The sequence below is a fragment of the Bacillus sp. FSL K6-3149 genome (genome assembly GCF_038630515.1).
Taxonomy (GTDB): Bacteria; Bacillota; Bacilli; order Bacillales; family Bacillaceae; genus Bacillus; species Bacillus pumilus.
The window spans coordinates 2938400-2996070 of the sequence record NZ_CP152034.1 but is presented as its reverse complement, the minus strand read 5'-3'; the positions used below and the strand labels follow the sequence as shown (position 1 = coordinate 2996070).

Genomic DNA, 57671 nt, shown 5'->3' with positions numbered 1-57671 from the left:
TGCCCACTTTATTATGATTCGTAAGCAAGGAATTTCTGGACCGCTATAAAAAATTTGCGTTTGATGAATGTTCAATGAGGAGGGGATGACTTTGCATAGGGGAAAAGGGATGAAGTTTGTCGGAGACTCTAGAATTCCGGCAGAAAGAAAACCTAACATACCTAAAGACTATTCCGAATATCCGGGAAAAACAGAAGCCTTTTGGCCGAACTTTCTTTTAAAGGAATGGCTTGTAGGTGCCGTTTTTTTAATTGGATTTCTTGTCCTAACTGTGGTTCATGCACCTCCGCTTGAGCGGATGGCTGATCCAACAGATACCGGCTATATTCCGCTGCCAGACTGGTATTTCTTATTCTTGTACCAGTTATTAAAATATGAATTTGCTGCAGGTGGCTATACGGTAGTTGGTGCGATGATTATGCCTGGGATTGCGTTTGGTGCACTGTTGCTCGCACCATTTCTTGATTCTGGTCCTGAACGCAGACCGTATAGAAGACCGGTTGCAGTGGGGATGATGATCCTTGCAGTCGGCGCAGCAACATATTTAACGTGGGAGTCTGTTGCTACTCATGATTGGGAAGCAGCGGCAAAGCAAGGTGAAATTAAGAAAGAAGCAGAGATTGATACCTCAGCGGAAGAGTATAAAATTTATCAGGAGCAGACATGTATCTCCTGTCACGGGGATAACATGCAGGGCGGAGCAGCCGGACCGTCACTTGTTGACAATGGTCTTGCACCTGAGGAGATCGCTAAAATCGCTGTTGAAGGAAAAGGTAACATGCCTAAGGGTATCTTTAAAGGCAGCGATGAAGAACTTGAAAAGCTGTCTAAATATTTATCTGAGGTCAAATCTAAATAATTCAGTTGTTTAAATGCAAGTACAAGGATATACTCAAAAGAGAAAAAGCTGGCGCTGTCAGCTTTTTTCTGATTTTAATAGATCGTGAGTGAAGAGACGTATGAGATGGATTCAATATCTGCTAGCCACGCGCTATATGCTTGTGCTAGTCTTGATAATCAATTTCCTTGGCACTGTGTACGGCTACTATTGGTATATTCCACAGCTTGTAGAGACGCCGGCTATCTTTTTAGCTTTTGTTCCAGACAGTCCAACGGCAAGCTTTTTCTTTTTATTTGTTCTACTTGCGTTTTTGATGAAACGAAACGCTCCTTATTTTGAAGCACTTGCCCTCGTGACCTTAATGAAGTACGGGTTATGGGCTGTAGGAATGAATATCTTTGTCCTTTTATCTGTGGATGATTTTCCGTGGGAAGGGTACATGCTGATTGGGTCCCACTTTGCGATGGCGGTTCAAGCCGTATTGTTTGCACCGTATTATCGTTTTAAAATGCGTCATTTGGTGGTAGCTGGCATATGGATTTTACATAATGATGTGATTGATTATGTATTTGGTATGATGCCGCGTTATTCTATGCTGTCTGCCTATACAAACGAGATCGGCTACGTCACGTTTTGGTTAAGCATTGCCGTTCTTCTTGTTTCGTATTATTTCGTCCTATCGAAAAAATCGGTCAAGCTCGAACTCCCTTAACAATATTGGTCTAACCTTGTCCTTTCCTTCATACGCTGTATGGAGAAGGGCTAGGAGGGACTTGCATGAAACGAAAGCCAATCGCGATGATTCTATTATTTTTTCTCGTATTACAGCCATCTGTTGCCAAAGGCGAGGAAACAGCCGCTAGTGTGCTGCAAGAATTAACGGAACTATCAGATTCAATCTTTCAATTAACGAGACAAGCTAAATATGATGAGGCGTTACAGGTCGCATTGTATGTTGAAAAGACATTTAAAGCTGAGAATTGGCGCGGAACGCTGACAAATACGCAGATTCGGCAAATTACAGTTGGCTATCAAGATATCATAAAAGGGCTGCCACAAGAAGAATTGAATGAGCGCGAAAAGCTTCGTTATGCCTCTCAGTTTAGAATGCTGCTCGATGCGATCCAGTCAGACTCTGAGCCACTTTGGGGTTCGCTGGAGAAGCCCATTATGGGGTCTTTTCCTACGTTGAAAAAAGAAGTGAAGGATCCGGAATCAACAACGTTTTATGAAACTTGGAATGAGCTGGTTTCTTTATACGATATGATCTATCCGAGTTTAACCATTGATGTTTCGCCTGAAAAGCTGCAAACGATTAAGCAGCATATGGAAGTGATTGAGCAAGGTGAATTTTTAAAAGCATCAAGTGGGACAAAGCTTGAGCGCCTCACGAAGCTTGAAGAGGATTTATCGAGTGTATTTGCCCACGTTGATCAAGATGAGGCTGACCCATCGCTTTTATGGGTCATTTTAACAACGGGAAGCATCATTTTATTAACGTTAACGTATGTTGGATTTCGGAAATACCGTGCTGAAAAAGAGAAGAAGCAAAAGCGACAAGCTGATTATCCGAAATCATAAAAAAAGAAGCACCATTTTTGGGCTTCTTTTTTTAATGCGGATTGAGCGGCTTTTTGTGTTCATCTAATGTGAAGCCTTCACCAAGCACATCATGCACGTCACTGACGGATACAAACGCATGAGGATCGACTGAGGTCACGACGCTTTTGAGATGGACAAGCTCGTTTTTTGGGACGACGCAATAAAGAACGTTGCGCTCCTGTTTTGTATAGGAACCGATCCCTTTTAAAATGGTCACACCCCGCTCCATTTCCTCTGTGATTTTCTTTTGAATGATGTCATCTTTTTCAGATATGATCATGGCACCTTTGGCTGCGTAAGCGCCTTCTTGCATGAAGTCAATGACCTTCGCAGCAACAAATACTGCGACGAGTGTATACATGGCTTCTTTGTAATTTAAATAAGTAAGAGAAATCGTAATGACGCAAGCGTCGAAGATGAACATTGTTCGTCCCATAGCTACCTGATAATGCTTGTTGATGAGTCTTGCGATGATGTCCACACCGCCGGTAGTACCGCCGAACTTAAAGATGATCCCGAGGCCTGTTCCGATAAACACACCTGCAAAGAGTGCGGCTAGGGCCAAATCGTGCTGGAGAGGCATATGTATTTGAAAGCGCTGGAAGATGGCAAGAAAGACAGAAAGACTGACAGTACCTACAATTGTATAAGTAAACATCGTTCTGCCGAGCATTTTCCAGCCGATAAAAAAGATCGGAATGTTTAAGACAAGGTTTGAAATGGATGGGTCAATGTGGAATAGAAAATATAAAAGCAGTGTAATACCTGTAAATCCGCCTTCCGCCAAATTGTTCTGCATATTAAAATGAACAAGACCGAAAGAAAAAATCGCAGATCCTATTAAAATAAAGACGATATTTTTAAGACGAATTTCTTTTAGCAAGAGACCACTCCTTTTTTTGCTTAGACAGCGATAATATTATATGGTATGGGAGAGAAACAAGCAAACTGAGTTTTAAACATTTGTCAAATATTTATGATTTCGCTAACATGTAAGAGATGGATAGGAGGATGAGCTTGATGACGAAAGAAAAAACGCTGCGTCACGTGCAGCAAGAAGTAGATGATTACATAGGACAATTTAAAGAAGGCTATTTCAGCCCGCTTGCCATGATGGCCCGTCTGACAGAAGAATTAGGCGAGCTGGCAAGAGAGGTTAACCATTACTATGGAGAAAAGCCGAAAAAAACAACGGAAACAGAAAAAAGCATGGAAGAAGAAATTGGCGATGTTTTGTTTGTGTTAACATGTCTCGCTAATTCACTAGATATATCACTAGAGGAAGCACATGATCGTGTGATGCATAAATTCAATACAAGAGACAAAGACCGCTGGACGAAAAAAGAAGGGAAGTAGAGACGATGACGAACCAAACCATCAAAGTAGTAATCGCTGGAGCAAGAGGAAGAATGGGGATAGAAGCTGTGAAGCTGGCAGAAGAAACGAGCCATTTTGAGCTTGTGGCAGCCCTTGATCACGCGCACGAAGGAAAAAAATTAGCTGATGTGATTCATACGACATCTGAGGCGCCGATTTATACAGATATTGATGTGTGTCTTTCAGAGACAGCACCTGATGTATTAATTGATTTGACGACACCAGAAATCGGGAAAGTACATACAAAAAAGGCGCTTGAACATGGCGTGCGTCCAGTCGTCGGAACCACTGGTTTTTCTGAAGCTGACCTGAAAGAGCTCCAGCAATTAACAGAAGAAAAGGGCATAGGCTGTATTATTGCGCCAAACTTTGCTGTCGGTGCGGTCTTAATGATGAAGTTTGCCAAAATGGCAGCGAATTACTTTCCTGACGTTGAAATCATTGAGCTTCATCATGATAAAAAACTTGATGCTCCGAGCGGTACTGGGCTTAAAACAGCTGAAATGATTGCAGAAGTCAGAGAAAGAAAAAAGCAAGGACATCCAGAAGAGAAAGAATTAATCGAAGGTGCACGAGGCGCAGATTATGACGGTATCCGTCTGCACAGCGTAAGACTTCCGGGTATGATCGCACATCAAGAAGTACTGTTTGGAATGGACGGACAGACGCTCACCATTCGTCATGATTCTTATAACCGTGCCTCATTTATGTCAGGTGTAAAGCTTTCAGTTGAACAGGTTATGCACATTGATCAGCTTGTCTATGGTTTAGAAAATATCATCGACTAATAAGGAGTGGATTCCTGATGAACATTGCTTTAATCGCTCACGATAAGAAAAAAAGTGACATGATCCAATTTGCCATTGCGTACCGTGATATATTGGCAAATCATACACTTTACGCAACAGGGACAACAGGTTTGAGAGTGAAAGAAGCGACGGGGCTTCCCATTCATCGTTTTCAGTCAGGACCACTTGGAGGAGATCAGCAGATTGGTGCTTTAATTGCTGATAATGCAATGGATCTTGTGCTCTTTTTTAGAGACCCGCTTACCGCGCAGCCGCATGAACCGGATGTATCTGCACTTATTCGGCTATGCGATGTGTATACCATTCCACTTGCCACCAATATGGGGACCGCAGAGATTTTAGTCAGGAATTTAAATAAAGGTACGTTTGATTTTCGAGATGTAGCAAAAAACGGAGGAACAAATGAAACGACTTGATATCCTTGCATTCGGAGCCCATAGCGATGATGTAGAGATCGGTATGGGCGGAACGATTGCAAAATACGTAAAAAAAGGGGCGCGTGTCGGAATTTGCGACTTGACCCAGGCTGAATTATCCTCGAATGGAACGGTAGAGAGCCGTAAAGAGGAAGCGAAAGCGGCTGCCGCCATTTTAGGCGTGTCAACGCGAATCCAGCTCACGCTGCCAGACAGAGGTCTTTATTTGAATGACGAAGCAATGAAGGACATTGCGGGCGTGATTCGTACATACAAACCGAAGCTAATTTTTGCTCCGCATCACCAAGATCGGCATCCAGATCATGGTCATGCGGGTTCACTTGTAGAAGAGGCTGCTTTTTCGGCAGGTATACATAAATTTGAAGATTCATACAAGCAGCCAGCGCATAAAATAAGTCAGATGTATTATTACATGATTAACGGCCATCATCGTCCAGATTTTGTGATTGATATTTCTGAGGAAATGCACCAAAAGATTGATAGCTTGCATGCGTATCAAAGCCAATTTGTAAAATCGGCGCATTCAGTGGAGACACCTCTTGTGAACGGGTATATTGATTTTGTGAAAATGAGAGAGTCTATGTATGGAAGAGAAGTCAATAAAGCTTATGCAGAAGGGTTTATCACAAAGAAACCACTTTTGATCGATGACGACTTACTTGGGGGGGAATTATGAAAAAACTAAAGGTCGGAATCACTTGTTATCCAAGTGTCGGCGGATCGGGCATTATTGCGACGGAACTTGGAAAACGTTTAGCTGAAAAAGGGCACGATGTTCATTTCATTACCTCAAGTATTCCGTTTAGGCTCAATAAAGTGTATCCGAATATTTATTTTCATGAGGTGGATGTCAATCAATATGCTGTTTTTCAATATCCACCTTATGACCTTGCACTAGCTAGTAAATTGGCGGAAGTCGCAAAACGAGAGAAGCTCGATATTATTCACGCGCATTATGCGGTCCCTCACGCCGTCTGTGCGTTCTTAGCGAAGCAAATGACGGGACACACAGTGAAAGTCGTTACCACGCTTCACGGGACGGATATTACGGTTTTAGGCTATGATCCATCTTTAAAGGAAGTGATTCGGTTTGCCATCGAATCATCAGACCGGGTAACAGCTGTGTCGCATTCATTAGCTGCACAGACGTATGATCTGATTAAACCGGATAAAAAAATCGATACGATCCATAATTTCGTCGATGAGCGTGTGTATTTGCGTGAAGATCATGAAGTGCTGAAGAAACATTATGGTCTCATGCAGGACGAAAAGGTCATCATCCATGTATCGAACTTCCGAAAGGTAAAGCGCGTGCATGACGTGATTCATGTCTTTAAAAAGATTTCTGACCAGGTGCATGCAAAGCTGCTGCTGATTGGTGATGGTCCTGAAAAGTCGGTTGTATGCGATCTTGTGAAAAAGCTGGAACTAACTGATCGTGTGTTGTTTTTAGGAAAGCAAGAGAAGGTAGAGGAGCTTTATTCAATTAGTGATTTGAAGCTGCTGCTTTCTGAGAAGGAGAGCTTTGGGCTTGTACTTCTTGAAGCAATGGCCTGCGGTGTCCCTTGTATTGCAACAGATGTTGGCGGAATACCAGAGGTCATTGAACATGGAGAGACAGGTTTCCTTGTCCCGCTCGGCGATATAGAAGCGGCAGCTAAACACGCAGTCTCAATACTCAAAAACAAAGCGCTTCATGAGCAAGTGTCAGCGGCGGCCCAGTCTAGCGTTCAAGCCCATTTCTCTTCTGAAAAAATAGTGAGTGAATATGAAGAGCTTTACCTAGAATTGATCGAAGGTGATGATGAAGATGAATGAACCATTCACACATGCGATCCCTATTTTACATACACTGCACGAACATGGGCATCAGGCTTACTTTGTCGGCGGAGCAGTGAGAGATGTCCTGTTAGGCAGGGAAATCGGTGATATTGATATAGCAACCGATGCAACGCCTGATACGGTCGAGTCTTTATTTGAAAAAACAGTTGATGTTGGCAAGGAGCATGGCACTGTCATTGTGTTACATGATGGGGTCAGCTATGAGGTGACGACGTTTCGAACTGAATCAGAATATGAAGATTTTCGCAGACCGAAAGAAGTGGCGTTTATCACATCCTTGAAGGAAGATCTTTTAAGAAGAGATTTAACAATCAATGCGATGGCCATGGATATAAATGGGGAGATTATTGACCATGTAGAGGGAAAAAAGGATATTGAGCGGAAACGAATTCAAACCGTAGGAGATCCTGCGTGCCGCTTTCAGGAAGATGCGCTTCGTATGATGAGAGCGGTCCGTTTTTTAAGCCAGCTTGGTTTTGAGCTCGCTGCAGAAACGGCTGAGGCAATGGAAAAAGATAAGCATCTCCTTGCCAACATATCCGTTGAACGCAAAAAGATTGAAATGGAAAAGCTTTTAAAAGGTCGTTATTGTGAGCGGGCGATCAAGGTGCTCATTTCTACCAAATTGTATGAAGAATTGCCGGGTCTCAAAAAGGATCGTCTGCAAGAATCCTTTCAGTCATTTCCGTATTACTTACTGGATGGACTGGAAGAGGTATGGGGGGCTGTTATCCATTTGCTTGGCTTAGATGAAGCGGAGGCTGTGCTCTTCTTAAAAGAATGGAAGCTGTCAACAAAGCTTTTGAAAGACGCTGTGGCTATTAGTCAATACGTCGATTGTGACTGGGATGCGGAGAAGATGTTTGAGGCTGGTGAACACGTGCTCTTATCTAGCTTGAAGATCTCACAGCTAAAACACGAGCGCCGCATTTTCTTTGACGAGCTGGAGGCAGCGAAGCGTTCTTATGATGCACTGCCGATTAAAACGCTTCAAGACCTAGCTGTTTCAGGAAAAGATTTAATGGTCTTTCGGCAAAAGACATCAGGAAAATGGATCGCAGAAGAGCTTGATTTGGTGAAAAAAGCCGTTCTGCACAATCATTTAGAAAACCGAAAAGAAGCCATAGAGGAGTGGCTTACAGCATGCGATCAGCAATTAGAAAACGATTAATTGAACTATTTACAGCATCTAGCCAGGATTTTGTCTCGAGTCAGCAAATTTGTGATGAGCTTGGCTGTTCTCGAACGGCTGTCTGGAAGCATATAGAGGACCTCAGAAAAGAGGGGTATGAGGTAGAAGCCGTCAGAAGAAAGGGATATCGCCTGCTACGTAAACCGGACAAAATTAGTGAGGACGAAATTCTGTTTGGTCTCGACACAGAGAGCTTTGGCAGGCACATTTATTTTCAGAAAGAAGTCGCCTCCACACAGCTGATTGCCCATGATCTTGTAAATGAAGGTGCGCCCCACGGCACGCTCGTTGTCAGTGATCATCAGACAAACGGGAAAGGCCGCCTTCAAAGAACGTGGCATTCACCAAATGGGACAGGCATCTGGATGAGTCTCATTCTACGGCCTGAAATTCCGCTGCACAAAGCGCCGCAGATGACGCTTTTAGCATCTGTAGCCATCGCAGAAGCCATTGCAGAGCAAACAGGACTCAGTCCATCTATTAAATGGCCAAATGATATTTTGTTAAACGGGAAAAAAGTCGTTGGCATTCTGACTGAATTAAAAGCAGAGGCGGACCAGGTTCATGCGGTGATTATTGGCCCGGGAATTAATGTGAACCAAACGGCTGATGACTTTCCGGATGAACTAAAGGATGTCGCCACGAGCCTGCGAATGGAATTGAATGAAAAAGTGGACCGTGCTGCGCTCATCCAACAGATCATGTCCACCTTTGAAAAAAGGTATGCTGATTATATGAAGCAAGGATTTGCGCCCATTAAACAATTATGGGAATCGTTTGCGATGACGATCGGCCAGCATATTGTGGCCCGCACCGTCAATGGGCAATACACTGGAAAAGCGCTCGGAATCAATGAAGAAGGTGTTTTATTGCTTGAAACGGAGGAAGGGATCCAAAAAATCTACTCCGCAGACATCGAGATCAAGTCAACTTAAGTGGAACACCCGGCACATTTTTGATATACTTCGTGTGGGCAGTATCTGAAAAGAGCTGTACCTGTTAGAAACAAAAATTTGATAAATTTCTGCCTTGATCCTAAGGGACTTGGACAGAGGGATGATTCGCCGCGCATGAGAGATCAAAACATGTGATGTGAGGCAAGCCATCTCCTCTCCAGAATGAGGAGGAACAAATGAAGACAAAGCTAGATTTTTTCAAAATGAAAGAACAAAATGAACCAATTGTAATGCTGACAGCATACGACTATCCATCTGCAAAGCAAGCAGAAAAAGCGGAAGTCGACATGATCTTAGTCGGTGATTCACTTGGGATGGTTGTACTTGGACTCGATTCGACAGTACAAGTCACGATCGATGACATGATTCATCATACAAAAGCAGTGAAAAGAGGCGCAAAAGACACATTTATTGTGACGGATATGCCATTTATGTCTTACCATTATTCATTAGCAGAAACATTGAAAAACGCAGCACGCATCATGCAAGAAAGCGGTGCGGATGCCTTAAAGCTAGAAGGTGGAGATGGCGTATTTGAATCCATTCAAGCTCTCACAAGAGGCGGGATTCCTGTCGTCAGTCATTTAGGCCTCACACCTCAGTCAGTTGGAGTACTTGGCGGGTATAAAGTGCAAGGAAAAGACCACGAAAGTGCGCAGAAATTGATTGAAGACAGCTTAAAATGTGAGGAAGCTGGTGCGATTGCACTTGTGCTTGAATGCGTACCTGGTGAACTGACAAAACGAATTACCGACATGCTGAAGATTCCTGTGATCGGGATTGGTGCAGGGGCTGAGGCAGACGGACAAGTTCTCGTTTACCATGATGTGGTAGGATACGGCGTGTCTAGGACACCTAAGTTTGTGAAACAATACGCGCAAATGGATACTGTATTAGAAGAAGCGCTTATTCAATATACAAAAGAAGTAAAAGCACACACATTTCCAGAAGACAAGCATACATTTCATATCAAAGAAGAAGTCCTTGATGGTTTATATGGGGGGATCAAAAAATGAACGTTGTCACCCATATTCACGAGTTGAAGGAATTGATCAAGCTGCATCAAGAAAAACAGCATTCCATCGGCTTTGTCCCAACGATGGGCTTTCTTCATGAAGGACATCTGACGCTTGCGAAAGAAGCAAGAGATCAAAATGACATTGTGGTAATGAGCATCTTTGTCAATCCTTTGCAATTTGGACCGAACGAAGACTTTGAATCCTATCCAAGGGATATGGAAAGAGATCAGCGCCTTGCAGAAGAAGCAGGGGTAGATATTTTATTTACACCTGATGTGAAAGAAATGTATCCAAATGAACCATCAATCACGATGACGGTTCAAAAGCGGACTGATGTCTTATGCGGGAAAAAACGTCCAGGACATTTCGACGGCGTTGTGACTGTGCTGACAAAGCTATTTCATCTTGTAGCACCAACAAATGTATACTTTGGTTTAAAGGATGCACAGCAAGTCGCTGTGATCGATGCGATGATCAAGGATTTCTTCTTTGATCTTCATCTTGTCTCAGTGCCGACAGTTAGGGAAGAAGACGGTTTAGCGAAAAGTTCAAGAAATGTGTACTTGTCTGATAAAGAAAGACAAGAAGCTCCTGCTTTGTACCGCGCATTGAAAAAAGGACAGTCAGCGGTTGAAAAAGGTGAACGTGACGTCAGTCGCATTTATCAGTTGGTAGAAGAAGAAATTCTTCAAACGAGCGGGGAAATTGATTATATTGAGATTTACTCCTATCCAGAGCTTGAGCCGCTTCAGCAGTTAGCAGGTCAGGTCATCATTGCGATTGCGGTGAAATTCTCACGGGCAAGACTGATTGATAATGTGATATTCCATGTTCCTGAAAGCGGTGAAAAGCATGTATAGAACCTTTATGACTTCTAAACTTCATAAAGCGACAGTAACAGAAGCAAACTTACATTATGTAGGAAGCATCACCATTGACGAAGATTTACTTGATGCGGCAGGTATGATGGCAAATGAGAAAGTACAGATTGTCAATAATCATAATGGCGCGAGACTTGAAACATATATTATTCCCGGTGAAAGAAAGAGCGGTGTCATTTGTCTAAATGGCGCAGCAGCAAGATTGGTTCAGCCGGGTGATGAAGTGATTATTATTGCTTATGGGATGCTTTCAGAAGAAGAAGCAAAGACACATACACCAAAAGTGGTCGTGTTAAATAAAGAAAATCAAATTGAACAAATGATTGGGCAAGAGCCTGCGAGAACGATTTTATAACGCATGCTGCAATGAAACAGAACAGTTTAAGAAAAGGAGCTGTTCTGTTTCAGCTATTTTTGCCCAGAGCGTGTTTCACTTCGAGTGGAACGAGGAATTGAGGTGTCCATTTTATGGCCGATCAAAGGTTTGTTGTCGTTGATATTGAAACCACCGGAAATTCACCTAAAAAGGGTGATAAAATCATTCAAATTGCTGCGGTGGTCATTGAAAATGGACAAATTGTCGAACGGTATTCAAAATATGTGAACCCGGGAAAAGCGATCCCTGGATTTATTGAACAGCTGACAGGCATTCAGCAGCATATGGTAGACGATGCAGTGTTTTTTGAGGACATTGCCCAAGAGGTGTATGATCTCATTCAAGGCGCTTATTTTGTTGCGCACAATGTTCATTTTGACTTGAATTTTTTAAATGATGAACTAAAAGCATGCGGGAAAAATGAGCTGGATGTGCTAGCGATTGATACAGTTGAAATTTCTAGAATTCTTTATCCAGAGCTTGAAGGCTATAAGCTCACTGAATTAAGCGAAGAGCTCATGCTTCCACATGACCACCCGCACAGGGCGGATAGTGATGCGGAAGTTACTGCCATGTTATTTTTAACCTTACTCCATCAATTAACACATACACCGCCAAATGTGCTAAAGCAGCTGCGCAGATTATCCTCTTATCTCTTAAGTGATATAGGACTTTTAATCCAGCAGCTTGAAACGAGTGATGCTAGCCGCGAAGATTCTTTGGTAGAAGTCGGCTCTTTTGCTGTTAAAGATGTCACCAATTCTGAAAAGGATACGACAGATTCAGTAGGGGAAGGCGATGAACAGCTATTTGAGGAGATCAAAAAGAAGCTTCCCCACACATTGGAAGGCTATGAAGTAAGAGAAGGCCAGCTCAAGATGATGAATAAAGTGAGAGATGTGTTTCATGAAAGAGCTTATGCTTTAATTGAAGCGGCACCAGGTATTGGAAAAACACTCGCATACCTCATACCAGCTGCATTAGAAGCAAAGAAATCAGGAAAACCTGTCATTATTAGTACATATTCCATTCTTTTGCAGCAGCAAATGCTTCAGCGTGATGTGCCGATTTTAAATCAATTGCTTCCATTTGAGCCAGCAGCCTGTGTATTCAAAGGTCGGGCGCATTATATTTGCTTAGATAAGTTTGAGCATGTGCTGCATGAGGAAGATGATAATTATGATGTGGTCTTAACGAAGGCGCAAATATTAATGTGGCTCCTTGTGACAGAAACGGGTGATTTATCTGAACTAAATTTACCGTCGGGAGCTGCCAATATAAAAGACCGGATTTCGTGTGTGCACATGCCGTTTACATCGAAAAAGCGCCGCTTTAAAGAATACTGCTTTTATGAGCGTGCGAAAAGAAGGGCCAAAACAGCTGATTTAATTTTAACGAATCATCGCCTGCTCTTATCACAAACGGAAGCATCATCTATCTTTCAGCATGCTGACGTATATGTGATTGACGAGGCTCACCAATTTGAGAAAACAGCCAATGAAACGCTAGGGGATAGTGCGTCGTATATTCAGCTTCATGCGAAATTAACGCAGCTTGGCTCCATGCAGGGCGGTCTGTTAAAGAAGCTCAAAAAGAGATTTCACGGTGCCGGCTTACAGACGGACACCTTTATCGAAATGGATGAGTATCTTCATCAGCTTCAAATGGAAAGTGACGCCTTTTTTAGTACCGTTCATTCTTTTGTCAAAAGGACAAAACCAAAAGCAGACATCAATCGTCTCATTCATAGAGTCCGTCATCATTCGAAGCATGCGCAGTGGAAACGGATTAAAGAGACGGCAAGTAAGCTTTGTTCTTTGTTAATTGCTTGTGAAAAGCTGTATGAGCAGCAAAAAAGCGAGCTTCTTCAAAAAAGTGATCAGTTGACAGAGCACTTTGCGTTTGAAGCAGAGGAATACGATCAAGTGATGTCGTTTATGCATACATTTTGCAGTACGCTGTACCGATTCATTTTTGAACCGAAAAACGATGAAACGGTTTGGATTGAGATTGATGCAAAAGGTGCCAAAAATGCTGTCTTTATGCATGCACAGCCGCTAGATACTGGAGAGCTTTTAGCGGATCGATTTTTTATGAACAAAAAAAGTGTTGTCCTCACATCGGGGACACTCACAATCAATGGGCGCTTTGATTATTGCTTAGAACGATTTGGTCTGCAGGATTTTTATCCGCATCTTGTACAGATTGAGTCACCGTTTGAACTTGAAAAACAGCTCAAGGTTATCGTACCAGCTGATATGCCGCCGATTACGAACCGTGATGAGCGCGACTATGTAAAGCAATCAGTACGGTACATTAAGATGATGGAAAAGCAGCATCAAGCGAAAATATTGGTGTTATTTAATTCACATGAGATGTTAAAAGCAGTGTATGATGAACTGAAAACAGAAGGGATGCAAGCCGCCCTTTTTGCTCAAGGTCTGACGGGCGGTAGCCCTGTTAAATTAACGAAGATGTTCAAATTAGCAAAACATGCGATTTTACTTGGTACGGGTAGTTTTTGGGAAGGTGTCGATTTTCCAGGATCAGAGCTGACAACAGTCATTATGGCACGCCTCCCGTTTCGGCCGCCTGATTCACCGCTCATTGAAGCAAAATGTGATGCCGCTAAAAAACAGGGAAAGAACCCGTTTAAAGCCGTTGCACTCCCAGAAGCTGTGTTAACCTTTAAACAAGGTGCAGGACGCTTGCTGCGCTCTGAAAAAGACATAGGGACATTGCTCATTTTAGACCGCCGAGTGAAAACCGCGTCATATGGAAAGCTATTTTTAGAATCACTCCCTCATGCGCCGGTCCACGAGATGTCAAAAGAATCACTTGAGGCGTATATAGAGAAACTCAACAACGAAAAGCCGCTGTCATAAGCGGCCTTTAGCTGGTGTGGGTTTGGAGTTAATTTATCGTAACGGCTTTTTGTGTTCCGTTGTAAAAATAGTATCGGTTCCCGCGCCGAAAAGTATGACTAACAATATTTACGTACCGAGGAGGAATTAGAAGTGGAAAGTAAAATAGAGGTACTTTCAACTGTTCACATTAAGCATTCAGAGGACCTGTATAAAATTGTTGACTTATTGAACAGAACGCTTAAAAGAGAAGATCTCATGTTTGGATTGGCATTAGATCAAGAAGATCAAAATCAAGCGATATTTACAATATATCGCACATAGGGGAAGCTTGACATGAAAAAAATAGTTTGGATCATTTCATCCGTTGTGGCTCTCGTTTTGCTCATTGGCATCATCAGCTTTACGTGGATTTATCAGATTGCCATGGGGCAAAAGGAACAAGGTCATGAGGCGGCGATTGAACGAGCAAAAAAACAAGCAAACATCGTACAAGTGGAGCAAGTAGAAACCTTTGTCGGAAAAGAAAAACAATTTATTGTTGAAGGGAAAAACAAACAAAATGAAACAACCTATGTTTGGGTACCTGCCAGCAAAAAAGAAAAAGTGATTGCAAAAAAAGCAAAAGACGGTATTACCTCAAATCAAGCAGTACAAGCTGTTCAAAAGGAGAACACAGTCTCTAAGCTAAAGGACGTTCAATTAGCAAGAGAAGGTGACGTACTCCTTTGGGAAGTGACGTACTTAAATGAAAACAATCAATACAGCTTTAGCTATGTCGACTTCTCAACAGGACATGTGGAAAAAAATGTAACACCATAGTTTCTCCTGTCTTGCGTTGACCATGCTGATTTAGAACGGTTATAATAAAATGTATGAAAAAAGAATCACACCTATCGAAAAGGTGAGTTTCTTTCTGGCTTTGGAGGGAATTATGTTGAAAACAACGATTAATCAAGTGTTCAAACATGTCGATGAAGATGTAACCATCGGCGCATGGATTGCCAATAAACGTTCAAGCGGTAAAATTGCATTCTTGCAGCTGCGTGACGGGACAGGCTTTATTCAAGGAGTCGTAGTAAAAGCAGAAGTGGAAGAGGAAGTCTTTAAGCTTGCGAAATCAGTCACTCAAGAAACATCTGTCTATGTGACAGGACAAGTAACAAAAGACGAGCGTTCACCTCTTGGTTTTGAATTGCAAGTGAAATCCATTGAAGTGATTCACGAAGCAACTGACTACCCAATTACACCAAAAGAGCATGGAACAGAATTCTTAATGGATCACCGTCATTTATGGCTTCGTTCTAAAAAGCAGCATGCCATTATGAAAATTCGTAACGAAATCATTCGTGCTACATATGAGTTCTTCCATCAAGAAGGCTTCGTGAAAGTAGATCCGCCAATTTTAACTGGAAGTGCACCTGAGGGCACAACGGAGCTGTTTGCGACGAAATATTTTGATGAAGATGCGTACCTTTCTCAAAGTGGACAGCTTTACATGGAAGCTGCGGCAATGGCACTCGGAAAAGTATTCTCATTCGGCCCAACATTTAGAGCTGAAAAATCTAAAACTAAACGTCATTTAATTGAGTTTTGGATGATCGAGCCTGAGATGGCTTTTGTCGAATTTAATGAAAACCTTGAGTACCAAGAAAATTATGTGACTCATGTGGTTCAAAGTGTACTTGAAAACTGTAAAGTGGAACTGCATACACTTGGCCGTGATACAGCAAAATTAGAAAATATCAAAGCACCATTCCCGCGCATCACTTACGATGAAGCAATTAAATTCTTGCAAGAAAAAGGCTTTGACGATATTGAATGGGGAGATGACTTCGGCGCACCTCACGAAACAGCGATCGCTGAAAGCTACGATAAACCAGTGTTTATCACTCATTATCCAACATCATTAAAACCATTTTACATGCAGCCTGCACCAGATCGTGATGATGTTGTTCTTTGTGCAGACTTGATTGCACCAGAAGGCTACGGAGAGATCATTGGCGGTTCTGAGCGTGTCCATGATCTAGAGCTGCTTGAAGCAAGATTGAAAGAACATGGGCTAGATCAAGAAACATACAAATGGTACACAGAATTAAGACAATATGGTTCTGTACCGCATTCAGGTTTTGGTCTTGGACTTGAACGTACTGTTGCTTGGATTAGTGGAGCGCCGCATGTGCGTGAAACCATTCCTTTCCCAAGATTATTAAACCGTTTATATCCTTAAGACGTGAAAGCCTCCAACATATGGAGGCTTTTTCAAACGTTTTTTGAAGGGGCACGTGAAATAAAACGTGATATACTTAAAGTGAAGAGGTGTATCCGATGAATAGGCAGCAATTTATTAATATGCAGCAAATGGGTTCGACCAGTTTGCCTAATTTGCTGATTGCTCATTATGAGCAGTTAGGACTGAATGAATCACAAATGATGGTGATGCTTAAGATTAAAATGAATGAAGAACAAGGTGTGTTCTTTCAAACATTTGAAGAGCTATCCCATGGCATGACGATTTCAGCTGAAGAGTGTGCGTATATGGTTCAGCATTTAATTCAAAAAGGATTTATTTCGATTCAGCCGTTTGAAGACGGGTCTGGTATTCAGCATGACCGTTACTCAGTTGAGCCTTTATGGGGCGTGCTGTATGACTTTTTAGAGGCAAAACAAGCGAAGGAAGGTCAAAAACTTCACGTACAGGCTGAAAAGTCTTTATATGCTTTATTTGAAGATGAATTTGGCAGACCGCTCTCTCCTCTTGAAGGAGAAACACTCTCGATCTGGATGGATCAAGACCATCATGATGCTGAAATGATTCGCCTAGCATTAAGAGAAGCGGTTTTATCAGGAAAATTAAATTTCCGTTATATCGACCGAATTCTGTTTGAGTGGAAAAAGAAAGGGCTAAAAACAGCGGAAGAAGCAAAAGAGCATAGCCAGCATTTCCGTTCTCAGCAAAAAGCGCCACCATCAAAAGAAGAGACGTCAACATATAAGCGACAAGTTCCTTTTTATAATTGGCTGGAACAATAACCAATGAAGGAGAAGTCATGTTATCAAAAAAACAAATCAATGAATGTTTAGATATTATAGGAGATATGTTTCCAGAGGCCGAGTGTGAGCTTGTTCATTCGAATCCATTTGAACTTGTGATCGCTGTAGCACTCTCTGCGCAGTGTACAGACGTGCTTGTCAACAAAGTGACCAAAACGTTATTTCAAAAATATAAAACACCAGAAGACTATTTAAGTGTACCGCTTGAAGAATTGCAGCAAGATATTCGTTCGATTGGCCTTTATCGAAATAAAGCCAAAAACATTCAAAAGTTGAGCAAAATGCTGATTGAAGAATATGGCGGCGAAGTGCCAAAGGATCGGGACGAGCTTGTGAAGCTTCCTGGGGTGGGCCGGAAAACAGCAAATGTCGTTGTTTCGGTCGCTTTTGGGGTGCCGGCAATTGCAGTGGATACACATGTAGAACGTGTTAGCAAGAGACTGGGAATCTGCCGCTGGAAGGATTCTGTTCTCGAAGTAGAACAAACCTTAATGAAAAAAGTGCCAGAAGAAGATTGGTCTGTGACGCATCACCGCCTGATCTTTTTTGGCAGATATCACTGCAAAGCGCAACGTCCGCAGTGCGAATCTTGTCCGCTTCTTGATATGTGTAGAGAAGGGCAGAAGAGGCTGAAAAAAGGATTGGTGAAGCTGGCATGAGCGGGGCAGTTGTTTTTTTCTCATATGTCGAAAAACTAAAAGGGAAAAAGGTAGAGATGAAAGGCGATCGAGTAGACATCCTTAGAGAGCATCCACTCGCATATGATCTATCTTCAGAACCTTTAAGAGATGAACTTCCATGGCAGAAAACAGAAGAATTTGTTCCTGTGATGTTCGAACTGTGGAATGAATTAAAAGAAAAAATGCTTCCTCGTTTTCAAACAAGAAAGTCCCGGTGTGAAGAAGATGATATGCTTCAAGGGATTGTCAGTATGATTGCGATGTTTTACTGGATCAAAGGGGAGAGACTGCAAACGCTTGATTGGGAACATATTAAGCAAGAGACATTTCCTGTTGCTCCTATTAATTGGACAGAACGTTTAGAGTTCATATTGGTAAAACCGACTCAATATCACTGCTTCATTCAACTAGACGAGCTATACACAGAACTAAAAAAGCAGTATGGAAAATATGAAGCACTTAAAAAAATCAGACAAAACCGTTAAAAAAGCACTTGCCATATAGGCAAGTGCTTTTTCATTATTCATTTTCTTTTCGATTAGGAGAAGTTGATTGCGAACTTGAGTTTTGAGAGTTCGTTTTCGCATCATCTTTCTTTTTATCTTTATTGTCAGTTTGTGAATTGCCGTTCCCATTTGTACTGTCTGAGCCATCATCGGAAGAACCATTATTTCCGTTTTCCGTATTTCCGCCTTGATCCTGATCCTTATCTTTGTCTGGATCTTTTTTATCATCTGGCTTTTGCTCATCAGTGCCTGGGGGTTGATTTTTGTTATCGTCAGTCTGGTCTGTCTGCTCGTCGTCAGGCTGCTGTGGTTCTTCTTCTTCTTTGTTCTCATCATCTGCTTTTTCTTCCTTATCTTCATCATCTTTGATGGTGAGGAAGGTAGAAGCTGCTTTACTTGTGACATCCTCTACAGTGGCTGTCACTTGGAATTTATAAGTAGAGCCAGGCTTTACATCAGAGATGACCGCTTCTTTAGCAGAACTGTTTTGAATCTCTTTATAGCCGCCGTTATCAACCGCTTGTTTTACATTAAATGTAGCATCTGCGTCGTTATCATAGCCCCAAGTCAGTGTGATGGATTTTTTCTCTTCATCATACACTGCTTTTAAATCAGAAGGCTTATCAGCTTCTTTTTTCTCATATGTGTCAGACACTTTTGTCGGAACCGTACCTTTTACAAAGTATTCTGTTGTCTTCTTCTCACTAGGTGTATTTGGTCCGGCCAATTTCGCTGGATCCGATCCTTTTTCAACCGTAGCTTCTACGACACTGTCTGGTTTTTCAAATGAGCCGCTTCCATCATCAATTTGAGAAATTAATCGCTGGAAGACGATTTTGGCAACACGTTGCTCATAATCTGTGAGCCACATTTTGCCGTCCGCATCTTTTGAGTTACCGATCCCAGTCCAAACGGCTGCTGTATATTGCGGCGTATAACCAACAAACCACGAATCTTTCGCACCGCCAGAAGGAATATTGTATTTATTGATATCATCTTGTGTAAAGTTCGTTGTACCTGTTTTACCAGCTACTTGAACGTTCGGTACTTGTGCAAGTGTCCCAGTTCCAGATTGGACAGCAGTTTTCAGCATATCTGTGACCATAAAGGCTGTGTAATCACTCATAGCCGCTTTGGAATCTGGCGTTAGGTCAAGCTTTGTACCGTCATTAAATTCAACAGACTTGACAGCATGCGGTTCGTTATAATATCCATTATTACCGAATGCACTAAAGGCCCCAGCCATTTTTAGAGAGGACACGCCATCGTCAAATCCACCGATTGAGTAAGATTCTGGAATGTCAGACGGTAAGTCCATACCTAAATTATTGGCGAATTGAACGGCATTGTCTGTGCCAGCTTCTTGGAAAGCCTTTAGGGCAGGGATGTTTCGTGATTGTGCCAAAGCACTTCTCATCGACATTTTCCCTAAATGTCTTCTGTCAAAGTTATTAATTGGTGTACCGTTTGAGTACGTATACGGCGCATCATCAATTTGCTGGTACGTTGACCATTTTTTGTTTTCAATGACTGGACCGTAATCTAAAATTGGTTTGATTGTTGAACCTGGCTGACGTTTTGCATCAGTCGCATAGTTAAAGCCGCCGGCTGGTACATCACGTCCACCGCCAATAGCGCGAATTTCACCATTTTTCGTATCAAGCAGAGTAACACCTGCCTGCATACCTTTCGTAAATCCAACTGAATCTCCATTGATAATATCATCTAGGTGATCCTGAGCTTTTCGATCAAGTGATGTATAGATTTTTAGTCCATCAGTTGATACATCCACTTTGGCTTTTTTCTGTACTTCTTCCATGACTTCTTCAATATAAGCAGAATACTTACTTGAGTTCTGGCTCTTATATTTATCAGCAGGGATGACAGTTTTGCTGACAGGGGTTGCTTTTGCAACTTCATAGTCTTTCTCTGAAATGTAGCCTTGTTTTTTCATGAGCCCTAGCACGATATTGCGGCGTTTTTCCGCTGCCTCAGGATTTTTCACTGGGTTATAAGCAGAAGGACTCTGCGGCATACCTGCAAGTGTGGCAGCCTGTGCAACCGTTAGTTTATTTAAATCTGTCACGCCGAAAAATTGTTCAGCCGCTTTCCCAACACCGTAAGCATAAGGTGAGAAGAAAATGCGGTTTAAATACATTTCTAAAATTTCATCTTTAGAGTACTTTTGCTCAAGCTGAATCGAGAGCCATACTTCCTGTACTTTACGTTTTAACGTTTTTTGATTGTTAAGTAGAGTGTTTTTCACAACTTGCTGTGTAATTGTACTTCCACCTTCAGCTCCAAAGCCGTCCTCGACGTTTGCGACAAGGGCACCACCAATACGGATTGGGTCAATCCCGTGGTGTTTATAAAAACGTGCATCTTCCGTTGCGATAAATGCTTCTTTTACCACATCGGGTATATCTTTAATCGAGACATACGTTCTTTTTTCCGCACCGACTTCTGCAAACACTTTCTTGTCTATGTCATAAAGCTTTGAAGAATACGGTGTTTTGAGCTTACTATCATCAATTGAAGGAGCGCTCGATGCAAAAACGGCAAAAGTTGTGATTCCGGCCACTACACAAAGAAGACCGATCACGAGTAAAGATAAAAATATTTTTTTAAATAGACCTGCTTTCTTTTTGCCTTTTTTGTTCTTTTGCTTCTTATTGTTTTCTTGACTTGCTTTACGTCGCTGTTCACGACTTGTAAATTGATCAGACATCACATCTCAACCTTTCGTGTTAAACCTTTTTCGAACGTCATTGCTACTCACTTTCATCCGAAAAATGAAGTGTCTCCACTACTTTAATATAATCAATTCTTGGCGAATATCCAAGTGTCATTAAGTGGCCGGCTTCCATTAATTCATCTTTACTAATGGATTTCCGGCCGTTTAGCTTCTGCCGCTCCCAGAAGAAAAAGAGATCTGAAGCGGGCAAATAATAAACGGAGCCAAATGCGGATATAATAACGAAACAAATGCCGCCTAGCTTTTCAACCTGTTTCATATGCTCAATTTGATGGTCGTGGAAATTTTTGAGCGGAAACGAGGTGGTGCTTTTGGTCTCCTTTGCTTCAAAATCGATATAGCGCCCTTTGTACACTCCATTATAGTCTGTTGTGGATGATTGCTTAAAATAGGCTTCTTTGATCACAGCAGCGCTTCTTTTTGGATAATCCACATTCACAATCTGAACGGGGGTAGGCTTTTTATGAATGACTGCGATCCCATTGACCAAATAGTACTGGTTGGTTTCATTTAAGTCAGCCTCAAGCGTCATCCCGCGGTTACTATAAGAGGATTCGCCGCTGCTTCTTTTTTTTGTCCCAATTGGTTGAATGGGCTGATACGATTTTCCGTTTGGATACCGAATCATCAAGTTTCAGCCTCCTTTTAATGCATTTTGTATTGGAGAGATACCTATGTTGTCACAAGAAGAGTACATCATCACTCAGCATATATTGCGTGAAACGAAAGTGAAAAATAAAGACAACCTGACGAGGACAAATGCTTACAAGCGCTTTTATGATCGTCATCCAGAGATGAAATGGTCGCTGCTTGCTTCCTTTGTCTCAAGAAATGCTGGATGGTCTATGACGGATCTAAAGGGCGAGCTCTTCCATCCAGGTTTAACAGATCAAGAGGGGCACCTTTTTTTCACAGCATATGAAAGAGCGAATTGGCTGATCTTTTCGGATGCTTACCCTCAGCTTCTTTTGTATGAATGGTCTAAGCGGTGCGGCAAACCTTTGTTCCATCTGCTTCCGTATTTTTCTGTATCTCGTTTTATGAGCACTGAGTGGGAACGTTTTTGGCTAAAGCGTGACACAGAGCGCCTGCTTTATGCACTCATCATAAATGAACAATATACTATACAATCTCCTATTATACAAAATCCTCTACTGAAAAAGAATGTTTTTCACTCGATTCAATATCTGTTTAGTGAGTGGGGACATTTTCAAACCGTTGTTTTTCCAACGGTGGACGGGCATTTGTACGGGTTAACCATACGGAAGTTTTCCCACGTAAAGGAGCGTATTTCATTAGGGAAAAAACTAGCGAAACTATTATTTCGGGCCGATTTATTTTCGGATTTTTATCATTTTTTGCATACTGTTCCGCATACCGGATCACGGTTTGATTTTGAGCCGTTTTTAGGGATCGCTAGAAGGTCAACACCTTTTCTTCGAACTGTTTATCCAGTGATGACACATTCATTAGACGATCAAAGAGAAGATTGGTTTCAAAAGAAATTGAGCTCATCTTTGTTTGATGCAGAGACATTGCCAAAACAAATTGAGCTGACCGACTGGTATTTTCATAAAAAAAGACAGCTTCGTTTTCTTTTCTCATTAGAGCACTATTTTTTGCATAAATAAAAAGCAGGGGGTACCTGCTTTTTTTACGTGGATGGTCGATTAGGACCGCCGAGTTTTTTATCAAGCTGATCTGTACTGTTTTCTTTCCCTTTTGGCTTTTGATCTTTTGGTGCTGGCTGCTTTTTCATGAAATCTACCTCCTTTGTCCTTAGAATTTACACAATCGGACGCAATCATACAAAGAAGGACAAGCATATGTCGAAAAGGAAGAAATAGCGCTCATCTACACTTAGATTGGCGATTTGCTTCTAGTTTTGTCATGTGTGAAGGAGGGTGTGAAAGAAAAGAGAATGTAACGAGAGACGATAAAGGAGGAATCTGATGATGAGCGAATTTGTATCAAAAGAATCCATTTTGCAGTTATTAGAGGAAATCGAGCGAAAAATTGATGCGGTGGAAGAAGAGCTGTCTCTTGCTGTGAACGAAACAACACGTGCAGCCATAGAGGAGCAAGAACAAATGATAGACCGGCTTGAATCAGAAGTAAAGGACTGTGAAGTGAAGATTCACGCAGCTGAGTATCAACTGGCGGCAAGACCGGCATACCACGCAGGGTAGCTTTCTATTTGAGCAATAAGTAAACGTTTGATAGGATGGTTCATAGAGGTGAACACTTTGGATAATCAAACATTACTTGAACATACACAAGAGCTGAGAATATGGATCGAAGAGGCGTATGAGCAGTACCAAAAGGGAAAGGCTGAAGAGGAATACCCCGTATATGATTTTCACACAGAAATTCAGCCGGCCGTTGAGTCATTTGATCAGAAAATGGAAGAGTGGCTCACTGCTGCGATCTCGTTTATTCATCTGGCGAAGCCTAGATATTTACACGAAGAACAGCTTGAAGCCGTCAAAGAAAATGGGAAAGAGGTTGTCCTGCAATCTTATTTTGGCAAACAGCATGCACCCCGTGTGAAAAATTTAGTTGAGTCAGTGATTTACACACTGAACCTTTTAATAGAAGAAATCAACAAGCGCAGCTGAAGACATCGCTGCGTTTTTCTTATGGCTGCTTTAGGCACATCTTCTGCTTTTCGTCATAATATGTGAGTGACAAGACTATGCGCTGAGAGCGAGAGGAGCGAGATATATGATCCCTTATTCAAACCAGCAGCCGTATGAATTCAATCCATTCAATCAAGGGCCATTTCCGTATCCAGAAATGCAGCAGCAGCCTCCGCAGCCTCCAGAATATTTCATGCCGCCACATCAAGGTGGAATGAGCCAGGCATCACCTGCTGTCTATCAGCCGCCTTATGGATATCAAGAAAATGTGCCGCCTTTTCAGCCGCCCGAAGCGATCAATCAACCCCAGATGCAGCCACCAGGCATGATGCCCATGCAGCAGCCTATGAACCCTTATCCTTTGCCAAGACCGCAAAAACAGCAATCATCTCAATTTAAAAGTGTGCTATCGCAATTCAAAAAAACGAATGGACAATTCGACTTTAACAAAATGTTTGATACAGCTGGGCAAATGATGAGTACGATGAATCAAGTAGGCTCATTAGCGAAAGGATTTACGAGCATTTTTAAAGCATAGTTAAAACCCAATAGAAGGATCTATTGGGCTCTTTGCTTTGGTGCCGTCACACGAAGCGTTTGATCTTTCCACACGCTTTTCATGTTCGTTTCATCTATTTTTGCCGGCATTAAAATGGTTTTTGTAAAGCTCGAATACGAGGAAGTTGTATCCGTTTTAATTGTTTCCTGTACGGATAAGTGTAAATATTGGGCTTTTACTTCTAGTGCGATATCGCCTTCGACAAAATGGTCGGGAAATTGGATTGCGATATACACAAACTGCTCATCCTCTGTCACATCGGTCGTAATCGATGCAAGTGAATGCGATGTGGTCATGAGTGCCTCCGCACTATTTAATATCTCATGAAACGGGGAGGATGCGAAAAATTGTTCAATCGCTTCATAGAGAATATCTTCATTTGCCAGCAATTCATGTTTCTTTTCGCCTTCATGTTCCATTTGAATCACCTCTCATCTACAGCCTATGCAGAAAGGACTCAGGCGGTTATCAATTGATGAGAGGAAAAAATTATGATTAAATAGTGTTGAATGAAGCAAGGTGTATGAGCGCAGCGTTTCATACACGGAATAGATATAGAAGCAAAGCTTGAAGGGAGCAATTGACATTGCTGAAAAAATTATTCGGTTTCGGGAAAAACCAAGATGATGTAAAAGAAGAAATCATTTATTCTCCAGCTGATGGAGAGTTAATGGATATGACGGATGTACCAGACCCTGTTTTTTCTCAAAAGATGATGGGAGACGGCGTAGCAGTCAAACCAAATAGTGGCACGATTGTGTCACCAGTAGAGGGTGAAATCATCCAGCTCTTCCATACAAAACATGCAATTGGCATTCGAACACTCTCAGGGCTTGAGCTTCTGATTCATATCGGACTTGAAACAGTGGGATTAAATGGTGAAGGATTTGAAGCGCACATCAAAGAGGGCGATAAAGTGAAGATCGGTGACCCTCTCATTACGTGTGATTTAGAACTGATTGAAGAGAAAGCGGCAAGTACAGTGACACCGATTGTCATTATGAATGGTGACTTGATCGAGCATCTCGATAAAGAACCAAATGGATCTGTTGAAAAACAGACATCTAAGCTTTTTACCGTTAAATTAAAATAATCAGGACACAAAAAAACTACCCAATCGTTTGAGGGTAGTTTTTTTGATGACATTAATCTTCCATCGGAACCCAGCCTTGACTTGCTTCCATAACAGACCACAATCCTTCTGGAATCAAATATTGATCTTTTTGGCTGCGTTTAATAACAGTTTCAATCTCGCTTTCTCTGCCTTCTTTAATCTTCTTTGCCCAATCTGGGTCGACGATTAGCTCACGTGCGACAGCGATAAGCGGAATTCCTTGGTTATAGGCACTTAGTGCATCTTCGGCTGTAATGACGCTGCCTACACCGATGAGCGGAAGGTTATCGCCGCAACGATCTTTTAGCAGCTCCATACGCGTCTTATCCGTATCTGCACCGCGTCTTGCTTTAGAGTCAATCTCCATTAAAGAGATATGCAAATAATCAAGGTTTTTAGTTTTAAGAACATCGACTAAGGTAAACGTCTCTGTCATCGTTAAACCAGGCGTTTCTGGTTCTTCAGGGGATAATCGATATCCAAAGATAAACGGGTTTTTCGCATGCTTTTCAATTGCTTCTTTCACTGCATCCACAACAGCGATAGGGAAAGCTAGCCGCTTTTCTTCATTTCCTCCCCACTGATCTGTCCGCTGGTTGCTATGCGGAGAGTAAAATTGCTGTAATAGATAACCGTTTGCACCGTGGATTTCCACGCCGTCAAATCCTGCTTCGACCGCTCGTCTTGCCGCTTCTTTAAAAGAGTCAATGATATGAACAATTTCCTCTTCTTTTAAAGCGCGTGCAATCTGTTTTCCATCTTTAAACACGTCACTTGGCGCAACCACATCACCATTTGGAACTAAGTGAGGGAGAGCCTGAGAGCCGCCGTGATGAATTTGAATGATGGCTTTTGTTCCCTTTGCCTGAATCGCAGAAGCTAGTTTTTTCAGGCCGGGTATATCTTCATCTCTTGCGATAGAAGGCTGTCCTTCAAATGCCTTACCATCTGGAGTCACGTTCGCACATGCTGTGATCACCATGCCCATATCACTAGATCTAGCTGTAATGAAATCAATTTCCTCTTTAGAAATAGTGCCATCCTCGTGAGAACCGAAGTGTGTCATTGGCGCAACGACTAACCGGCCATTAATAGACGCACCTCCTGGAAACGTAAATGGTTCAAATAAAGGCTCAAAATCTTTTTTCATACGATTTCCTTCTTTCTTGAAATGTTTTCTCTTCTGAAGTGTAATTGATATGGTTACATGCAAACAAATAATTTGCTCAGAAAAACATTTCAAAAATTGTCGTCTGGTCATGCAAACAAATAATCGGTGCACTAGAATTAAGAGGTGGAACGTAATGGAAAGGAAAATAATGACTGATCTTATTGATGAATTAAAAGCAGATGAACAAGTTGTACATTGGCATGAAATAAATGAGAACACCGCAAAGACATCGATAATTTCGCAGCAGGTCGCTGAAAGATAAAAGTCGTGTTAGAAAAAAGGACGTGAGTGAGCTCTATATACATCAAAAAGAAGCCAATGAGCGTGTCATGGCAGGGTGGGGATGATCGGAAATCAATTAGGAGATGAAGATGCCCATAGCATGCAGGGAGAACTTTCCTATGTTTGTTGATTCGTCATGGCTTTATTCTGAAATGAAACCCACAAAAAGTGGGTTTCATACAGTAAGAAATAGAGAGAGGTTCATTCTTTAAAAAAGAAAGAACTTAGAAGGGGCTTGGGATGAAATCATTTCAATCTTCTTTTGTTTTTGGAATTGATCATGATCAAATAGTGAGAGAGAAGCTCATGAGATCCCAGAGGCTTCCGCTAAATATTCAATTAGATGCAGGGCACGCATAGAATGAGAGAGACCTTCACGTTCTATACCAAGTTTCATCTGCAATAGGCAACCTGGATTGGTTGTGATGACAACGGTTGCGTTTGTAGCTTTCGTATGCTTCATTTTTTCATCAAGAATCTGCATGGAAGCATCATAATTTACGATATTATAAATGCCTGCTGATCCGCAGCACATATTTGCTTGCTCCATTTCGATAAATTGTATTCCAGGGATACTTTTCAATAATTCCAAAGGTTCTTGATTTACTTTCTGAACATTGGTCATATGACAGGAGTGCTGATAGGTCACCCTTTCGCCATGACGGGGCTGTAAGTCTGGCAAACCACCGCAAGCGACAAGTACCTGGCTTATATCTCTTGATTTAGCAGAGAAAGCAGCAGCTTTTTCGGCCCACTCTTTGTCATTCGAAAGTAAATGTCCGTACTCATAAAGCTGGGCGCCGCAACCTCCTGCATTATTAACTATAAAATCGGCATTTATTTGTTCGAATGCGAGAATATTTTGCTTTGCTAGGTGACGTGCTTCGTCCATTTCTCCAGTATGAGCTTGTAGTGCTCCGCAACAGGTTTGTTTCGGAACCACCACAACATCACAGCCTACTTCTGAAAGTAACTTTATAGATAGTTGATTTATAGTGTGGAACATAGAGTCCATTATACAGCCAGTAAAAAATGCAACAGTATATTTTGCTTTTAGCTTTGCCTTCACTTCGGTTGATGCTCGACTACGCTCTATAGGGGAAGTAGGAGTAGGAATAATCGACTCAAATTCGCCTAAGTTATATGGGGTATTTTTCATAATGCCAGACGCCCGGGCAGCTTTTTGTAATCCGCTTGTTTTGTATAGCCAGATAGAATGACCAGCTACATTCATCATCTTTTTGTTCGGAATGACTTTTTTCAGCATCACTTTTCGTAATAGACGTACTGGTAAGGAAAATTTTTTACGTTTTACAATTGCTGCACGTGCCGCTTCTAGGATCGAACCATATTCTACACCTGTGGGACAAGCTGTCTCACACGCCCGGCAGCCCAAACACAAATTGAGTGGTTCTTCAAGAACGGATAAATCTGTAATCTTTCCTTCACCAACCATCTTTACTAGATTAATCCGACCACGAGGTGAGTGAGTTTCTGTACCGAAAGTTACATATGTTGGGCATACAGGTAAACAATAGCCACACTGAACACAATTTTTTGTTTTGTCATACTGAAGTTCTTCTCTTAATTCATTAAGTGGTACCGTCATGTTATCTCAACTCCAATTTTTGTCCTGGCTCAGGGAATATCTTACCAGGATTCATAATATTGTTCGGGTCCCATGCTTTTTTTATACGTTTCATCATATCAAGTCCAACTGCACCGAGTTCCATTTCCATAAACGGTGCTTTCATCGTTCCAATCCCATGCTCACCTGAAAGTGTCCCACCAAGCTCAACAGCAGCCGTAAAAATTTCTGCAACAGCTTGTTCAACACGAAACATTTCTTCCTGATCTGTTTTATCACAAATAATATTCGGATGAAGATTACCATCACCAGCATGACCAAACACAACAAGGTGAATACCGTATTTATCACGTATGTTCAGTAATCTTTCACACATTTCAGGTATTTTACTTCGAGGGACGGTAGCATCCTCAGAGATTTTAGTTGGCTTAATCCGCGCGATGGCTGGTGATACAAGCTTACGAGCTTTCCAAAGCTCTGTTTCCTCGGCTTTATTCTTTGGAATTGTTACTTCTCTCGCCCCTACAGTACGGCATAATAAAGCCGCTTGTTCCATTTCTTCTTTCAGAGAGAGGGGGTGGCCGTCAAGTTCAATTAATATAAGTGCTGCTGCGTCAGTGGGTAAACCAAGGGGTTCAAAATTCTCGACTGCTACAATAGAAGACTGATCCATTAGCTCCATTTTAGATGGCAAAATACCGGAAGAAAGAATTTTGGAAATGGCACTTCCAGCATCAACAAGGTTATCAAAAATGGCCATGATGGTCCCACTGGCCTGTGGTTTAGGAATGAGTCTCAATATTGCTTTTGTTATAATACCAAGTGTTCCTTCTGAACCCACAATGAGTTTCGTTAAATCGTAACCGGTAACATTCTTTACTGTTTTACCGCCGGTTTTGATGATTTCTCCTTCCGGGGTAATGATTTCAAGACCAATGACATAATCTTTTGTCACGCCATACTTCAGTCCTCTTGGGCCACCTGAGTTTTCTGCTAAATTACCAGCAATCGTAGAAACGTGAGAACTGCTTGGATCCGGTGGATACATGAGTCCTTTTTGTTCGGCAGCTTTATGAATGTCTGATGTCAATACACCTGGAGAAACAATTGCAATAAGATCTTCTTCATGAATTTCAAGCAAATCGTTCATAATAGATAAATCTATGACAATCCCTCCTTTAACAGGAAGAGGACCTCCACTTAGGCTCGTTGCCTGACCTCGTGGGCAAATAGGTATTTTTTCGCAATTAGCAAACTTCACAAGGGAGGCTAATTCGTCTACGCTTTTAGTCTGAATGACGATATCGGGTAAATAGGTTCCAAAAGAACCATCGAATGAATAACTAAAACGATCACTTTCATCTATGAGTATTCTCCCCGTTTTTATGATTGCTTCGATGTTCTCTATATGATAATCGGTCACTACTTTCATTTAATCCTCATCCTCTCGTTTTGCTATAAAGTGTAATCTTTTATAAACAAGCTTATTTTCTCTTCTGCATTTTTCAAATGAATCATAGACAGAACTTTGGCTAACTCAGGCTCTTCTGCTTCGATTGCAAGCAAAATATCTCGATGTTCTTTGTAGACAGCTTCTCTTTTAAGTTTTAACTCTGTATTTGGGCGAAGAGTAATTTGTAATGTTTTTTCATAAAGGGAAGCTAGGTTATTTTGTGTTTGAATCATAATAGGATTTTGTGTAGCTAAAGTAATAGAGTTATGAAAATCTATATCTTCCTTTCTAGCAGTTGTAGTATTCTCGATTGATTTTTTCTCCCATTCGTCTAATATTCTTTTCATGTTTTCAAGTTGTTTTGGCGTGCGACGGAGGGCAGCTAAGTAAGCAACTTCAGGCTCTAGCACTTTTCTCATTTCAAAGAGATATTTAATATTGTCAATATCATCAGTTTCGATATGAATTCTTTGAAGTAATGTTGAATTGGCAGAATCTTCTACGTAACTTCCCCCACCTTGACGTGAATAAATGACACCTGCAGCACGAAGCATGCTTAACGCTTCTCGAATTGGAACTCTGCTTACTCCAAATTGTTCAGTTAGTTCCATTTCGGTTGGCAGCTTTGAACCTGGAGGAAACTCTCCATTTTCAATCATAGTTAATAATTTACGAGCAATTATCTGCGAAACTTTTTCTTTTTGAGACACGATACCATCCTCCATAAAATTTTAATTTGTATGATGAATTTTAAATTTTAAATTTACAAAACGTTCATTTATGTATAAAATGATAAACAAACTTACTAGGTTTTGCAATAGTTGTAATACAAATTTTCAAATTGCGACAATTTAAGCATTGCTTTCAATGTTTTTGAACTGAAATGAAAGCACTTACAAATTTGAATATTTTAAAGTTCGTGGCTTACTCCACTTTATATATATTGAAGTTCATCATTTCAATACTTACACGCTTTTATACATTAGGAGGAATGGGTATGAACAATGCAGTTTCATTAGAAAAGCAAACAACTCGAAAAGTCACTAGACGACTCGTACCATTTTTAATTATTCTCTATATTGTTGCGTTCCTTGATAGGGCAAATTTAGGTTATGCTGCTTTAGAAATGAATCAAGCATTAGGACTAACGAGTCAGATGTTTGGAATTGCTTCTGGTATCTTCTTTATAAGTTATTTTTTGTGTGAAGTGCCGAGTAATATCATGTTAGAGAAGTTCGGAGCAAAAAAATGGATTGCACGAATTCTTATAACTTGGGGGATTGTAGTTGTTTTAACTGGATTCGTTCAAAATGCTACACATTTGTATATCTTACGTTTTGTACTCGGTGCATTAGAAGCGGGATTCTTTCCGGGAGTTATTTTGTATTTAACTTATTGGTTTAGAGCAAAAGAGAGAGCAAAAACAATTGCTATGTTTATGACAGCTATTGCTATTTCGTACATTATTGGAGCTCCACTTTCTACATGGATTATGGATAACATCCAATGGATGGGGCTTGATGGATGGCGTTGGATGTTCGTTCTTGAAGGTGTACCAGCTGTTATTTTAGGGATTGTGACGTTATTTTATTTAACGAATAGACCAGACCAAGCAAAATGGCTTTCGAGCGAGGAGAAACAATGGTTAATAGCTGAATTGGAGAAAGAAAGAGTAGAAAAAGCAAAGGTAGATGCTGACAAAAAACTAGTTGGACACAAACAAACCTTAACTAATCCACGAGTATGGTATCTAGCAATAATTTACTTTATGTTTAACATTGGTATATATGGTGTAGGCTTTTGGCTACCTCAAATTATTAAATCTCTTTCGGAAGTCCTAACTAATGTGCAAATTGGATTACTTACAATGATTCCTTATATCGCAGGAGCCATTGTAATGAATATCTGGTCTCGTCGTTCTGACCGTTCAGGAGAGAGACGTATTCATGCGGCTATTCCGTTGATTGTGGGCTCATTAGGACTGTTTGCATCTGGAATGACCTCAAATCCGTTTCTTTCAATTGCATTTATGGTTATAGCTGTATCAGGCATGTACAGTTTCTATGGGCCTTTTTGGTCTTTGGCAACTCAATTTTTAAGTACTTCAGCTGCTGCTGTAGGAATTGCTGTTATTAATTCAATTGGAAATTTAAGTGGATTCGTTGGACCTTATGGTATTGGGATGATTCAAGATGCCACAGGAAATGTAAGTGTTGCATTGTTCTTCTTAAGTGGATCTTTGCTAGTAGCTAGCGCTCTGTTGTTTGCAATGCGAAAAAGCCAATTAAAAGTTTCACAAGATAATTCACATATCTCAACAAATCAATAATCTTTTCGTTTGATTCAAGTTCAATAGATTTGAAGAATGAGTTTTACTAAACTCAAAATGATTACTTATGGGGAGTTGTTAACAATGTCTTTAATGCCATACACATATTTTATGCCCACGCGAGTAGAATGTGGCAACGGAATTTCAAATAAAACGGGAGAAATGATTAGTGAATTAGGGATTAAGAGAGTACTGATCGTTACAGATAAAGGTATACGTTCAGCTAATCTTTTAGAAGGGATTGAGAAGTCACTTCAGGCTGTTCATTTGGAATATGAAATATATGATGAGATAGAGCCAAATCCATCAGATGATACGATTCATAAAGGAACAAACTGTCTTAAACAGCATAAAAGCGAGGCTGTATTAGCTGTCGGTGGTGGTAGTAGCATCGATACAGCGAAGGGGATAGCCGCAATGGCTACTAACCCTGGTCATATCTTTGATTATGAAGGGGTAGGAAAAATCACCATACCGCCTCTACCTATCATAGCCATTCCCACTACAGCAGGAACAGGAAGCGAAGTAACAGCCTCGACCGTTGTTACGAATAAAGATACATTATTTAAATTGGCAGTGATTAGTCCGAAGTTATTTCCAATTTTAGCTATATTAGACCCTGCTCTTACATTGCATCTCCCACAAGGGATTACAGCAGCAACAGGGATGGATGCGCTAACACACGCGATAGAATCATATACATCTAAATCTGCTAGTCCTGTTAGTCAAGGATTTGCTATACAGGCTATAAAAATGATTGGTGAAAATTTAACTAAGACTTATTTTGTTGGAACAGATATAGAAAGCAGGGAGAAAATGCTTGTTGGCTCAATGATAGCAGGGGTGGCATTTTCTCAATCACTTTTGGGAAATGTCCATGCCATATCTCATACGTTTGGTGGAGTTTTTAATATTCCTCATGGTATTGCAAATGCTGCATTATTGCCGTTCGTAATGAAATATAATTTACCAGCGTGTGCAGAACAGTATAAAGATATCGCAATTGCTTTAGGAGTAGATGTTAGCGGATTATCTACTCGATTGGCAGCAGAAAAAGCAATTGAAATTGTTATCCAAATGAATCAGTCGATGAATATCCCTCTTAATATAAAAGATTTGGGTGTTTCACTTGATTATTTACCAAAATTAGTAACCGATTCGATGAGAAGTGGTAATGTATTAAGAAACCCTAGACTGACAAAGGCTGAAGATATTCACTTGATTATTGAAAAAGCATATTATGGTGCGTTAGATGAGATGTAATCTACAAAAGATTGCAAGTGTAATGACAAACTAGACGCCTGAAATTTAGATTTTATAGCAGTGCTTGAAGATAATTTATTTAAGGGGGAATTTTTTTGTTAAAAGTCAATTCTTTAGTTGAATTAGAGAAATTAAAAATGTATGTCAATGGTGAATGGACAGCTGCATTAGATGGAAAAACATTTTCAATAACAAACCCATCAACTGGTCAAATTATTGCTCAAGCTCCAAAAGGGGGGCATCAAGAGACAAAGCTGGCGATTGAAGCTGCAGATCATGCTTTTAAATCCTGGTCCAAATTAACGGCAAACGAACGTGCTCACTATTTACTGAAGTTGTATGATCTTATGCATGAATATCAAGATCAATTAGCAGAAATCATCAGTTTGGAAATGGGAAAACCTTTTACGGAGGCAAAAGGAGAAGTAGCTTTTGCAGCTAGTTATTTACAATGGTTTGCTGAAGAAGGAAGAAGGATTTATGGAGAAACGATTCCTGCTTCTGCTGTTAACAAAAGGTTAATGGTTATCCGCCAGCCAATTGGTGTCGTTGCAGCAATTACTCCATGGAATTTCCCTTTAGCCATGATGACTAGAAAAGTAGGTCCTGCGATGGCAGCTGGGTGTACATCTGTTGTGAAACCAGCTGGACAATCTCCTATTAGTGCGATTGCGTTTGGAAAATTGGTAGAAATGGCAGGAGTGCCAAAAGGAGTTGTAAACATCGTAACAGGTGCTTCAGGCCCAATTTCTGATGAAATTTTTGAAAACCCAACAGTTAGAAAGATTTCATTTACAGGATCTACTGAGGTTGGGAAATTATTAGTGACCAAGTCTGCTGCACAATTGAAGCGGTTGTCATTGGAACTTGGTGGACATGCACCATTTATTGTTTTTGAAGATGCTGATTTAGAAGCTGCTGTTACAGGTGCGGTTGAAAGTAAATTTAGAAATACAGGGCAAACGTGCGTATGTGCAAATCGAATCTATGTCCAAAGCTCTGTTATAGATAAGTTTTCAGAACTTTTTGTAGAAAAAGTGAAAGCTCTTAAAGTTGGGAATAGTATTGATCCAAGTGTACAAGTTGGACCCTTGGTAAGTCCCGAAAGTTTAGAGAAAGTGGAAGAGCATGTAAATGATGCTGTTTCTAAAGGAGCTCGCCTTCTTTATGGCGGACAACGCCTTAAAGGTGAATTGTCTGAGGGGTTGTTTTATGAACCTACCATTTTGGGTGAAGTAAATTCAAACATGCTTATTACGAGTGAGGAAACATTTGGGCCAGTTGCTCCAATTATTCCATTCGAGACAGAAGAAGAAGTCGTTCGATATGCAAATTCGACAGAATATGGTTTAGCTGCGTATTTCTATACAGAAAATCTTAGTCGATCCGTCAGAGTTTCTGAAGCTCTAGAATTCGGGATTATTGGTATGAACGATGCAGTTCCTGCAGTTGCTCAAGCTCCATTTGGAGGAATTAAAGAGAGTGGAATGGGGCGTGAAGGCGGACATCAAGGGCTGGACGAATACTTAGAAGAAAAATATATTTCCATGGGTATTAAATAAAAAATGGTGTAATGACGAATAATAAAAAAACATTGTAACGATCAATATTCAAGATACTTCTGAGAAATTCTTATGAATGATAGTGAAAATGTTAGCAAAATAAATGAGGAAATTGCAATAGGAACTGAGCAGGCTGCTGCGCGTGTGAAGCAGACGGTGGTTTCAGCAGATCAATCGAGTAATGCGCTACAAACAGTTACAAAGAGTACGGATCAGTTGGCAGTAACCTCTAATAAATTAGAGGAAAGAAGTCAAACTCTTTAATGGATGATATCCGAAAGAGTTCTCCTGTTTTCGGATAATAAAGTTCTTTGATTGTAACCGTATTTAAGATCATAATGATCTTAAATACGGTTTTTTATTGTGAACATGGCAAAAAGAACGAGTAGGCAAACAGAAGAGGAAATTACACGATAAGTGTAGCTTTGAAATTTAGGATAAGGGGCGCAACTTAATTATCCTTATACACATACATGGAATATCAGTTCGTAGACTCTGCCAAAATTGTCTCACCCGTTCAAACTTTTAGAAACAACTGTTCAGCTGGTTGCAATTGTTTATTTGCTTCATACCGTTCTCGGACCAGATGTTTTTAACAACGAGTGTTCCAGTTTTTCTCTCCCCGATAATATCGGCTCGTCCAATGAAACTCTCGCCATATAATAGAGGCAGTACAGCGTACAACAGCAACAATACGAGCTTCGTGTCATAGCTGACGGAGAACCTCTTTGAGTTGTGCTACATGATCTCTGCCTCATCGGGATCAAGAAAGCGCAACAAGGCATTTAAAAGAGCTCAGAACGGTTGATTTTGAGCATACCAGTTAAAAAAAGTATTGAGCTCTCGAAATATGTTGAGCTCGAAAAAAGAATAACTCGTCTACTTCGGAAAGCTGGACAATGAAATTATTGCCCGGGAAAGCGCAAAACATGACAACGTTCGGCTCTCGGCCGGAAATAAAAATTGTTTAGCACTTTTATTGTAGAAAAGTCATGAATCCTGTAAAATAACGTTAGATATTGAATGAGGAGCGTAGAGCATGTATAAAGGTCTTTTCTACTTGTTTTTTCTTGTTGTCATTTTGGTCGCATTTGTGTTTTCAAACTATAAGGATGTTTTCCTTGCAAACTTTTAAAATAGGTTAATGCATTAGTACATGTACACCTCTTAATTCATACATTGTTAATGTAAGAAAATTAAGGAGAGGGGAATGCTACATGTACCATCATCATCATTGCCAACCGAATGTTACACAGCCAATTGTTCATCCGACGAATCATTGCTGTACACACAGTGATTCAACAACAATTGTGCCGCATATCCATCCGCAACATGTGACAAATGTTCACCATCAAAATTTCAAACATGTTCACTACTTCCCGCATACGTTTTCTCAGGTGGACCCGGCAACACATCAACACTTTAACTGCGGTGGACCTTGCTGTAACAGATAAAGTGGAATGGGACTTTTATAAGTCCCTTTTTTTAAAAGCAGGTGAAAAAATGAAAATTATTGCTGTCACAGGGTACAAGCCATTTGAGCTTGGGATATTCAAACAAGACGAGCCTGCACTTCAATACATAAAAGCGGAGCTTCAAAAAAGGCTGACAGCTTTAATTGAAGATGGCCTCGAGTGGGTTCTCATATCAGGCCAGCTAGGGGCAGAAATCTGGACAGCTGAAGTGGTATTTGAGCTTCAAGAGGAGTATCCAGCGTTAAAACTTGCCGTCATTACGCCATTTTATGAACAGGAAGAGCGCTGGAATGAACAAAACAAAGAGTTGTATGAAGGAATTCTTGCACAGGCCGATTTTGTAGAAAGTGTCACGCATAGACCGTATGAAAGTCCGGCACAATTTAAACAAAAGAACCGTTTTTTTATTGAAAAAACAGATGGACTCCTCGCCCTTTATGATCCGGAGCATGATGGCTCGCCAAAGTACATGATCAAAGAAGCGGAAAACTATACCGATTACCCCATTATGTACATCACAATGGATGATTTGAGAGCGCAAGTTGAGGCGGAAGATCCGTTTTTTGACTAAAAGCAAGAGAAAATTTGACAACGTCACGTATTTCTGAAAAAATATACTATGAATTCACGATATGAGGTGAAAAAGATGCTTGCTGATAAAGTAAAGCTTTCTGCAAAAGAAATTTTAGAAAAAGAATTTAAAACAGGTGTCAGAGGATACAAACAAGAAGAAGTCGATAAATTTTTAGATATGGTCATTAAAGACTATGAGTCCTTCAACCAAGAAATCGAAAAGCTTCAACAAGAAAACCTCCATTTGTCTAAACAGCTTGAGGAAGCCGTTGAGCAAGGGAAAAGACAGCCTGCACAGTCTAATACAACAAACTCTGATATTTTAAAAAGACTATCTAACCTTGAGAAACATGTTTTCGGCAGCAAACTTTATGATTGAGCCTTACTGAAAAAAGCTTGTGCCTGATGTCATTGTCGTTTATAATAACGCTTGTTGATTAACGTTCGGGTAATCGCTGCAATGCTTTTAGACATTGCAGAGGAAAGTCCATGCTCGCACGGTGCTGAGATGCCCGTAGTGTTCGTGCCTGGCGAAAAAATAAGCCAGGGCAGCCTGGGAAAGGCTGACGGCAGGAAAAATGCCTACGTCCTTTTAGGATATGGCAAAGTATCCTTGAAAGTGCCACAGTGACGAAGTCTCACTAGAAATGGTGAGAGTGGAACGCGGTAAACCCCTCGAGCGAGAAACCCAAACTTGGTAGGGGAACTTTCTCAAAGGAACCAAACGGAGAGAAGGACAGAGAATTCTGTAGATAGATGATTACCACCTGAGTACGAGGCATTTGCCGTTTGCAGTACAATGGAACAAAACATGGCTTACAGAACGTTATATCCGTTATGATAAACATGATGAAAACAAAGCTCTCCTATTTCAACATATGGAGAGCTTTTATCTTGGAATACATAAAAGGACGAGAAAACAGGTGATAAATCAATGAAAACCTATACACTTATCGCAACGGCTCCAATGGGAATTGAAGCGATTGTTGCAAAAGAAGTAAGAGACCTTGGCTATGACTGCACAGTAGACAACGGAAAAGTGATTTTCGAAGGAGACGCTCTTGCGATTTGCCGTGCGAACCTTTGGTTGCGTACAGCAGACCGCATAAAGGTACAAGTTGCTGAATTTTCGGCAAAAACCTTCGATGAGCTGTTTGAACGCACAAAGGCGATTGACTGGGCCTCTTTTTTACCGAAAAACAGCACGTTCCCAGTCATCGGTAAATCTGTGAAATCACAGCTTGCCAGTGTGCCGGATTGCCAGCGTATCGTCAAAAAGGCAATTGCGCAAAAGCTCATATCCTCTTACAACATACAGTCTGAATGGCTTGAAGAAACAGGACCTGAGTATAAAGTTGAGGTTGCCCTTTTAAAAGATAAAGCTGTGCTCACGCTTGATACATCTGGTGTAGGTCTTCATAAACGGGGGTACCGCATGGATCAAGGCGGAGCACCTATTAAAGAAACCCTTGCGGCTGCACTCGTGCTATTAACGAACTGGACACCTGACCGTCCGTTTGTTGATCCTTTCTGCGGATCAGGAACAATCGCCATTGAAGCGGCCATGATTGGGCAAAACATTGCCCCAGGATTTAACCGGGAATTTGCGTCTGAGTCATGGGAATGGATTGGTGAAGATGTATGGAACAAAGCGCGTCACGAAGTGGAAGAAAAAGCAAACTATGATCAGCCGCTCCACATTATTGCAAGTGATATCGACCACCGGATGATAGACATTGCAAGAATGAATGCAGAAGAAGCGGGACTAAGTGAATTGATTGAGTTTAAACAAATGCAAGTGAAAGACTTTCAAACAAAAGAAGATTACGGTGTGATTGTCGGAAATCCGCCTTACGGAGAACGACTCAGTGATAAACCAGCGGTTGAAAAAATGTATCAAGGAATGGGCGAAGCATTTAAAAGCCTAGACACATGGTCCATTTACATCTTAACGTCACATGAAAAGTTCGAAGAGTGCTTTGGTAGAAAAGCAACGAAAAAGAGAAAACTGTTTAATGGTTTTATTAAAACAGACTATTACCAATATTGGGGAAAACGCCCGCCTAGAAAACAGACAACTGAATCATAAAAAAATGTCACACCTACAGAAGGTGTGGCTTTTTTTATCCCAGAAAGGTATAAACCTTCACGGGACGGAATAAACTGAACTTGATTTTAAAAAAAGAGGTGTCTCCATGATACAATATGATCAATTTCAGTTAATCCAAAAAGCACTCGCTTCGACTGCTCAACAAATTGAAGGGCAAGAAGGTGGACAATCTGCTCAGCTGACTGCAGCCATCGAAGATTTAGCGCTTGCTCAGGCTTACATAGAGCGTTCTGAGCACGCATTTTTAATGAAGGAAACCTATCAACATCGTTTGCGGTCATAAAAAAGATTGTCAATCCCCAGCATAAATGTTACTATAGAATGTCTGAATGATTCAAAAGTTGGGGGTTGAAGCAGGTGACAGCATCTCGTTTGCCTTTTTCATTATCAAAAGAACATAATTTTTACGAAGAACTGGGCAACTGGATTGGTGATGTGTTCTATGACATTTTGCCAGAAAAGGGCTTTGATCTTCGAGATGAACAAATATTCATGGCTTTTCAACTAGAAAGAGCCTTTAAAGAAAAAAGTGTGATGTTTGCCGAAGCTGGGGTAGGCACAGGCAAAACCATCGTTTATCTATTATTTGCGGTCACATATGCAAGGTATACAGGGAAACCTGCGATTATTGCATGTGCAGACGAAACGTTAATTGAACAGCTAGTGAAACAAGAGGGTGATATCTATAAAATTGCCAATCACCTTGATATTCAAATAGATGCGAGATTAAGTAAATCGCATGATCAATATTTATGCTTAAAGAAATTAGAGAAAACCATGCAGCGTGAAGATGATGAGAAGTGGCTCGATATTTATGAATCGCTTCCTTCATTTGTTCATGAATCACATGGCATGCAAAACTTTTATCCGTATGGTGATCGAAAAGAGTACCCAGAGCTATCCAATGATGAATGGTCACGCATTGGCTATGACTCGTTTCAGGACTGCTTGACGTGCGATATGCGTCATCGCTGTGGTCTGAATTTATCAAGAGATCATTACCGGAAAGCAACAGACCTCATCATCTGTTCTCATGATTTTTATATGGAGCATGTGTGGACGAAGGAATCACGCAAACGTGAGGGTCAGCTTCCGCTGCTTCCAGAACATAGCTCCGTTGTATTTGATGAAGGCCACCTTCTTGAATTTGCTGCACAAAAAGCACTGACATACCGCGTGAAGCAATCAATGCTCGAAACCTTTTTAGAGCGCCTGCTACAAAACGATATACGCGAAGAGTTTGCCGAGCTCGTTGAAGATGCACTTGCTACAAACGATGAGTTCTTTTATCTCTTAAAAACACATGCCAAAGAAATCAAGGGCTCACATCGACTTGAAATTGGACGTGTGGATGAGGTGAAGCGTTCAGCAAGTGAATTGTGTGATTTACTTGAAAAAATCGGAGAAGCACTCGTATTTGAATCAGAGATGTATACAATCGATCAATACGAATTGTCTGTTGTGGAAGAGTACATTGAACAAATGGCGTATTCTCTGTCGCTTTATCAAAAAAATGCGATTAGCTGGCTTGAAAAGCAGGAATTAGATACGACATTTGTTGTGATGCCAAAGACTGTCGCAGAGGTGCTTGGTGAAAAGGTATTCTCGCAAAAAAGACCATACATTTTCTCTTCTGCTACATTGTCTGAAAATCAATCCTTTGATTATTTAGCTGAAAGTCTTGGGATTAAAGATTACTTATCAATGAGTGTCGCTTCGCCGTATGATTACGATGAACAAATGAAGATTTATTTCCACGGGATTCAGCAGCTTCAAGAGCAAGAAGTAAAAGGACAGCAAGTGATCACTCAGCTGAAAGATAATGGAGGACGGTCTCTCATTTTGTTCCCTTCATTTGATGAACTTCATTTCTTTAGAAAGCAGCTTGAGGCATCGAATGAATCACTGCCTTTCGACGTGTACTTTGAGGGAGACGAGGAAATCAGTACAATTGTTCAAAAGTTCCAAGCAGATGAGACGTCTGTGTTATGCTCTGTTCACCTTTGGGAAGGATTAGATATTCCAGGTCAATCATTAACAAATGTGATCATCTGGGGACTTCCTTACCCGCCTCGTGATCCGGTATTTGAGGCGAAACGGAATGAAGCAAAGGACGCTCGTGCTGAAGTCGATCTTCCGTATATGCTGCTGCGCTTACGACAAGGAATTGGGAGACTGATTCGGACAAGCCAAGATGCAGGAACTATTCATATTTACTTTGACCGTAAGGAAGATACAGAGCTTCAAAGTAAAATTGAATCCGTTCTGCCTGTAAAGCCAATCATCACATCTTAAATAACATATGAACGAGAAAAGAGAGGAGGATACCATATGCGTATCCTCCTTTTTGATTGACAAAAGAACATTCCTTGAAGTAGCCTTGAAACGTACATACATATTTTATCGATTGGGGGAACAAACGTATGAGTCTTGAAGCAAAAGAGAAAGCGTTTTATCAATTACTAGGAAAAATCGCCCACTATACGGAGGCGCTCCATTTACTTTATTGGGACTCTAGAACACAGGCGCCTAAAAAAAGCGCCGATTTCAGAGCTGAAACGATCGGTCAATTATCAAGTGATATTTTTAATATGAAGACTTCTGATGAAATGAGAGACCTTCTCCACGCATTAAATAAACACCGAGATGAGCTGTCAAAAGATACACAAAAGGCGCTCGAATTATCACAAAAAGAGTATGATGAAAACAGCAAAATTCCGAAAGAAGAATTTAAAGAATACTCGATTTTACAATCAAAAGCAGAGCATGTTTGGGTAGAAGCAAGGGAGAAATCAGACTTTTCACTCTTTGCACCATACTTAAAACAGCTCATTGATTTTAACAAGCGTTTTATTCAATATTGGGGCGTGAAACAAACGCCATATGATGTGCTGCTCAATAATTATGAACCAGATATGACGGTTGAACAGCTAGATCAAAAGTTTGGTGCACTTCGTGATGCCATTGTTCCTCTCGTGAAAAAAATCGAAGCCTCTCCTCATAAACCGGATACTTCATTTTTATCGAAAAGCTTTCCGATCGACAAACAAAAGGAACTGAGTCTTTTCTTCTTAAAAGAATTAGGGTATGACTTTGACGCAGGACGTCTGGATACAACAGTTCATCCGTTTGCTGTGACATTGAGCAGAGGGGACGTTCGTGTGACGACCCGTTATGATGAGCATGATTTTCGGATGGCGATCTTTGGCACGATTCATGAGTGTGGTCATGCCATCTATGAACAAAACATTGATGAGGCGCTGAGCGGAACGTTATTATGTGATGGCACATCAATGGGGATCCATGAATCACAGTCTCTTTTCTTTGAGAACTTTATTGGCAGACATGAAGACTTCTGGAAAACGTATTATCAAAAGCTTCAAGAAGCGTCTCCTGAGCAGTTTAAAGATGTCTCTTTAGAAGACTTTGTGCATGCAGTGAATGAATCGAAGCCAACTTATATTCGAATTGAAGCAGATGAGCTTACATATCCGCTTCACATTATCATCCGCTATGAAATTGAAAAAGCGATATTTAATGAAGAAGTGGCAGTCGAAGACCTGCCTGCACTGTGGAATGAAAAATATAAAGCATATCTTGGCATTACGCCTCCTAATGATGCACTCGGCATCTTGCAGGATGTTCACTGGTCTGATGGAAGCTTTGGATATTTCCCTTCATATGCCCTTGGTTATATGTATGCGGCGCAACTAAAGCACCAAATGATCAAAGATTTACCGAATTTTGATGAGCTGATTCAAAATGGGTCTTTTGCACCGATAAAAGAATGGCTCACAACACATGTTCACCAGCATGGAAAACGCAAAAAGCCTTCTGAAATCATTCAAGATGCGACTGGTGAGGAATTAAATGTACAATATTTAATCGATTATTTAACGGATAAATATACGAAACTGTATTTATCTTAAATAAAAGGCACCCTTTGCTTAGAAGGGTGCTTTTTTGATGCTTGAATATTCTAAAAACGAACGTTTTGATCTGATCTATTATTTAAGTTCGGTATTTTTCTAGAAAAGTGCTTTCCAAGCGTCTGAAATCTTGTTATAATTTGAACACTATAACACTCATATAATCGCGTGATGATGGCACGCAAGTTTCTACCGGACACCGATACCGTCCGACTATGAGTGAGCAAATGAAACAGCTCTTGTTTGAGCTGAAGATCCGTGGATCGTTTTCGCATTGCTTGCTCCTCATGGACAGCAATGCTTTTTTTATGCAAAAAAATGAAAATGTTTGCCAATATGCTGGGAGGAAGAATGATGGAATTGTTACGTCAAAAAATTGAGAACGAAGGAATCGTTCTGTCAAATCAAGTGTTAAAGGTAGATGCCTTTTTAAATCATCAAATTGATCCTGTGTTAATGCATGAGATCGGGCAAGAGTTTGCTAGATTATTCAAGCATGATGGCATTACAAAAATTATCACAATCGAATCTTCGGGCATTGCACCTGCTGTGATGGCAGGACTAGCTCTTCAAGTACCCGTTGTTTTTGCTCGAAAACGTCAATCACTAACACTAACAGAAAATCTATTAACAGCGAGTGTGTACTCTTTTACAAAAAAAGTAGAAAGCACGATCGCTGTCTCAAATACGCATCTCGGTGAAAAGGATTGTGTATTAATCATTGATGACTTTTTGGCGAACGGTGAAGCCGCTAAAGGACTTGCCGCAATCGCAAAGCAGGCGAAGGCAAAAGTAGCCGGATTTGGCATTGTCATTGAAAAGTCATTCCAGCCGGGAAGAGATGCACTTGTTCAAATGGGCTACCGCGTCGAATCCCTTGCACGGATTGAATCACTTGAGGAAGGGAAAGTCACGTTTGTACGAGAGGTACAATCATGAGTGCAGCTAAAAAAGCCAAAACGCTCTCGCTAGGGATTCAGCATGTGCTGGCGATGTATGCAGGGGCCGTTCTTGTGCCGCTCATTGTGGGAGATGCACTCGGCCTCACACCTGCACAGCTGACTTACTTAATCTCGGCAGATATTTTCATGTGCGGGGCTGCCACGCTCCTTCAAGTTTGGAAAAACCGTTTCTTTGGTATCGGTTTGCCTGTTGTATTAGGCTGTACATTTACTGCGGTTTCTCCTATGATTGCGATTGGCTCTAAATACGGGATTTCGTCTATCTATGGAAGTATTATCGCTTCGGGGTGTATCATCATTCTGCTTTCCTTTTTCTTTGGGAAGCTGGTGAAATTTTTCCCGCCTGTCGTGACAGGTTCTGTCGTAACCATTATTGGCATTACCCTTATTCCAGTAGCGATGAACAATATGGCAGGGGGAGAAGGAAGTGCTGATTATGGTTCTTTTGAAAATCTAGGCCTCGCTTTCCTTGTGCTGTTTATCATTGTGCTTCTCTATCGATTCACAAAAGGCTTTATGAAGGCGATCGCCATTTTAATCGGTATTCTCCTTGGGACAGCCGTTGCTGCATTTATGGGGAAAGTGGAAACAGCTGAGGTGGCGAACGCACAAGTTTTCCGTATGATTGAACCATTTTATTTTGGCATGCCTACCTTTGAATTTGCACCCATTATGACGATGACGTTAGTTGCCATTGTGTCACTAGTTGAATCAACAGGTGTTTATTTCGCACTAGGTGATTTAACAAACCGCTCATTAAAAGAGAAGGACTTAGCGAAAGGTTATCGCGCAGAAGGGATTGCTGTGTTATTAGGTGGTATCTTTAATGCTTTTCCTTACACAGCCTACTCGCAAAACGTTGGGTTGATCCAGTTGACAGGGGTCAAGAAAAATCAAGTCATCGTTGTGACAGGCGCATTGCTCATGTTATTTGGACTTTTTCCTAAAATTGCTGCATTTACGACGATTATTCCAAAGTCAGTTCTTGGCGGCGCAATGGTTGCCATGTTTGGGATGGTCATTGCCTACGGTATTAAAATGCTCTCGCGTGTGGATTTTGCCAAACAGGAAAACCTACTGATTGTTGCTTGCTCAGTGGGGATTGGCTTAGGTGTCACCGTCGTGCCGCAAATGTTTGAGCATCTGCCAGAATCAATCAAATTATTAACAAGTAATGGCATCGTGGCCGGTAGCTTTACCGCTATTTTGCTTCATATTATTTATCACATGATTCCTTTTAAAAAAGAAACCGGGCAGGACCTGATGGAAGAGCCTAAGAAATCTGTTGTGTAAACACTGAAAGCCCGCATCTTTTGGATACGGGCTTGTTGTGATTAGCGCTATTAATGTTGTACCGGCTGCATTGTTTCGTTAATGACTGCAAATGTATAGCCCCTTGCTTTTAGCTGTGTAATCAGGCTATCTAAATAGTTTGTGGTAGAGGGTTGATCATGCATTAAAATAACTTTTGGTTCCCATGGTTTAGTTTTCTCAAACAATTGCAGTTGATTCAATACCTCTGGAACATATTGTGAGTTTTTATATCTCCAGTCAAGGCTATCAATCGTCCAATCCCAGTAAATAAAGCCATTTTGGTTTAAACGTACTTTTTGATGATATGTTAAATTTGGAACACTGCCATAGGGTGTTCTCACAAGACGGGTGTAAACGCCTGTAACAGAAGCAAGAATGCGCTGAGCTTCTCTCATTTCATTTGCGGGAGACTCACTGTTCTGATAAAAGCGGTTTATATCATGCGTCATGCCATGAAGCCCTAATTGATGTCCTTCTTGATAAAGTCTTTTCACAGCTGCTTGGTGTGCTTGGATTTGCGGTCCAAGCATGAAGAATGTCGCCTTCACGTGATGTGCTTTTAATACATTTAACAGCTGATTTGATGTAGCAGTAGGACCATCATCAAATGTTAAAAAGACCGTTTTATTCGTTGTCTGTTGGTTTGGATTGGTCTTAACATGTGTATCCAATGTTCTTGTAGAATGATCTTTTGCTTTCAGACTGATGCTTGTGTCTCGGAAGTCACTGCTGGCAACAATTTTTGCTTGCCCATTTGTCGCCTGCAAATGGGGTTTAGACATATCCCAGATAAAAAAGAGAAACAGTGTAAGAAGCACTAAACCAATTTTCTTCGAGAGAAGCATCGTGTTGTAGGGTGTCTGTTTTTTGGACACCTTTTTCATTACAATCACTCCAGTCAATTAAATTTTGTGCCGAATCATGTAGTAGATTCTATCTTTTTTCACTGTTTTTCATGGTGTTCATATTGATTAAGTATACAGGAAAAAAACACCTTTTTATATATAATAATCAAATAAATTAGCATTTCATGGTTATTGCTTTGTATTGATCAGAAAAAAAGGTGATCCATTCATGTTTAAATGAAATCATTCTGAATAATGATCGAAACGTTGATATTTATACGCTAAGATAGCATCAGATTTAACCATTAATGCGAAGCGAAAGGGAGATTCCGTATGAAAGTGTTGTATAATGACGATTTCATTGAAAAAAAGGATGCTCATGTGGATATTGGAGATAGAGGCGATCAATCGCGAAATACATAGAGAAAAGCTCTTACCCCTACAAAATAAAGAAGAAACAAAAGAAATCAAAGTCAGTACAACTGAATCAGAGATTGGCTACTATGTAAAAGGTGAACGTGAAAAGTCATTTGCTTATTCCTTTCATACAGCTTGTGATTCAACAGGATTTATTTTTGGATCACTGGTCACAGGTGGCAATGTTCATGATACTCGTATGTTAAATTCACTCGTATAACAGGTGACAGAGAAAATCGGAAAACGAAATGTAGACACGGTAGATGCTGAATGTCCAGCGTACCCCTTTATAATTATGTGAAAACCCCACTTTTACTTGAAGTAAAGGTGGGGGTTGTCTACGGTCTGCACTTCTCTTTTAGAGGTGTTTTTTTGCATAAAAAAAGCAGGTTCGCTTGGCTTGGAACGAACCTGTGAAGGAGGAAAACTACATCATGTTTTCACCTATATTATCCAATATTTATCAATTGTCGTCAAGACAAAAAGTTAGACGGAGGAAAATGTTTTGACTGAATTGTGACGGTTCGGCATGTATATCCTTTTTTCGATAGGGGATATTAACCGAAAAAAGAGGTGAAGCCGATGGCGTACATTCTTTCAGTTGGAACGAGTCACCCGAAGCATCACGTGGATCAGAAAACAGCTGCTGATTTTGCTAGGTCTCAATTTAAACGATCGTTTAAAGATATTGACCGGCTGCTGAGAGCTTTTCAAAATGGAGAAATTCAGAGCAGGCAGTTTGTGCAGCCTATTGAATGGTATCAGACGCACCACTCTTTTGAAGAAAAAAACAATATCTATTTGGAAAAGGCACTGGCTCATGCAAAGGAAGCGATCATACATTGTCTTCAAGAGAAGGCGTTTCTAAAAAAACCAGTCCCGGTTGAAGAGATCGATGCATTGTTTTTTATTTCAAGTACCGGCTTATCGACCCCAAGTCTTGACGCAAAGCTCATGAACGTCCTTCCTTTTTCTCCTTATACGAAACGAGTACCGATCTGGGGCCTTGGGTGCGGGGGCGGTGCGGCAGGGCTGTCGCGGGCTTATGAATACATAAGGGCATTTCCAGAAGCAAAGGTACTTGTCGTTGCCTGTGAGCTGTGCAGTTTAACCTTTCAGCCGCAAGATCAATCAAAAAGCAATTTAATCGGCACCTCCTTGTTTGGAGACGGGACGGCAGCGGTTCTTTTAGCTGGGGAAAAAGCTGCGCTTGAATATGCCCATTTAAAAACGGTCCCTAAAGTACTAAGCACGCAATCTGTCACGATGAAGGATTCTGAGGATGTGATGGGCTGGGAATTTACAAGTGACGGCTTTCGGGTTATTTTCTCCCGTGACATTCCGAGTTTGATTTCCGGCTGGTTAAAAGAGCAGGTGGATCAATTTTTAGAGGAGCAAGGATATTCAACTAATGACTTATCCGTATTTCTAGCCCATCCTGGAGGAAAAAAAGTGATTGATGCCTATGTTGAAAGTCTATCTTTACGAGAGGATCAGCTGTTTTCTTCAAAAGAAGTACTCAAACAACACGGAAATATGTCCTCTGCCACAGTTTTGTATGTCATCAAGCATTTCCTGGAACATCAATCAGCTGAAGCGGGGGAGATGGGACTTTGCGGGGCGCTTGGTCCGGGCTTTTCCTCAGAGCTGCTGCTTATGAAGTGGGAGGAGGTCTTGTCATGATCATTTGGCTTGTCATCGGTTTCTTCGTTTGTCAGCGGCTCATTGAAATGCTTGTGGCCAAAAGAAATGAAAAGAAAGTAAAAGCACTAGGTGCCATTGAATTTGGTGCTAGTCATTATCCCTATATGGTCGCTATGCATACGGCTTTTTTTCTCTCACTTATAGTTGAGATAGGGCTTTTACATAAGGGGCCGTCCCGTTATTTTCTTGTGCTGCTCCTTTTTCTCATGGCTACACAGGTCATTCGATACTGGGCATTATGCTCCCTTGGGACGTACTGGAATACGAAAATTTTAGTCGTACCAAACGCGATGATTGTAAAAAAAGGACCGTATCGCTGGTTGAAACATCCTAACTATGTAGTCGTGGCGATTGAGCTTTTACTGATCCCGCTATTGTTTGATGCGTATGTCACTGCCATTTTGTTTACATGTTTAAATGCATGGATGATGGCTGTACGAATTCAAACAGAGGAGAAAGCATTAAATCAGTATTTGCTAAATTAATATTGAAAATCATTATCAATTGTGCTACACTTTCATTAATGATAAGCATTCTCAATCATGAAGGATGGACGGTGATCACATGACAATGATTTTCTTACTCGGTACGGTGTGTGTGTACAGCCTATTAATTGGCTTCGTATTAAAAGGTGTCTCCAAAAAATCTGCTTCCTGATTCCAGTCAACTGCGACTGATCGGGCAGCAGATTTTTTTTATTTCCTCAGATCAGAAGAAAAATCTCTTTATTTTGTGTAAAATGGTATCACATACATAACTGACTTTTCTAAAAACAAAGGGGTTTATCGTCATGAAAGACTTGTCTATTCGAGATTCGCTCGTTCAAACTACAGGAGCTTTATATCAAAGCTTTCTCAAAAGGGATGATCATGAGCGCGCTGCCAAACTTGCATCGATTATCAAAAAGGAAGCAGAAGAAGAAGTATATATCGCATTTACCGGCCACTATTCTGCTGGAAAGTCATCACTTGTGAATCATCTGCTTCATGATCACATTTTGCCAACGAGTCCAATCCCAACAAGTGCAAACTTGGTCGTCGTGAGGAAAGGGGAAAGTGAAGTGCAGCTTCACACCTCTGATGGCCGTTTTGCAAAAATGAGCGGCTCCTATGATAAAGAAGCAGTACAGCGTTTCTGTAAGGATGGAGAACAGATTGAGATGGTGGAAATTAGCGGTGACTATAGAGGCCTTGAAGAAAAAGTGGCACTGATTGATACGCCAGGAATTGATTCCACGGATCATGCCCACTTTTTATCTGCTGCGTCTATTCTTCATCAAGCAGATGCTCTTTTTTATGTCGTTCACTACAACCATGTTCATTCTGAAGAAAACATTCGTTTCATTCGCTCCATCAAAGAAAAAGTGCCAAATCTCTATTTCATCGTGAATCAAGTGGACCGGCATGATGAGCATGAGACAGCATTTGAAGACTACAAAAATCAAGTGGTTGACATGCTCCTTAAAGAAGGCATTGAAGAAGATCATCTATACTTTACATCTGTAACCGATGAGACGCATCCAAGAAATGAAATGATTCGTTTAATCAAAAAACTGCAAGAATTACAGACGTTGCCGAAAGCATCACTTCGGGCTTATACGGAGCAGAAAATTGAGCATGTCTTAAAAGAACACATTGACTCGATAAAAGAAGAGTTGCAAGGTGAGGAGCTTGAGTCACAGCTCCAAGAAAAAAGAAAAGAAGTAAAGGATTTGGAAGCGAAAAATCACTTCATTGAAAATGGAGCCAAGCAGTTAGAAGAAGAAGTATCTACTGAAGTCGAGAGCATTTTGAAAAATGCCAACCTAACTCCATTTAAAATGAGAGAACTCGCAAGCGACTATATTGAATCAAAAGCACCTGGCTTTAAAGTGGGACTGCTTTTTGCTAAAAATAAAACTGAGCAGGAAAAAGAAAAACGGGCAACTGACTTCTTAACAGATGTCAAAGCGAGAATGAAAGCAGAAGTGGACTGGCATATTGCTGAGCTACTAAAAAAAGAAGTCAAGAAGCATCAGCTTGGTGAAGAGTTATTAAATCAAGTGATGGCGTTTGAAACACCTGTACAAGAATCACTTCTTGAAAGTGTGATTCATCATGGAGCAACGTTCTCCAATGAATACGTACTGCAATATGCAAAAGATGCTGGCGAAGCCTTGAGAAGACAGGCTAAGCAGCAAGCGATGCCACTGATTGAACAAATGGTGGAGTCGCTCAAAGCCAAGCTTATGGAAGATCAAGCAGAGCAGCAAGAAAAATGGGTTCAGTCTGCAAAAGAGCTCCAAACACTCGAGCAATGCACCAGAAAAAATGAACAAATGAAGCGAGATATTCAGGATGTATGGGATATATGGCAAAATGGAACGGATGAACAGATCGAAGAAGATTGGTTTTATACGAAAAAGAGACAAATGCAGCATGATCTGCTAAAGCAGGAGCAAGCGACCATTCATCCTGCTGAGAGCGACCAAGAAAAACCGAACAAGCAGATTGATCAGCCTCAAATGCGTCAGTCACAGCATGTCACGACGGCACAGTCGATTGACCAGTTTGAGCAGCTTTCTCAGATTTTATTGCCATTAGATGCGCTCCAATCTCAAAGAAAGTCCTTTGAAAAACGAACAAAACGGCTGCAAGCGAAAGAATTCACACTCGCTTTATTTGGGGCGTTTAGTTCGGGGAAATCTTCCTTTGCAAATGCACTCGTCGGGAGAAAGGTGCTGCCATCCTCTCCCACGCCAACAACGGCAACCATTAACAAGCTAACGCGGCCGACGGAAGATCACCCGCATGAAAGTGTCAAAGTGGTGTTCAAAACAGAACAGGATATATTAGAGGAGCTCAATCAGATCCTAGGATTTCCGATCTCAGAAGAAAAAGGGGAGACGTTTACATCCAAGCTCAAACGAACGCTTAAAAAAAGACAGCTTGAACAAGATCACCGCGTCATTGTTGAACATTTTTTACAAGCACATACCCGTTTCGTTGATCACATTACTAAGCAAACGCCGCTTCATGTCACCCTTCAAGAACTGAGACCATATGTGGCGGAAGAAGCTGTTTCTTGTGTGGTGAAGGAAGTAACGGTTTATTTGAGTACACCTCTAACAGATAAAGGGCTGACTATTGTTGATACGCCAGGCGCTAGCAGTATGAATAAGCGTCATACAGAGATCGCCTTTCAATATATGAAGGACGCAGATGCGCTTCTTTATTTAACTTACTACCAGCACTCTTTTTCGAAGGCAGATCGGTCATTTTTACGTAAGCTTGGGCTTGTAAAAGATTCATTTAGCATGGATAAAATGTTCTTTATTATCAATGCAGCTGATCTCGCAAAGGATCAAGCAGAGCTTGACACCGTCTTTGACTATGTGAAAAATGAGCTCACAAAAGAAGGGATAAGAAACCCAAACCTTCATCATGTATCCAGTAAGGAAGAGATCGAAGGAAAGGGAGAGACAGCTTATAATCAATACGCAAAGCTTAGAAAGCAGCTCGACTATTTTATAGAGGAAGAACTAACGAAAGATGCGATCGAGCTGTTATATTTTGAAGCACGTACGTTATGTAGAACGGTCGACAAACTGCATGCGACGCTGCATCAGTCAGAAGATGAGAAGCAAGCGGAAAAGAAAAAGATAGACGCATCCTATGAAGCGATTCTTGATCAAATGAGTCAGATAAAGCAATCTAAGCTAGTGACAGAAAGCGTGAAAAAGGACTTACATGAGCAGCTCTATCATATTGTGCAGCGCCTCTCATTATTTGCGAATGATCTCTTTAAGACAGCCTTTTATCCTGGAATATCTCAAGGGAATTTCGGACAGCAATTGAAAAAAGCACTTGAGAAGGCACTAAAGGATTATGAATTTGAATTTGTACAGGAGTTAAAGGCGCTTGATATCCGAATGGAATCGTTTATTCATCAATACTTCCAAGAGGAGTGGGAGAAAGGATTGCAAGCGGCATGTGCAGAAGACCCTTACTTTTCTCTCTCACTGTCGCCGCCTGAAGAGAAAAATGCTGAGCTGAAACAAATTGAAATCGAAGCTGAACTAACGCCATTCGAACCGCTCTTAAAGAAACAAAAATCACCGAAAGTTTTCTTTGAACAGAATGGAAAGGCTGCGTTTATTGAAGCGATTCGAGACATTCTTCATCAGTTAACCACGAAATGGGCTGATAAAGAAAAAGAAGAATTACTGAGCAGGTACGACATGATGGTGAAGACGTTTACGGAAAGATATGAAACAGAAGCGCTCGAGCAGCTAAGTGAACAAAAACAAACATTTATCACGAGCCTAACGACAGATGCCAAAGAGCAGGCCGTCATTGAACAAGTTTATGAACAAACAACCGAATGGAAGAACCAGTTGAAAACCATTTGATTCATGGTAGACTAAATAAAAAAGAAAGCAGTTGATAGAAAATGACGAGCGTACACGAAGAGATTTCAGCACACTCACAAAAGCAGCATGCTCATATTCAGTCCTTTCTTGAGCTTGAACAGAAAAGAGAACAAGCAATAGAGATGGCTGTTGTCAAATGTGAGCAAAACGAGCCATTTACAACAGACGAGATCAACGCCATTACGTCGAAGATGAATGAGCTTGCACGAGGCGGTATTGTTCCGCTTCGTAAGCTTGTGACGAATGATATGGTCAGAGAGTATGTCGAGCAGAAACAGAAGTAAAGAGTAACTTTCTCTTTTTTGGTCATCTTAATGAATGTACCGAGAAAGGGGAATGATCATGAAAAAAAAGCAACAGACAAAGCAGCAGGATGAGCGTGACCCTAAACAAAAAGACATGCCGTCCTATGCAGAAGCAGAAACGAAAAAAATGCAATACGGTCAAAAGTAAACGGGCTGCCTCTTCTTTTGTAAAAGAAGAAGGCGCCTTTTTCATGTCTAGTTTTGTGTTCTGTGATAGAATGGGAGTATTGTTTTGAAAAGGGAGTTTAAGAGAATGAATAAACACGTACTGCTTGTAGATGGAATGGCGCTTTTGTTCAGATCGTTTTATGCGACGGCTGTCCATCGCAATTTTATGATAAATGACCACGGTGTACCAACAAATGGAGTGAATGGCTATTTGAAGCACTTATTAACAGCTGTACAGACATTTGAGCCAACTCATATTGTGTGCTGCTGGGATATGGGAAGCCAAACCTATCGAAACGAATTGTTTCAAGAGTATAAAGCAAATCGAGGAGAGGCGCCTGTCGAGCTCATTCCGCAATTCGATTTAGCAAAAGAAGCTACAGAAGAACTAGGAATTGTGAACATTGGTTTAAAGGGCTTTGAAGCAGACGATTGTATTGGTACACTTGCTACGCTTTACCAAAAAGAAGCACGTGTGACTGTCCTAACTGGTGACAAAGATTTGCTGCAAATTTTGAATGAACAAGTGACTGTTGCCCTGATGCAAAAAGGAATTGGCAATTATAAGCATTATACAAAAGCCTTATTTGAAGAGGAAATGGGAATCTCGCCAAAGGCACTCATTGATATGAAAGCACTCATGGGTGATGCAAGTGATAATTATCCAGGTGTCAAAGGAATCGGAGAAAAAACTGCTTTAAAATTTATTCAAACATATGAAACGATTGACGGTTTGTTAGAAAATGTCCATGAACTAACGGCTGCGCAGCAAAAGAAAATGCAAGCAGGATTAGAAGATTTGAAGCTTTCTCGTCTATTGGCAGAGATTAAATGTGATGTCCCGCTCAGCTGTCCAATGGATGAGACGAAAATGAACATCAATCAAGAACGTGCTGCTGCTATGCTGAGGCACCATCAAATCAAAGGAATCGAACCGATGATGAATCGATTAAGTACAATAGAGATCAGCTAAAGCCGATCTCTAAGGTTCATCTTTTTGTATTGCTTTTCTTTGCTCTATTTTCCAGCTGAGATAGTGGCTGTTTATCTTTTGTTTGCGCATCACCTTGTGGGGTTGTCCCATTTGTGACACGACCTTTATTTTCTTTATCCAATCAGTATCACCTCACACACATTAGCATAACCGAAAAAAAGCGATTCATCCTTTAGATAGGTGAATCGCTTTTCTGGCGAGCTGATCTGCTATTTGATTTTCCTTACTCGGAATCCATTTAATAAAAAATAAATCAAACTGGCTTTGAAGCTCGATCATCTCTTTGATAAAGTGCTGAAAGGCTGGATTTTTAGCAAATCCTACATTGGCTGCGCGGTCAACTACTTGTGAATCTGTTCGAAATGAAACGGTACGCAATCCTTTTTCTGCGCATATTTTCATCCCCTCGATCAGAGCAGAAAATTCTGCTTCGTGATTGCTCATGGGTTCAAGAGGAATGGAGAAGGACTCAGCCTTTCCATTATATTTGATGAAAATGCCGATGCCAGAGGGACCCGGATTCCCTGCACTCGCACCGTCAATGTATATTTCTGCTGGCACATCATTTCACCCTTTCATCAAGCGGAACCATTTTTTTCGCTGCATACGCGTAAGGTGTTGCAATCGCAGCGACGATAAATTTAATGACATATGTCGTGATGAAGATTTCTATCCATACATGAAATGGATACGTGCCAAGAAAGGCAATGGTCGTGAAAATCAATGTATCAAGAAGCTGGCTAATCATCGTACTTCCGGCATTGCGCACCCAGAGCGCGCCATCGGAAGGAAATATGCGGCGAATAAAAGAATATACATAAACATCTAGCATTTGACTGATGATATAAGCAGCGAGACTGCCAAGTGCAACCCTTGGCATAAAGCCAAATATGGTTTCCAGCGATGATTGTGAGATATCAGATGGAGCGGGATGGAAAAGCAAGGCTTCCTGCATGACAACAGTTAGTGTTAAAAGGGTAGCAAAACCAATCCAGACAGCTTTTCTCGCTTCATTTTGTCCATATTTTTCATTCAATACGTCCGTTGCAAAGAACACACTGCCATATAAAATATTTCCAAGTGTTGCCGTTAGGCCGAATAATTCAACGGTTTTGACAACTTGTAAATTTGCGGCAACCGTCGCAAAGCCAATCCAGACAAAAAGGCCCATCTTGCCAAATCCTTTATAAAATAGAAGAACAATGATAAAATTAATGATCGCAAATAAGATCCAAATACCTTCATTAAACAAGTGACATGAACTTCCTTTCTCATTGTAAATGTAACTTTTTGATTATAGCATAACGTATGTTTACCTTAAAAGCACGGGAAGGCGATGTGATCAATGAAACTAAGAGCACACTACACAATGAAAGTGAAATCAATTGGGTCCATTGCTTTTTACCAAGAAGATTGGTTGGAGCTAAAAGAGGCCTTGAGGTTAGCAAAACATATTGACAAAAAAGAACCACAGTCACTTCTGTCATTTGAAGATGAAAAAGGGGCTATGTGGTCTATAAAAGAGCTTGAAAAGCTAAATGAAGAATTAAAGCTTGAACCTGATCAGCTTCAAGTCTATTTTGATGCAAGTTTTCACAAAGAAACTGGTGACTCTGGTCTTGGTGTTGTCGTCTACTATAAGCTAGGAAAAGACGCTTATCGATTGAGAAAAAATCAGCCTTTCCAAGGGAGTACCAATAATGAAGCAGAGTATGCGGCTTTATTTGAGGCAGTAAAAGCTTTAAAAGACCTGGGGGCAAGCAGAAATTCTGTCACGATTAGAGGAGATTCACTTGTTGTCATGAATCAGTTAAAAGGAGAATGGCCTTGTTATGATGATGTACATAACAAATGGCTTGACCGAATTGAAGCGGCTTTAAAAGAGCTGAAGCTGACGCCAACCTATGAAGCCATCGATCGGAAACAAAATGCAGAAGCGGATCAGCTTGCAAGACAGATTCTTGCAGACGTCCCAATCGAAAGTACATTGAAATTAGAAGCAGACGGAGCTGAATAATGTGGATAAAAAAACAGCAGTACAAGAATTGACCGATCTTCAAGACACGTATTGTTCAGATTGTTTGATTAAGAAGCATTTTCGAAAAGAATTTGGCAAAAAATATGCCCATTCCTTTTGCATACAGCAATGCACTGTTGGAGAGAAAATAAAAGAATATGGCCAAACGCTGCTCAAAAAATAAACGAACGGACCGGTTTTCCCTGCTCAAACATTCGCTCTTGAAAAAAAACGGATAGAATGTGTAAAAAAAGAACATATTCCGAAAAATGAGCCGATATAACTATAGAAAGTTTTGGTTGAGTTACTTTTTGACTAAGTGACGGATATTAGAGGAAAAGGGGAAGGCCGGTATGAATAATAAGGAGTTCGAAACGGTATTACATCGAACATTTCAAGAGGTGTACAGCGATCTAGAGCAACTTGTAGATGTAGCAAAGAAGGGAAGACCTTTTCTCGAAAAAGATATCTCTGAAATTGAACAACGACTGAAGCAAAATATTTTAGCAATTGAAATTCAGCTGAAAATCAAATAAGAGAGGCATAAGCCTCTCTTTATTTTGCATCATTGATTTAGTTGATTAGATTTTTGTTACGTTTGCAGCTTGAGGTCCACGATTACCTTCAACGATTTCAAAAGAAACTTCTTGTCCTTCTTCTAAAGACTTGTAACCGTCACCTTCGATAGCTGTGAAGTGAACGAATACATCGTCTCCGCCTTCAACTTCAATGAAGCCGAAACCTTTTTCATTATTGAACCATTTTACTTTACCGTTTTGCATATTGCTTTTTCCTCCTAGTACTGTAGCATACCTTTTGGCATACTAAAAAAAATTTTCATCACCTAACGACTTTGCAGTTGTTAAATGATGGTTCCACTATACACCATCAAAAGTAAAGCGTCAAGCGGGAGAGCCAAATTTTGAGCAGAATGTTTGATTTTTTTTGACAAATAACAATAATAGCTAAACCGTCCCCATTTTCTGAAACTTTATGCACAGTTTGTCCGTATATAAAAAAAATACAGAAAGAGGTGCTATCATGAATCGTTATACACTCGAAGAATTTGTTCAGAATACGCAGCAGGAAGATAAGGGAGAAGGGGTCTTCGAACTTGAAACATCAAGACTTTTAGAAATTAATTTGACTGATACCATTTGGGCAAAAACAGGTTCCATGGTTTCGTACCGAGGCAAAATCAAGTTTGAACGTGAGGGCGTGTTTGAACATGGCGTCTCAAAGATGTTCAAAAAAATGCTGTCAGGAGAAGGCACTTCACTCATGAAGGCAACAGGT

At 40.8% G+C, this 57671-nt stretch carries 62 protein-coding genes, 1 other RNA gene, 1 pseudogene and 1 riboswitch (2 of these 65 running past the window's edge); of the genes and pseudogenes, 50 read left to right on the top strand and 14 right to left on the bottom strand.

Annotated features, from left to right (window positions below; all coding sequences use genetic code 11):
• The 4 genes from qcrB to ypjB form a co-directional block, all read left to right on the top strand.
• On the top strand, nt 1-49 hold the final stretch of the coding sequence (gene qcrB / locus MHB83_RS15095; protein WP_003215804.1) for a menaquinol-cytochrome c reductase cytochrome b subunit. The gene continues 626 nt to the left of window position 1, outside the view; 49 of the gene's 675 nt are visible here — the last part of the coding sequence; its start codon lies off the left edge, out of view; it ends in the stop codon at nt 47-49.
• Between the two features lie 42 nt (nt 50-91).
• Nucleotides 92-859 (top strand): menaquinol-cytochrome c reductase cytochrome b/c subunit, encoded by a 768-nt coding sequence (locus MHB83_RS15090; protein ID WP_003215888.1) that lies wholly within the window; start codon nt 92-94, stop codon nt 857-859.
• Nucleotides 860-959: 100 nt separating this feature from the next.
• A complete protein-coding gene (locus MHB83_RS15085; RefSeq protein WP_003215758.1) occupies nt 960-1553 on the top strand; it encodes a DUF1405 domain-containing protein in 594 nt (197 codons plus the stop codon).
• Between the two features lie 65 nt (nt 1554-1618).
• On the top strand, nt 1619-2422 hold the full coding sequence (ypjB, locus tag MHB83_RS15080) for a sporulation protein YpjB (protein WP_044141118.1): 804 nt from the start codon (nt 1619-1621) through the stop codon (nt 2420-2422).
• Between the two features lie 31 nt (nt 2423-2453).
• On the opposite strand, the gene MHB83_RS15075 is transcribed toward ypjB, so the two are convergent.
• Nucleotides 2454-3326, bottom strand: coding sequence for a YitT family protein (locus MHB83_RS15075; protein WP_060596734.1), 873 nt, complete (start codon nt 3324-3326; stop codon nt 2454-2456).
• 137 nt (nt 3327-3463) lie between these two features.
• On the opposite strand from MHB83_RS15075, the gene MHB83_RS15070 reads away from it, so the two are divergent.
• The 17 genes from MHB83_RS15070 (at nt 3464) to MHB83_RS14990 (ending at nt 18415) form a co-directional block, all read left to right on the top strand.
• Nucleotides 3464-3799: a nucleotide pyrophosphohydrolase gene (locus tag MHB83_RS15070; RefSeq protein WP_024422788.1), complete on the top strand. Its 336-nt coding sequence runs from the start codon at nt 3464-3466 to the stop codon at nt 3797-3799.
• A gap of 5 nt (nt 3800-3804) precedes the next feature.
• The gene (dapB, locus tag MHB83_RS15065; protein WP_342496444.1) at nt 3805-4608 is read left to right on the top strand and encodes a 4-hydroxy-tetrahydrodipicolinate reductase; all 804 of its coding nucleotides are present in this window, start codon (nt 3805-3807) and stop codon (nt 4606-4608) included.
• A 17-nt stretch (nt 4609-4625) separates the two neighbouring features.
• Nucleotides 4626-5045 carry a methylglyoxal synthase gene (gene mgsA, locus MHB83_RS15060; RefSeq protein ID WP_050943855.1) on the top strand — a complete coding sequence of 140 codons (420 nt, stop codon included), beginning with the start codon at nt 4626-4628 and terminating at the stop codon, nt 5043-5045.
• Nucleotides 5032-5742: a bacillithiol biosynthesis deacetylase BshB1 gene (gene bshB1 / locus MHB83_RS15055; protein WP_137055047.1), complete on the top strand. Its 711-nt coding sequence runs from the start codon at nt 5032-5034 to the stop codon at nt 5740-5742. Before mgsA ends, bshB1 begins: the two co-directional genes overlap by 14 nt.
• A complete protein-coding gene (gene bshA, locus MHB83_RS15050; protein WP_050943857.1) occupies nt 5739-6884 on the top strand; it encodes an N-acetyl-alpha-D-glucosaminyl L-malate synthase BshA in 1146 nt (381 codons plus the stop codon). The genes bshB1 and bshA overlap by 4 nt, the downstream gene beginning before the upstream one ends.
• On the top strand, nt 6877-8079 hold the full coding sequence (locus MHB83_RS15045) for a CCA tRNA nucleotidyltransferase (RefSeq protein WP_339160004.1): 1203 nt from the start codon (nt 6877-6879) through the stop codon (nt 8077-8079). The genes bshA and MHB83_RS15045 overlap by 8 nt, the downstream gene beginning before the upstream one ends.
• Entirely contained in the window at nt 8052-9035 is a 984-nt protein-coding gene (locus MHB83_RS15040; protein ID WP_339160002.1) for a biotin--[acetyl-CoA-carboxylase] ligase, read from the top strand. Before MHB83_RS15045 ends, MHB83_RS15040 begins: the two co-directional genes overlap by 28 nt.
• A 197-nt stretch (nt 9036-9232) precedes the next feature.
• Nucleotides 9233-10072, top strand: a complete 840-nt coding sequence (gene panB / locus MHB83_RS15035; protein WP_003215996.1) for a 3-methyl-2-oxobutanoate hydroxymethyltransferase — start codon at nt 9233-9235, stop codon at nt 10070-10072.
• Nucleotides 10069-10935: a pantoate--beta-alanine ligase gene (panC, locus tag MHB83_RS15030; protein ID WP_050943860.1), complete on the top strand. Its 867-nt coding sequence runs from the start codon at nt 10069-10071 to the stop codon at nt 10933-10935. Before panB ends, panC begins: the two co-directional genes overlap by 4 nt.
• Nucleotides 10928-11311 carry an aspartate 1-decarboxylase gene (gene panD / locus MHB83_RS15025; RefSeq protein ID WP_034620444.1) on the top strand — a complete coding sequence of 128 codons (384 nt, stop codon included), beginning with the start codon at nt 10928-10930 and terminating at the stop codon, nt 11309-11311. The genes panC and panD overlap by 8 nt, the downstream gene beginning before the upstream one ends.
• 113 nt (nt 11312-11424) lie before the next feature.
• Nucleotides 11425-14217, top strand: a complete 2793-nt coding sequence (gene dinG, locus MHB83_RS15020; RefSeq protein ID WP_342496443.1) for an ATP-dependent DNA helicase DinG — start codon at nt 11425-11427, stop codon at nt 14215-14217.
• Between the two features lie 132 nt (nt 14218-14349).
• Nucleotides 14350-14520, top strand: a complete 171-nt coding sequence (locus MHB83_RS15015; RefSeq protein ID WP_003215469.1) for a YpmA family protein — start codon at nt 14350-14352, stop codon at nt 14518-14520.
• A gap of 12 nt (nt 14521-14532) precedes the next feature.
• Nucleotides 14533-15018: a cell wall elongation/penicillin-binding protein regulator TseB gene (gene tseB, locus MHB83_RS15010; protein ID WP_050943862.1), complete on the top strand. Its 486-nt coding sequence runs from the start codon at nt 14533-14535 to the stop codon at nt 15016-15018.
• 115 nt (nt 15019-15133) lie between these two features.
• Nucleotides 15134-16426, top strand: coding sequence for an asparagine--tRNA ligase (gene asnS / locus MHB83_RS15005; protein WP_088001079.1), 1293 nt, complete (start codon nt 15134-15136; stop codon nt 16424-16426).
• A 98-nt stretch (nt 16427-16524) separates the two neighbouring features.
• Nucleotides 16525-17229, top strand: coding sequence for a DnaD domain-containing protein (locus MHB83_RS15000; protein WP_034661036.1), 705 nt, complete (start codon nt 16525-16527; stop codon nt 17227-17229).
• Nucleotides 17230-17246: 17 nt separating this feature from the next.
• Nucleotides 17247-17909 carry an endonuclease III gene (gene nth / locus MHB83_RS14995; RefSeq protein WP_012010351.1) on the top strand — a complete coding sequence of 221 codons (663 nt, stop codon included), beginning with the start codon at nt 17247-17249 and terminating at the stop codon, nt 17907-17909.
• Entirely contained in the window at nt 17906-18415 is a 510-nt protein-coding gene (locus tag MHB83_RS14990; protein ID WP_342496442.1) for a YpoC family protein, read from the top strand. Before nth ends, MHB83_RS14990 begins: the two co-directional genes overlap by 4 nt.
• Before the next feature lie 34 nt (nt 18416-18449).
• Here the strand turns inward: MHB83_RS14990 and MHB83_RS14985 are convergent, their stop codons facing one another.
• Together MHB83_RS14985 and recU are read right to left on the bottom strand one after the other, a co-directional pair.
• Nucleotides 18450-21164, bottom strand: a complete 2715-nt coding sequence (locus MHB83_RS14985) for a PBP1A family penicillin-binding protein (protein ID WP_137055053.1) — start codon at nt 21162-21164, stop codon at nt 18450-18452.
• Between the two features lie 43 nt (nt 21165-21207).
• Nucleotides 21208-21819: a Holliday junction resolvase RecU gene (recU, locus tag MHB83_RS14980; protein WP_342496846.1), complete on the bottom strand. Its 612-nt coding sequence runs from the start codon at nt 21817-21819 to the stop codon at nt 21208-21210.
• A 46-nt stretch (nt 21820-21865) separates the two neighbouring features.
• Between recU and MHB83_RS14975 the strand changes: the two genes are divergently transcribed.
• Nucleotides 21866-22822, top strand: coding sequence for a DUF2515 domain-containing protein (locus MHB83_RS14975; RefSeq protein ID WP_050943865.1), 957 nt, complete (start codon nt 21866-21868; stop codon nt 22820-22822).
• 23 nt (nt 22823-22845) lie between these two features.
• Here MHB83_RS14975 and sspM read toward each other — a convergent pair whose 3' ends face one another.
• Nucleotides 22846-22950 carry an acid-soluble spore protein SspM gene (sspM, locus tag MHB83_RS14970; protein ID WP_253622476.1) on the bottom strand — a complete coding sequence of 35 codons (105 nt, stop codon included), beginning with the start codon at nt 22948-22950 and terminating at the stop codon, nt 22846-22848.
• Nucleotides 22951-23146: 196 nt separating this feature from the next.
• Between sspM and MHB83_RS14965 the strand changes: the two genes are divergently transcribed.
• From MHB83_RS14965 to MHB83_RS14955, 3 genes are all read left to right on the top strand, one after another.
• Nucleotides 23147-23380 (top strand): DUF5446 family protein, encoded by a 234-nt coding sequence (locus MHB83_RS14965; RefSeq protein ID WP_223251159.1) that lies wholly within the window; start codon nt 23147-23149, stop codon nt 23378-23380.
• 57 nt (nt 23381-23437) lie between these two features.
• Nucleotides 23438-23809 carry a YppE family protein gene (locus tag MHB83_RS14960; protein WP_137055055.1) on the top strand — a complete coding sequence of 124 codons (372 nt, stop codon included), beginning with the start codon at nt 23438-23440 and terminating at the stop codon, nt 23807-23809.
• Nucleotides 23810-23915: 106 nt separating this feature from the next.
• Nucleotides 23916-24368, top strand: coding sequence for a YppG family protein (locus MHB83_RS14955; protein ID WP_137055056.1), 453 nt, complete (start codon nt 23916-23918; stop codon nt 24366-24368).
• A gap of 20 nt (nt 24369-24388) precedes the next feature.
• Here MHB83_RS14955 and MHB83_RS14950 read toward each other — a convergent pair whose 3' ends face one another.
• Nucleotides 24389-24808, bottom strand: coding sequence for an Hsp20/alpha crystallin family protein (locus tag MHB83_RS14950; RefSeq protein ID WP_003215994.1), 420 nt, complete (start codon nt 24806-24808; stop codon nt 24389-24391).
• Between the two features lie 167 nt (nt 24809-24975).
• On the opposite strand from MHB83_RS14950, the gene MHB83_RS14945 reads away from it, so the two are divergent.
• The gene (locus MHB83_RS14945) at nt 24976-25482 is read left to right on the top strand and encodes a PTS glucose transporter subunit IIA (protein ID WP_342496441.1); all 507 of its coding nucleotides are present in this window, start codon (nt 24976-24978) and stop codon (nt 25480-25482) included.
• A 52-nt stretch (nt 25483-25534) separates the two neighbouring features.
• Here MHB83_RS14945 and MHB83_RS14940 read toward each other — a convergent pair whose 3' ends face one another.
• From MHB83_RS14940 to MHB83_RS14925, 4 genes are all read right to left on the bottom strand, one after another.
• Complete coding sequence (locus MHB83_RS14940) at nt 25535-26653, bottom strand: NADH-dependent flavin oxidoreductase (RefSeq protein WP_342496440.1); 1119 nt, start codon at nt 26651-26653, stop codon at nt 25535-25537.
• 607 nt (nt 26654-27260) lie between these two features.
• Entirely contained in the window at nt 27261-28565 is a 1305-nt protein-coding gene (locus MHB83_RS14935) for a (Fe-S)-binding protein (protein ID WP_137055059.1), read from the bottom strand.
• 1 nt (nt 28566) lies between these two features.
• Nucleotides 28567-29976 carry an FAD-linked oxidase C-terminal domain-containing protein gene (locus MHB83_RS14930; RefSeq protein ID WP_310024855.1) on the bottom strand — a complete coding sequence of 470 codons (1410 nt, stop codon included), beginning with the start codon at nt 29974-29976 and terminating at the stop codon, nt 28567-28569.
• Between the two features lie 23 nt (nt 29977-29999).
• On the bottom strand, nt 30000-30707 hold the full coding sequence (locus MHB83_RS14925) for a FadR/GntR family transcriptional regulator (RefSeq protein ID WP_050943872.1): 708 nt from the start codon (nt 30705-30707) through the stop codon (nt 30000-30002).
• A 287-nt stretch (nt 30708-30994) separates the two neighbouring features.
• Here MHB83_RS14925 and MHB83_RS14920 point away from each other — a divergent pair, with 287 nt between their 5' ends.
• From MHB83_RS14920 to pbuX, 14 genes are all read left to right on the top strand, one after another.
• On the top strand, nt 30995-32326 hold the full coding sequence (locus MHB83_RS14920) for an MFS transporter (protein WP_050943873.1): 1332 nt from the start codon (nt 30995-30997) through the stop codon (nt 32324-32326).
• Between the two features lie 84 nt (nt 32327-32410).
• A complete protein-coding gene (locus tag MHB83_RS14915; protein ID WP_050943874.1) occupies nt 32411-33589 on the top strand; it encodes an iron-containing alcohol dehydrogenase in 1179 nt (392 codons plus the stop codon).
• Nucleotides 33590-33726: 137 nt separating this feature from the next.
• On the top strand, nt 33727-35151 hold the full coding sequence (locus MHB83_RS14910; RefSeq protein ID WP_310025058.1) for an NAD-dependent succinate-semialdehyde dehydrogenase: 1425 nt from the start codon (nt 33727-33729) through the stop codon (nt 35149-35151).
• A gap of 72 nt (nt 35152-35223) precedes the next feature.
• On the top strand, nt 35224-35415 hold the full coding sequence (locus tag MHB83_RS14905) for a hypothetical protein (RefSeq protein WP_050943875.1): 192 nt from the start codon (nt 35224-35226) through the stop codon (nt 35413-35415).
• A 953-nt stretch (nt 35416-36368) separates the two neighbouring features.
• Complete coding sequence (gene cotD, locus MHB83_RS14900) at nt 36369-36605, top strand: spore coat protein CotD (protein WP_080984739.1); 237 nt, start codon at nt 36369-36371, stop codon at nt 36603-36605.
• A 49-nt stretch (nt 36606-36654) separates the two neighbouring features.
• The gene (locus MHB83_RS14895; RefSeq protein WP_199800961.1) at nt 36655-37197 is read left to right on the top strand and encodes a DUF1273 domain-containing protein; all 543 of its coding nucleotides are present in this window, start codon (nt 36655-36657) and stop codon (nt 37195-37197) included.
• A gap of 75 nt (nt 37198-37272) precedes the next feature.
• Nucleotides 37273-37578, top strand: a complete 306-nt coding sequence (gpsB, locus tag MHB83_RS14890) for a cell division regulator GpsB (RefSeq protein WP_003215578.1) — start codon at nt 37273-37275, stop codon at nt 37576-37578.
• Nucleotides 37579-37639: 61 nt separating this feature from the next.
• Nucleotides 37640-38023, top strand: an RNA gene (rnpB, locus tag MHB83_RS14885) — RNase P RNA component class B.
• Between the two features lie 110 nt (nt 38024-38133).
• Nucleotides 38134-39288, top strand: coding sequence for a class I SAM-dependent RNA methyltransferase (locus MHB83_RS14880; RefSeq protein WP_342496439.1), 1155 nt, complete (start codon nt 38134-38136; stop codon nt 39286-39288).
• A gap of 106 nt (nt 39289-39394) precedes the next feature.
• A complete protein-coding gene (locus tag MHB83_RS14875) occupies nt 39395-39592 on the top strand; it encodes a hypothetical protein (RefSeq protein ID WP_050943878.1) in 198 nt (65 codons plus the stop codon).
• 74 nt (nt 39593-39666) lie between these two features.
• Complete coding sequence (locus tag MHB83_RS14870) at nt 39667-41604, top strand: ATP-dependent DNA helicase (RefSeq protein WP_050943879.1); 1938 nt, start codon at nt 39667-39669, stop codon at nt 41602-41604.
• Nucleotides 41605-41732: 128 nt separating this feature from the next.
• Entirely contained in the window at nt 41733-43238 is a 1506-nt protein-coding gene (locus MHB83_RS14865) for a carboxypeptidase M32 (RefSeq protein ID WP_003216050.1), read from the top strand.
• Between the two features lie 136 nt (nt 43239-43374).
• Nucleotides 43375-43474: riboswitch (purine riboswitch) on the top strand.
• Nucleotides 43475-43592: 118 nt separating this feature from the next.
• Nucleotides 43593-44177: a xanthine phosphoribosyltransferase gene (gene xpt / locus MHB83_RS14860; RefSeq protein WP_003215672.1), complete on the top strand. Its 585-nt coding sequence runs from the start codon at nt 43593-43595 to the stop codon at nt 44175-44177.
• Nucleotides 44174-45493 carry a xanthine permease PbuX gene (gene pbuX, locus MHB83_RS14855; protein WP_003215893.1) on the top strand — a complete coding sequence of 440 codons (1320 nt, stop codon included), beginning with the start codon at nt 44174-44176 and terminating at the stop codon, nt 45491-45493. Before xpt ends, pbuX begins: the two co-directional genes overlap by 4 nt.
• A 50-nt stretch (nt 45494-45543) precedes the next feature.
• Here pbuX and MHB83_RS14850 read toward each other — a convergent pair whose 3' ends face one another.
• Nucleotides 45544-46398, bottom strand: coding sequence for a polysaccharide deacetylase family protein (locus MHB83_RS14850; protein ID WP_342496438.1), 855 nt, complete (start codon nt 46396-46398; stop codon nt 45544-45546).
• A gap of 364 nt (nt 46399-46762) precedes the next feature.
• On the opposite strand from MHB83_RS14850, the pseudogene MHB83_RS14845 reads away from it, so the two are divergent.
• The 6 genes and pseudogenes from MHB83_RS14845 to MHB83_RS14820 form a co-directional block, all read left to right on the top strand.
• Nucleotides 46763-46993 (top strand): annotated as a pseudogene (locus MHB83_RS14845) (IS5/IS1182 family transposase); the annotation flags it as partial.
• 365 nt (nt 46994-47358) lie between these two features.
• Entirely contained in the window at nt 47359-48459 is a 1101-nt protein-coding gene (locus tag MHB83_RS14840; RefSeq protein WP_050943882.1) for a 3-oxoacyl-[acyl-carrier-protein] synthase III C-terminal domain-containing protein, read from the top strand.
• Complete coding sequence (locus MHB83_RS14835) at nt 48456-48965, top strand: isoprenylcysteine carboxyl methyltransferase family protein (protein WP_003216065.1); 510 nt, start codon at nt 48456-48458, stop codon at nt 48963-48965. The genes MHB83_RS14840 and MHB83_RS14835 overlap by 4 nt, the downstream gene beginning before the upstream one ends.
• A 305-nt stretch (nt 48966-49270) precedes the next feature.
• Entirely contained in the window at nt 49271-52870 is a 3600-nt protein-coding gene (locus MHB83_RS14830) for a dynamin family protein (RefSeq protein ID WP_310024868.1), read from the top strand.
• A gap of 41 nt (nt 52871-52911) precedes the next feature.
• Nucleotides 52912-53175, top strand: a complete 264-nt coding sequence (locus MHB83_RS14825) for a YpbS family protein (RefSeq protein WP_050943884.1) — start codon at nt 52912-52914, stop codon at nt 53173-53175.
• A gap of 274 nt (nt 53176-53449) precedes the next feature.
• Complete coding sequence (locus MHB83_RS14820) at nt 53450-54337, top strand: 5'-3' exonuclease (protein ID WP_212045978.1); 888 nt, start codon at nt 53450-53452, stop codon at nt 54335-54337.
• 16 nt (nt 54338-54353) lie between these two features.
• On the opposite strand, the gene MHB83_RS14815 is transcribed toward MHB83_RS14820, so the two are convergent.
• Genes MHB83_RS14815 through MHB83_RS14805 form a run of 3 tightly spaced genes read right to left on the bottom strand, consistent with a single transcriptional unit; the run spans nt 54354 to nt 55610 of the window.
• Nucleotides 54354-54479 (bottom strand): hypothetical protein, encoded by a 126-nt coding sequence (locus MHB83_RS14815; RefSeq protein WP_003215584.1) that lies wholly within the window; start codon nt 54477-54479, stop codon nt 54354-54356.
• Nucleotides 54480-54523: 44 nt separating this feature from the next.
• Nucleotides 54524-54919, bottom strand: coding sequence for a reverse transcriptase-like protein (locus tag MHB83_RS14810; protein ID WP_212045979.1), 396 nt, complete (start codon nt 54917-54919; stop codon nt 54524-54526).
• Nucleotide 54920: 1 nt separating this feature from the next.
• A complete protein-coding gene (locus MHB83_RS14805) occupies nt 54921-55610 on the bottom strand; it encodes a queuosine precursor transporter (protein WP_003215661.1) in 690 nt (229 codons plus the stop codon).
• 93 nt (nt 55611-55703) lie between these two features.
• Here MHB83_RS14805 and MHB83_RS14800 point away from each other — a divergent pair, with 93 nt between their 5' ends.
• The 3 genes from MHB83_RS14800 to MHB83_RS14790 all read left to right on the top strand — a co-directional run bounded on the left by MHB83_RS14800 (nt 55704) and on the right by MHB83_RS14790 (nt 56911).
• Nucleotides 55704-56375, top strand: a complete 672-nt coding sequence (locus tag MHB83_RS14800) for a ribonuclease H family protein (RefSeq protein WP_003215694.1) — start codon at nt 55704-55706, stop codon at nt 56373-56375.
• Nucleotide 56376: 1 nt separating this feature from the next.
• Nucleotides 56377-56559, top strand: a complete 183-nt coding sequence (locus tag MHB83_RS14795) for a zinc-finger domain-containing protein (protein ID WP_003215998.1) — start codon at nt 56377-56379, stop codon at nt 56557-56559.
• A 169-nt stretch (nt 56560-56728) separates the two neighbouring features.
• The gene (locus MHB83_RS14790; protein ID WP_003215507.1) at nt 56729-56911 is read left to right on the top strand and encodes a hypothetical protein; all 183 of its coding nucleotides are present in this window, start codon (nt 56729-56731) and stop codon (nt 56909-56911) included.
• A 45-nt stretch (nt 56912-56956) separates the two neighbouring features.
• Here MHB83_RS14790 and cspD read toward each other — a convergent pair whose 3' ends face one another.
• Nucleotides 56957-57157, bottom strand: coding sequence for a cold-shock protein CspD (gene cspD / locus MHB83_RS14785; protein WP_003215784.1), 201 nt, complete (start codon nt 57155-57157; stop codon nt 56957-56959).
• A 259-nt stretch (nt 57158-57416) separates the two neighbouring features.
• On the opposite strand from cspD, the gene MHB83_RS14780 reads away from it, so the two are divergent.
• Nucleotides 57417-57671, top strand: partial view of an AIM24 family protein gene (locus tag MHB83_RS14780; protein ID WP_050943887.1) — the 5' portion only. It continues 447 nt past the right edge of the window; 255 of the gene's 702 nt are visible here — the first part of the coding sequence; its start codon is at nt 57417-57419; the stop codon falls past the right edge of the window.

What these genes read in the sequence shown, in the direction of transcription:
- nth (WP_012010351.1), top strand. Translation starts at nt 17,247, where the DNA reads ATGTTATCAAAAAAACAAATCAATGAATGTTTAGATATTATAGGAGAT.
- MHB83_RS14990 (WP_342496442.1), top strand. Translation starts at nt 17,906, where the DNA reads ATGAGCGGGGCAGTTGTTTTTTTCTCATATGTCGAAAAACTAAAAGGG.
- gpsB (WP_003215578.1), top strand. Translation starts at nt 37,273, where the DNA reads ATGCTTGCTGATAAAGTAAAGCTTTCTGCAAAAGAAATTTTAGAAAAA.
- MHB83_RS14935 (WP_137055059.1), bottom strand. Translation starts at nt 28,565, where the DNA reads ATGACGGTACCACTTAATGAATTAAGAGAAGAACTTCAGTATGACAAA.
- tseB (WP_050943862.1), top strand. Translation starts at nt 14,533, where the DNA reads ATGAAAAAAATAGTTTGGATCATTTCATCCGTTGTGGCTCTCGTTTTG.
- MHB83_RS14875 (WP_050943878.1), top strand. Translation starts at nt 39,395, where the DNA reads ATGATACAATATGATCAATTTCAGTTAATCCAAAAAGCACTCGCTTCG.
- MHB83_RS15085 (WP_003215758.1), top strand. Translation starts at nt 960, where the DNA reads ATGAGATGGATTCAATATCTGCTAGCCACGCGCTATATGCTTGTGCTA.
- MHB83_RS14880 (WP_342496439.1), top strand. Translation starts at nt 38,134, where the DNA reads ATGAAAACCTATACACTTATCGCAACGGCTCCAATGGGAATTGAAGCG.
- MHB83_RS15070 (WP_024422788.1), top strand. Translation starts at nt 3,464, where the DNA reads ATGACGAAAGAAAAAACGCTGCGTCACGTGCAGCAAGAAGTAGATGAT.
- xpt (WP_003215672.1), top strand. Translation starts at nt 43,593, where the DNA reads ATGGAATTGTTACGTCAAAAAATTGAGAACGAAGGAATCGTTCTGTCA.
- MHB83_RS14830 (WP_310024868.1), top strand. Translation starts at nt 49,271, where the DNA reads ATGAAAGACTTGTCTATTCGAGATTCGCTCGTTCAAACTACAGGAGCT.
- MHB83_RS14820 (WP_212045978.1), top strand. Translation starts at nt 53,450, where the DNA reads ATGAATAAACACGTACTGCTTGTAGATGGAATGGCGCTTTTGTTCAGA.
- sspM (WP_253622476.1), bottom strand. Translation starts at nt 22,950, where the DNA reads ATGAAAAAGCAGCCAGCACCAAAAGATCAAAAGCCAAAAGGGAAAGAA.
- MHB83_RS15045 (WP_339160004.1), top strand. Translation starts at nt 6,877, where the DNA reads ATGAATGAACCATTCACACATGCGATCCCTATTTTACATACACTGCAC.
- MHB83_RS14915 (WP_050943874.1), top strand. Translation starts at nt 32,411, where the DNA reads ATGTCTTTAATGCCATACACATATTTTATGCCCACGCGAGTAGAATGT.
- MHB83_RS14930 (WP_310024855.1), bottom strand. Translation starts at nt 29,976, where the DNA reads ATGAAAGTAGTGACCGATTATCATATAGAGAACATCGAAGCAATCATA.
- cotD (WP_080984739.1), top strand. Translation starts at nt 36,369, where the DNA reads ATGTACCATCATCATCATTGCCAACCGAATGTTACACAGCCAATTGTT.
- MHB83_RS14965 (WP_223251159.1), top strand. Translation starts at nt 23,147, where the DNA reads ATGAGCGAATTTGTATCAAAAGAATCCATTTTGCAGTTATTAGAGGAA.
- dinG (WP_342496443.1), top strand. Translation starts at nt 11,425, where the DNA reads ATGGCCGATCAAAGGTTTGTTGTCGTTGATATTGAAACCACCGGAAAT.
- ypjB (WP_044141118.1), top strand. Translation starts at nt 1,619, where the DNA reads ATGAAACGAAAGCCAATCGCGATGATTCTATTATTTTTTCTCGTATTA.
- recU (WP_342496846.1), bottom strand. Translation starts at nt 21,819, where the DNA reads ATGATTCGGTATCCAAACGGAAAATCGTATCAGCCCATTCAACCAATT.
- MHB83_RS14975 (WP_050943865.1), top strand. Translation starts at nt 21,866, where the DNA reads ATGTTGTCACAAGAAGAGTACATCATCACTCAGCATATATTGCGTGAA.
- panD (WP_034620444.1), top strand. Translation starts at nt 10,928, where the DNA reads ATGTATAGAACCTTTATGACTTCTAAACTTCATAAAGCGACAGTAACA.
- panC (WP_050943860.1), top strand. Translation starts at nt 10,069, where the DNA reads ATGAACGTTGTCACCCATATTCACGAGTTGAAGGAATTGATCAAGCTG.
- bshB1 (WP_137055047.1), top strand. Translation starts at nt 5,032, where the DNA reads ATGAAACGACTTGATATCCTTGCATTCGGAGCCCATAGCGATGATGTA.
- MHB83_RS15000 (WP_034661036.1), top strand. Translation starts at nt 16,525, where the DNA reads ATGAATAGGCAGCAATTTATTAATATGCAGCAAATGGGTTCGACCAGT.
- bshA (WP_050943857.1), top strand. Translation starts at nt 5,739, where the DNA reads ATGAAAAAACTAAAGGTCGGAATCACTTGTTATCCAAGTGTCGGCGGA.
- MHB83_RS14790 (WP_003215507.1), top strand. Translation starts at nt 56,729, where the DNA reads ATGAATAATAAGGAGTTCGAAACGGTATTACATCGAACATTTCAAGAG.
- MHB83_RS14955 (WP_137055056.1), top strand. Translation starts at nt 23,916, where the DNA reads ATGATCCCTTATTCAAACCAGCAGCCGTATGAATTCAATCCATTCAAT.
- MHB83_RS14985 (WP_137055053.1), bottom strand. Translation starts at nt 21,164, where the DNA reads ATGTCTGATCAATTTACAAGTCGTGAACAGCGACGTAAAGCAAGTCAA.
- MHB83_RS14800 (WP_003215694.1), top strand. Translation starts at nt 55,704, where the DNA reads ATGAAACTAAGAGCACACTACACAATGAAAGTGAAATCAATTGGGTCC.
- MHB83_RS14895 (WP_199800961.1), top strand. Translation starts at nt 36,655, where the DNA reads ATGAAAATTATTGCTGTCACAGGGTACAAGCCATTTGAGCTTGGGATA.
- dapB (WP_342496444.1), top strand. Translation starts at nt 3,805, where the DNA reads ATGACGAACCAAACCATCAAAGTAGTAATCGCTGGAGCAAGAGGAAGA.
- panB (WP_003215996.1), top strand. Translation starts at nt 9,233, where the DNA reads ATGAAGACAAAGCTAGATTTTTTCAAAATGAAAGAACAAAATGAACCA.
- MHB83_RS14950 (WP_003215994.1), bottom strand. Translation starts at nt 24,808, where the DNA reads ATGGAACATGAAGGCGAAAAGAAACATGAATTGCTGGCAAATGAAGAT.
- mgsA (WP_050943855.1), top strand. Translation starts at nt 4,626, where the DNA reads ATGAACATTGCTTTAATCGCTCACGATAAGAAAAAAAGTGACATGATC.
- MHB83_RS14865 (WP_003216050.1), top strand. Translation starts at nt 41,733, where the DNA reads ATGAGTCTTGAAGCAAAAGAGAAAGCGTTTTATCAATTACTAGGAAAA.
- MHB83_RS14835 (WP_003216065.1), top strand. Translation starts at nt 48,456, where the DNA reads ATGATCATTTGGCTTGTCATCGGTTTCTTCGTTTGTCAGCGGCTCATT.
- MHB83_RS14850 (WP_342496438.1), bottom strand. Translation starts at nt 46,398, where the DNA reads ATGAAAAAGGTGTCCAAAAAACAGACACCCTACAACACGATGCTTCTC.
- MHB83_RS15040 (WP_339160002.1), top strand. Translation starts at nt 8,052, where the DNA reads ATGCGATCAGCAATTAGAAAACGATTAATTGAACTATTTACAGCATCT.
- MHB83_RS14940 (WP_342496440.1), bottom strand. Translation starts at nt 26,653, where the DNA reads ATGAAAAAAGATTTTGAGCCTTTATTTGAACCATTTACGTTTCCAGGA.
- MHB83_RS14825 (WP_050943884.1), top strand. Translation starts at nt 52,912, where the DNA reads ATGACGAGCGTACACGAAGAGATTTCAGCACACTCACAAAAGCAGCAT.
- MHB83_RS14840 (WP_050943882.1), top strand. Translation starts at nt 47,359, where the DNA reads ATGGCGTACATTCTTTCAGTTGGAACGAGTCACCCGAAGCATCACGTG.
- pbuX (WP_003215893.1), top strand. Translation starts at nt 44,174, where the DNA reads ATGAGTGCAGCTAAAAAAGCCAAAACGCTCTCGCTAGGGATTCAGCAT.
- MHB83_RS14920 (WP_050943873.1), top strand. Translation starts at nt 30,995, where the DNA reads ATGAACAATGCAGTTTCATTAGAAAAGCAAACAACTCGAAAAGTCACT.
- MHB83_RS14905 (WP_050943875.1), top strand. Translation starts at nt 35,224, where the DNA reads ATGAATGATAGTGAAAATGTTAGCAAAATAAATGAGGAAATTGCAATA.
- MHB83_RS14910 (WP_310025058.1), top strand. Translation starts at nt 33,727, where the DNA reads ATGTATGTCAATGGTGAATGGACAGCTGCATTAGATGGAAAAACATTT.
- cspD (WP_003215784.1), bottom strand. Translation starts at nt 57,157, where the DNA reads ATGCAAAACGGTAAAGTAAAATGGTTCAATAATGAAAAAGGTTTCGGC.